Source organism: Adlercreutzia sp., from assembly GCF_056795635.1.
The window spans coordinates 1-57,076 of the sequence record NZ_JBQIIT010000013.1 but is presented as its reverse complement, the minus strand read 5'-3'; the positions used below and the strand labels follow the sequence as shown (position 1 = coordinate 57,076).

Here is a 57,076-nt window from a genome sequence, read left to right as displayed (position 1 = left end):
CGGGTGCGGAAAGGGCGCTCGCCGCGGGCGGAGAAGCGGGGTGCGGGCGGGCCGTGCGCCCGGCGGCGGCCCACACCACCGATGGGCGCACGGCCCGGGATGTGGTGTTCTATCGGCTGGGGAAGAAATTTGTGGATCACGAGCGCTCCATCCCCGAGGATGTGCGCTCGGTGCTCTACTACACCTTGGCCATTGGGCATCATACCGGGGTCATCGATTGCCTCGAGCCGCGCCTGGCCACGTCCCGGGCCGTCTTCGCGGACGTATTGGCGGCCCTCGGGGCCGGCGAGGCGGCCGACAAGCTGAGGGGCATCGAGCGCTTCGGCGAGATCGAACTGAAGAAGGAGCATGTGCCCCTGCTGAAGCCGGCGGTGCTGGCGGCTCTGGAGAGCTGCGGTGCCGTGCCCGAGCGGCGATCGGCCGCCGAGGGGCTGGTGACTGCGGTGGATGTGCCGTCGTGGCTGGAGGAGTTTCTGTTCCTGCTGGACGAGGTGCAGTGCGAGCCGGCCGTGTACGCCATGGGAAGGAGGGCGTCGTGAACGCGAGCGCCGAGGATATCCTGGCCGCGAGCGAGGCCGGGGCGCGGGGCGGCAACGTCGTCTTTTGCGTGGGCAGCGTCCTGCGGGGCGATGATGCCGCTGGCCCGCTTCTGGCCAAGCGCCTGGAGGATGATCCTGTGGCCGGCTGGATGGCGGTGGACGGGGGCCAGACGCCCGAGAACGATTTGGGCTACCTGCGCCGTCTCGCCCCGCGGCGCCTGCTTTTGGTGGACGCGGCGGCCATGGGACTGGAGCCGGGGGCCGTCCGGCGCCTGCGAGCCGAGGATGTGGCGGTGCAGTCGCTCATCACCACCCACACGCTGCCCATCACCTACCTGCTGGGGGAGTTGGAGCAGATGTGCGGCGAGGTGACCTTCCTCGGCATCCAGCCCGGGGGCACGGAGTTCTTCGATCCGGTGCACCCGCGCGTGCTGGCAGCTGTGGAGTCGGTGCACGCCGCTCTTGCTGCGGGCGGCGATTTCGAGCAATACCCGTTTGTAACGTTATGATTGGGGAGGAATATCCATGTCAATTGTAAAAGAAGATCTGCTGTCCATCAGCCCCGATGCGCTGGCGCCGGCCGCCACCGAGGCCAAGGCCGAGGCCGTCGGTGTGACCAAGGCCTCCATGGGCGGTGCCAAGTGCTTCGTATCCGCCATGCTGGCCGGGGCCTTCATCGGCTTCGGCGGCATGTACTTCTGCACGTTTTTGGGCGATACCGCCATGGCTTTCGGGGTACAGCGCCTGGTGGGCGGCTTGTGCTTCTGTTTGGGCCTGTGCCTGGTGCTCTGCTGCGGGGCCGAGCTGTTCACGGGCAATGTGCTCATGGCCTGCGCCAAGGCCTCGAAGAAGATCAGCTTCGCCGGCCTGTTTCGCAACTGGGGCATCGTGTGGCTCGGCAACCTGGCCGGCTCCTTGGTGGCGTTGGCTATCATCTATATGTCGAACCTGCAGGCCATGAACGGGGGTGCGGTGGGCGAGGCCTTCGTCTCGGTGGCCGCCGGCAAGGTGACGTTGGCGCCCGAGGTGCTTTTCTTCAAGGCGGTGCTCTGCAACATTCTCGTGTGCCTGGCTGTGTGGATCGGGTTTTCCTCGAAGACGACGGCCGACAAGGTGCTCGGCATCCTGCTGCCCATCTCTGCTTTCGTGGCCTGCGGCTTCGAGCACTGTGTGGCGAACATGTTCTTTTTGCCCATGGGGCTGCTCCTGAACACGGTGGCCGGCATCGGGGCCGCAGGGGCGGTTACCCTGGGAGGGGTGGCCTACAACCTGGTTCTCGCTACCCTCGGCAATATCGTTGGCGGCCTGGTGGTGGGCCTGGCCTATTGGTTCATCTACCATAAGAAGCAGGCTTAAAGAGGCTGCGGCGCACGCTGCCGGGAACTGGTGAAGGGAAGAGGATCGTGAGAGTGGTCGACCGATATCGAGAGGGCGAGGCCGTGGAGGCCTGCGACGGTGCGCTGCTGCGTCCCGACGGATCCTTCGAGCCGGTGTGCCGGCCGGTGCTCGCCGAACACGCCATGGAGGTGCTCGTGAACACCGTGCCCACCCTGCGGATGGTGTGCACCCCCGATCATCTGATCGATCTCGTGGTGGGGCGGCTGTTCACTGAGGGCATTGTGGAGGATATCGACGAGATTGAGGAAGTGTACCTCTGCGAGCAGGGGACCCGTGCCTCGGTGCTGCTCGACTGCAACCGGGCCGACTTCTCCCGCCGGGGGGTGGAGACGGTTCCCACCTGCTGCACCGGCAACCGCACCTACAATCGCTATTTCACGAGCGATGCGCGTCCGGCCAAGGTGACCCCCATTCCCTGGGAGGCGGAATGGGTGTTCGCCGCAGCCCGGGCCTTCGCCGAGGACACGCCCCTGCATCGGCGCACGACCGGCACCCATAGCTGTTATCTGGTGCTGGGGGGCATGGTAGTGGCCTGCTGCGAGGACTTGGGGCGCCATAACGCCTTCGACAAGGTGGTGGGCCTGGCCTTGAGGCAGGGAATCGATCTGCGGGATGCCCTCATCTTCTCCAGCGGGCGCTTGCCGGTGGACATGGTCATGAAGGCCATCCATGCCGGCGTTCCCCTTCTGGCTACCAAAGCGGTGCCCACCGATGAGACCATCCGCCTGGCCCGGGAGTTCGATTTGACGCTCATCTGCCAGGCTCGACCCGACGGGGCCGTCGTGTACAACGATCCGGCGCATCGCTGAGGAGTTTGCGCGGCGGCTGCGACGACGCGCTCTCCGCGCGCTGCGCGGGCGAGAGGAGGCGGGAGGTGGCAATGACGCGGCAGAGCGCGGGGGAGGGCGCGCTGCTCGTGCTTTCCCTCGCCGCGCTGGGGGTCGTCGTCGGCGCGCTTACGGTGGCGCTCGATCTTGCTGTGGACGGGGCCGCTGTTGCTTTCGGAACCTACGGATGGCTCGGGTGGCTGCTCCCTGTGGCGGGGTTTGCGTCCTATGGCGCCTATCGGGCTCTGAGGATCGATTTCTCGTGGAGTACGGCTCGGGTCATGGGGGCAGTGCGCGATGGGCGCCCCGTCCCCGTGTCGCTTGCTCCGGCCATTATCATCGGCACGTCCCTGACGGTTCTTTGCGGCGGTTCGGTGGGCAAGGAGGCGGCCGCTCTTCAGATGGGCGCGGCCGCAAGCGAGCCCTTCCGGAAGTATCTTCCCGGGCGCCTTTCCCGCCTGCTGCCGTCGGCGGCCCTGGCGGCGGCGCTGGGGGCCATGCTGGACGCTCCGCTGGCTGGGGCGGTTTTCAGCTTCGAGGCGCTGCGAAGGCGCCCCCAGTCTGCCGCGGATGTCTTCGCGCCGGTTGCAACGGCGCTGGTGGCCTGGGGCGTGACGGGGGCGGCAGGGGTTCGGTTCCTGGTCGCAGCCCCTTTTCTCCCGGATGTTGCGGCGCTCGGGGCGACGGGAGGAGCGGCCCTTGCGGGAGGGGTCGCCGCCGGCCTGATTGCCCTGCTGTTCTGCAGGGCCCTGCTGGCCTTGCGCAAGGGGCTGGCGCGGCTGGGCGCCCCGGTGTTCGCCTTGGCGGTGGGAGGGGTGGCTACGGCGCTCGTTTTGGGCTATGCGGAGCTGTTTCACTGCGAAGGGTTGCGTGCCTTTTGCGGCACGGGCGCGGCCCAGATATCCGTGGCCCTCTCCGGCGGCGGTCTGCCATGGTGGGGTTTCGCCATGAAGGCCGCCCTCACCTTGCTCACGTTAGCCGGCGGTTTCAAGGGCGGTGAGATCATGCCGGTTCTCGCCATTGGAGCCTGCCTGGGAATCGCCCTGGCCGATGGGGCGGCGGCCCTGGGCGCGACGGAGGTTGCACGGGGCGCGCTCGCTGTGGCCGTTATGGCCGCGTTCTTTGCCGGCTGCACCAACTGTCCGCTCACCGCTGGCATGTTCGTCCTCGAGCTGCTCGGGCCTTGGGCGCTGGTGATTTCCGCGCCTGCCGTGACTACCGCTTTTCTCGTTGCCCGCTCCGCGAGCCTGTACCCGACGAGCCTCCCGCGCTAGTCGACGACGCCTCCTTACCCCACCAGCGCTCTCAAGCGGGCGACGGCCTCGTCGGTGAGGTGGAGGCCGTCGCGGAGGTAGGCGGAAAAGTCGCCGTAGAGGTGGTCGATCTCGTCGAAGTACGCGCGCAGATAGGCTGGCCGCGCCTCGAGAAACGACAGGAGGCAGGCGCGCTCGTAGGTGGTCATGCCCGCGTCCAGCCGAGAGGCCTCCTCGGCGATGAGGTCGGCGTGGTCCTCGTTCACGCGTAGGTAGTCTTCCATGACGGTGTCCTCGTCGGCGCCAGTGACACGCAGCAGGGTGGCGCAGAGCACGCCGGTGCGGTCCTTCCCGTTCACGCAGTGGATGAGCGCCGGCTTCTGCTCGGCGGCCAGGGATCGCAGGGCCTGGCCCACGAGGGGGTACTCGCTCACGTAGCGCCGGTAGTTGGCGCTCATGCGCTCCTCGGGCGCGCCGTACTTCCCGATGACGCCGGCCACGAGGCGCTTGTCGGCGTCCTTGCGCCGGGTCTCGGCAGCGGGGGTGAGCGCGATGGTCTTCATCCCCACGATGTAGGGTTCGGGGTGCGCCGCCACCTCTGCGGCTGTGCGCAGATCGTAAATGGTGGCAATGCCCAAAGCCTGGGAGAGGAAGGCCGCTTCTTCGCCGGTGAGATTTACCAGCTCGCGGGAGCGGAAAATGCGCGCCTCGGCGAACGAGCCGCCCACGCCGCGAATGCGCGCCGTGCCGAAGGTGCGGGCGAGGGGCAGCGCCTCGAAGGCGAATCCGGCCACCAAAGGCGATGGCTCGCCGTCCTCGGTCACCGGCCGCACCTTCAGGAGATAACGCCCGGCCTGCGGCGGCGTGTAGACGAATCGCCAGTTCACACCTCGGCTCTTGTCCACGGCCTCGGTGGGATAGGCCGTCCAGGACGCGCCGTCGTCCAGGGAGAACTCCATGGCGGCGATGGTACGATCGAAGTCGTCCACGTAGCCCGAGAACTCGATGGGCCGGCCTACGTAGTAGGGCGGCCGCGTGGCTGGGGCGAGGGGATTGCGAGTGGCTTTCGTCACACCAGATCGCCGCGAATCTCGAAGAGGGTGCGGGCGAGGTGGGCGAAGGCCTGCTCGCCGGCGCGGGAATCGGGAGCGCTTGTCATGATGACCATGAGATAGTCGCGCCCGTTGATGGTGACGATGCCCGCATCGCAGACGGCGTCATCCTCCTCGCCATCGATCCAGCCGGCCTTGTTGCGCACGGTGATGTTGGTGCCGATGGAGGCGACGGTCTTTTCCTCGCCTGATGAGCCGGCCTCCTCCGCCTCGAGACCGGTCTCTCCCGTTACCGCCACGGCGAGCTCTCCCGCAGCGTCGTCAGCGCCGGTGACGGAGATGAGCGCCTCGCTCGCCGCGCCTTCGTCGCCGTCTCCGCCGCCCTCGTCGCCGGTGGCTTCGTCGGTCTGCTCCTCTTCCACGCCCTCCTCGGTGCCAGAGCCTTCTTCGGGCAGGTAGTCGGTGTGTCCGGCGCTCGTGGTACCCAGGGCACCGTTGCGCAGGAAGGATACCTCGGTCTTGGCGAAGGTGTCCGAGAGCCACTGGGCCGCTGAAGTGTCGGCTGTGGTGAGGTAGTCGTAGATCTTCAGCCACATGAGGGCCGCCTGGCGGGCGGTGTAGGTGGGGAAGTAGGTGTCGTCGACCAGCGCGGTGTCCACCCCGGCCTCGGTGAGCCATTCCTTCATGCCCTCGTCGCCGTAGGCGCGACGCAGCTTGCCGTAAGCGCTGTTGTCGGACCAGATGATGGTGTTCTCCACCTGGGTGAGCCGCGAGGAGCGGGTGCGGTTGATGTCGTTGGGAAACTCCTTGTTCACCACATAGGCGCAGAAGGGCCCCTTGAAGGAGCTGGCACCGTAGATGGAGGCATCCAGGTTGCTCGCGATGCCGCGGCCGGTGCCCAGATCCATGAGCAGGTAGCCGGCCTCGTAGCCGTTGGTTTCGTAATAGGTGAGTGAGTTGCTCAGGTTTACGAGGGAGCGATCGGAGAGCACGGGAGGCTCGACGCCTTCGGTGCTGGCCGTGTCCAGGGCGAAGGCGAAGGGCACCTTCTGGTCGGGCAGGGCGGTGATCTCCTCGCGGGTGGGGCTGTGGGCCGGCAGCTTGGCCAGATCGGGTTCGACGGGCCGCGCGAGGCTGACCTGGGTGGCCATGTTCTGGCTGATGTACATGGCATTGTTCTGCACGGCGTTGAGGCCCTGCACGCCGACGTGCTTCGCCCCGTCCTGGGACACGGCGGGGGCGAAGGGGCCGATATGGGCGATGGCCATGATGAAGACGATGGCCAGGGCCGCAGCCATGGCGAGCATACCCGCGTGGCGCAAATCGAGGCTGGCCATGAAGCCCCCGATGCCTCTGAAGCCGCCCGAGCGGGGCGCGCCGTGACTGCCGAAGTTCGGGGCCTTGGGGGTGAGGGCCGAGACGGCTCCCGCGAAGATGGCCTTGGCGAGGCCGGAGTGGCGGGTGGGGCTGCCGGCGCTGCGCGGAGTGCGTTCGCGGTGGGCGCAGTGCGGGCGTCCGGGGTGCCCGTCGCGGAAGGACTCGGGGCCGTGGTCTCGGCGGCCCGCTGCGGGATTGCGACGGCCGGAGGGGAGACGGCCGGGCCGGTCGGTGCCAGAACGGGGGCGCGAACGGTCGGAATCTTCATCGCGGAGGGGATTGTGCCGGGTGCGGCGGCTCTCGCTCGCCGATCCGGGCCGGCCTTCGAGGCGGCCGGTGGAAAGGCTCAGCCCCCCGGTGCGCCGGGGCGCGTCGTCGGAGCGACTATGGTCGGAGCGGGACATAGGGTTCCTTTAGGGGTGCGGCGTTTGAGCTTCGTTTCTCGATGGGTTAATAGTAGCAATTTGCGGCCCTGCTGGGGCGGCTCCTTACAAATTCCTTAACGCAAGCGGCACAAAAAGACACACGTGCGCGAGCGGGGGAGTCGGCGAGGGGCGTCTCGCGAATCGTGGCGCAGCGGGCGAGTGGGGGCGTCCGGGACGGCTTCCCTGTGGAAGTTTGGTTGCGCGGCGATGCGGGGGCGCTCGGCTTCACCCACTTCGCCTATACTAGTGCCCTACGAGTTCGAGTGCCTCGAATGGGTATGGGCGGCGACAAGTTCCGAACCTGGTCAGGTCCGGGAGGAAGCAGCCATAAGGGACCGCTGACGAGCGCCCATACCTATTCGGGGCACTTTTTCATGACATCGCCGGCGCGCTGGGGGCGGGCTGGCAGCGTTTCGAAAGGTTCAACTGCTTCATGGGCATTATCGACTTCTTCATCAACCTGCTGAAAGACCCGCGCGGCTTTATTGCCGGCTGGATTATCGCGCTGGGGCCGGTGTGGGTGTACACGCCGCTGTTCCTCATCGTGTTCGTGGAGACGGGCCTGGTGTTCTTCCCGTTCCTGCCCGGCGACTCGCTGTTGTTCGCGGCGGGCGTGTTCTCCGCCGACGGGGGCGGCCTGAACGTGTGGGCCACGCTCATCGTGTTCTACCTGGCGGCCATTTTGGGCAACACCTCGAACTACTGGATCGCGCGGCTGTTCGGCAGCCGCATCATCGATTCGGGGAAGGTAAAGGCGCTCACTCCCGAGCGCATGGCCAAGCTCGACCACTTCTTCGAGCGCTATGGCGGCCTGACCATCGTCATCACGCGCTTCATGCCGTTCTTCCGCACCTTCGCCCCCTTCATCGCGGGTACGGGGCACATGAACTTCGGCAAGTTCACGTTCTTCAACGTGATCGGCGGCGTGGCCTGGGTGAGCCTGTTCGTTTTGGTGGGCTACTTCTTCGGAGGCGTGCCCTTCGTGCAGGAGCACTTCGAGGTAATCGTGTTGGGTATCGTGGCCGTATCGGTGGCGCCGGCGTTCATCGGCGTCATTAAGGCGGCTCTGAACGGACGCAAGGGGAAAGGCGGGGAATAGGCTATGGCCGAGGCGCTGTACCGCAAGTACCGACCGCAGATCTTCGAGGACGTGGTCGGGCAGGAGCACATTGAGCGTACGATCAAGAACGCCATTGCCCAAGACAAGGTGAGCCACGCCTACCTGTTCACCGGTCCGCGCGGCACGGGTAAGACCACCACGGCCCGCCTTTTGGCCAAGGCGCTGCTGTGCGAGCACGGGCCGACGGCCGAGCCGGACGGCACCTGCGACGATTGCGAGATGATTGCCGCCGGCGAGCATCCCGACGTGTACGAGCTGGACGCCGCCAGCCGCACGGGCGTGGAGAACGTGCGCGAGGAGATTATCGGGCGCGTGCAGTTCGCCCCCACGCGCGGGCGGTACAAGGTGTACATCATCGACGAGGTGCACATGCTCTCGACGGCGGCCTTCAACGCGCTGCTGAAGACCTTGGAAGAGCCGCCGAGCCATGTGGTGTTCATCCTGGCCACCACCGATCCGCAGAAGGTGCCCGAGACCATTCACTCGCGCTGCCAGCGCTTCGATTTCCGGCGCATTTCCACCGAGGCCATGGTGTCGCGCCTCGGCGCCATCTGCACGGCGGAGGATGTGGAGTTCGAGGGCGAGGCCCTGGAGCTCATCGCCCACCGGGCCGAGGGCGGCATGCGCAACGCCCTGACCTCCCTGGAGCAGCTGATCGCCTTCGGCGACGGGGCGGTGACCATGGAAGTGGCCGAGCGCATGCTCGGGTCGGTGGACCACGCAGACCTGGCCGAGATCGTGAGGGCCGTGGGCACCCGGGATGCGGCGGCCTGCTTCCAGTGGGTGGCCGAGTACATGGAAACCGGTGCCGACCTGGCCCAGTTCGTGGGTGACCTGGCGGCCCACGTGCGCAACATGTACGTGATGGCCGTGGCCGGCGACAACGTGGTGCTGGAAGTGAGCGAGAGCACGCGGCGGGAACTGGCCGAGGAGCTGCCGCTGTTCGGCGTCGATCGCCTGGCGCGCCTGCTGGCGGTGCTGGGGGACGTGTCGGCGGAGCTGAAGACCTCCACGAACCCGCGACTGTCCTTCGAGATCGCCCTGACCCGCATGGTGCGGCCCGAGGCGGATATGACCCTGGCGGCCCTGGCGGAGCGGGTGGAATCCCTCGAGCGCCAGCTGGCCGGTGCGGCCGTGGTGACGGCAGCTCCCGCAATCGGCGGCGCTTCGGTGCCGGCTGCGGTGGCGGTTGCGCCTGAGCCTGCGGCGGCGGTTACGTCTGAGCCTGCGGCTGTCGTGGTGCCGGCGTGTGCTGCCGCTCCGTCGGCCGCCGCGCCGAGCGCTCCGGCCGTGCCGGCGTCCGAGGGCCCAGCGGACGCATCGGCGGCTCCGCTGGGGACCGCGATGGCTCCAAAGGCCGCTGCGCCGGCTTCCGCCCCGACGGCAGCCCCGACTCCCGCAGCGACGACTGCGTCCAGCGAGAGCACCCCGGCTGTGCGCACTGCGGCGAATCCCGCTCCGGCGGCTGCGGTCCCCGCGGCGGCTTCGAGCCCGGCGGCTGCGCCGGCTGCGGGCGGCAACCTGTCCCCCGAGATGGCGGCGACGTTGGCCAACGCGGCAGCGCTCCAGCGCCTGTGGGCCGGGGTGCTCGCGTCCCTCAAGAAGTCGAAGGCCGCCTACGGCGTCCTGTTCATGAACACCAAGGCCGTCTTCGATGGCTCGTCCCTCATCGTAGAGTTCCCGGCGGAGAACGATTTCGCGTTCCGCGCCGTGCAGAAGCCCGATGTGCAGCAGGAGCTGGGGGCGGCCCTGCGCCACGAGGCCCGCTGCGACGTGCCCTTTGCCCTGCGCAAGGCTGGCGGCACCGCGGCTCCGGCGGCCGCCTCGGCTCCCGCGGCCGGCGGCATCGCGACGCCGAACCCCGTGGCTGCTGCGGCGGCACGGGCGGCGGCGAGCATCCCGGCGGCTGGCGCGGCCGTCCCGGTCGCTGCCCCGGTGATTGCCGGGCCGGCTGCTGGACCGAGCGCCGCCTCGGCTCCCGCCCCGGGCGCTGGGTCGGCGCCGTCTCCGGCCGCTCCGGCTCCGAGCGCCGCCCCGGTGCCCGCTCCCGATGATGATCGGCCCCCTTACGACGACTACGTGCCCTATGACGACGGGGACGCCCCTCTGGGCGAGGTGCCGCCCTGGGAGAGCGCTCCGGCGCGGCCCGCGGCCTCGGCGCCCCAGCCCGCCGCCGGGGCCGCGGCGGCGCCCCAGCCGCCAGAGCCCCAGGCCGCGCCGGCCATGGCGCCCTCGACGGGACTGCCGCCCGAGCCCGACACGGTGTCGGGGCCCTCGCCGAACCCCGTTTCCGAGCCCGACGACACCGACCTGAACGCCTCGCTGGCCTTCGGATTCGGTGACGGCGTGACCTTCGAGCCCGTGTCCTAGGGCCCGATGGCCTACAATAGTCCCACTCATTTCCCGAGATACCAAGGAGTGCACCCCATGGATATGAAGAAGATGATGAGGCAGGCCCAGAAGATGCAGCGCGACGCCGCCCTCGCCCAGGAGGAGATCGCCGCCATGACCTTCGAGGCCTCCGCCGGCGGCGGCATGGTGAAGGCCACGGCCACGGGCGATATGACGGTCACCGATATCGTCATCGATCCGGCGGCGGTGGATCCGGAGGATGTGGAGATGCTCCAGGACATGGTGGTGGCCGCGGTGAACGAGGCCCTGCGCTCCGCTTCCGAGGCGGCCAACAGCCGCATGAACGCCATCATGGGCGGCATGAAGATTCCCGGCCTGATGTAATCGGCGCGATCTGAGGCGACATTCGTGCAGGCGGCACCTTCCATACAGAAGCTCCTCGACGAGCTGGAGCGGCTTCCCGGCGTGGGCCCGAAGTCGGCTCAGCGCATGGCCTACTGGATCCTGAACACCGATGCGTCCGAGGCCCTGCGCCTGGCCGATGCCATTCGCGAGGTGAAGGCCGGCGTGCACTTCTGCACGCGCTGCTTCAACTACGCCGAGGGCGACCTGTGCGAGATCTGCGCGAGCCCGAAGCGCGACGGCTCGGTCATCTGCGTGGTGAGCGAGCCGCGCGATATTCCGCCCATCGAGCGCACCGCCGTGTTCAGCGGCGTCTACCACGTGCTCGGCGGCGTGCTGGCCCCCATGGAGGGCATCGGCCCCGATCAGCTGCGCATCGCCGACCTCATGGCCCGTCTGGGCCGCGAGGAGGTGGACGAGGTGCTGCTGGCCATGAACCCCAACATCGAGGGCGAGACCACGGCCGCCTACCTGGCCCGGCTCATCAAGCCTTTGGGCGTGAAGGTGACCCGGCCCGCCAGCGGTCTGCCCGTGGGCGGCGACTTGGAATTCGCCGACGAGGTGACCCTCGGCCGCGCCCTGGAGGGGCGTCTGCCCCTGTAGGGCGCCCAAGCAACCGAAGCCGATAGACCAGCAAGAAGAAGGCCGCTGACCCGGACGGGCAGCGGCCTTCTGCATGAGCGGGGCTCGGGCGATGGGGCAGCGGCGAGGCGGCTGTGGCAGCGACAAGCGCGTGCAGCAGCGGGGGCTGTCCCTCGTCGGGTTAGCGGCAGCAGCTGGGAACCTCGTGCTTCACGCGGTCGTGCTCCTCGGAGCGCTTGGCGTCGTTGAAACGGTCCAGCGTGCCCACCAGGTAGCCGGTGATACGGCGGATGCGGTCGAACTTCACGGGAGCCAGGCCGTAGTGGATGCCCACGTCCTCGCCATCCACATCCAGGGTGAGAGACTCCAGCTGGCCGTGGGGGTACTTCTCATGGGCGCGCTTGATGTAGGCCTGAATCTCCTCATCGGACACGGGGGCGTCGTTGGCCTGAGCATAGTTCACAGACACCTTCACGCCGTCGATCATCTTGTTCTCCATGGCTGTTGCTCCTTGCATCTCGTGGGGTTCCGACTATGCGGACGTTCCCAAGTTCACCATATCTAGTTAGCGAATGGGAATGATACCACAATATGTAGGTGATGGGCGGCATGTTTTCAAGAAGTTGAAAACATGCCGCCCATACGGGGAACTTCGGGGGAATCTGAGTGCAGGCTCCTCAAGGTTTCTGGTGGCCGGAAGCTGTGATTGCCTGTAGCTTTGGTGAGTGAAGAGCGGCTGGACGGCGGGGCCGCGGGGCTGCCTTCGCCATTGGGCCCGCGGTGTGATCGGGGCGCCCCCTGCACGAAAGATCGGAAGCTGTCAGGTAGTCCAGAAAAGACAAAGGGTTCTGTCCCCTCCAAAAACAGAACCCTCATCTATGCGAAGCTGGTGAGCTTCCTCGTAAGTCGCCGACTATTATAGCAACCCCCACAAAAAATGCAAAACAAAAGCTTTCTCTGTTACTTTTCAACCGAGGTAAACTGAAGGGGTCTCGGCGATTAACTGATAGAATGGCTCCCGTTCCCGTATGGAGTCGGGGAGAAACGAGTCACGGGGCTGCTGAGGGAAAGGATTGCCATGGAATGCAACACCGTCACTTTTACGGCGTCGGACGGCATGAAAGTGTCATTCCCCCTTGATTTCCTCATTGAGCGTGGGGCCATCATCGCTGACAAGGTGAATGGCGAGGATATTGCCTCGGTCATGGGCTGCGCCAATCAGCTGTGGATACCGGGTTTTCCGGCCAAGTACTTCGTGCGCGATATCGCTGCCATCGATTTCACCCGGGAAGACGAGCCGCCGGCTCTGCCCGACTTCACCGATGACGGCCACGACTACACGAACCGCCCGAATGTTTCCTGCAAGGCGCCGTTCGTGGGCTCGGTGGGAGAGCCGATGCTCTTCGAGGGATGGGCCGACGATTACGACAAGCGCATCGTCGCTGTGGAGTTTTCTCTGGACGAAGGCGTTTCCTGGACCCGGCACGAGACCGCCGGCACCGATGCGGTGCGCTGGGTGTGGTGGCAGTTCGAGTGGGTGCCGCCGGCGGAGGGCGACTACGCCATGCGGGTGCGCTCGGTGAACGAGGACGGGGACGTTTCGCCGACCCCTACTGTTCATCGGTTTCAGGTGCTCGCGCGGGAGCCGTAGCATTCGCAGCATTTCACGGGACAATCGCAGCGCCCTCCGGCCTGATGGCGGGAGGGCGCTGGGCGTTTAAGGGAGAGAATCGGGGCGGTGCCTACTTCTGGGTGCGGTGGGCGTGCTTGCGGCTGCGGGCGAGCTTGGCGCCGAAAGCGCAGACGTCGGTGGCACCGATGGCGATGAGCAGCATGGAGAAGCCGGCCTTCAGGATCTGCTGGGCTGTGGCTCCCGTGCCGGAAAAGGCCTGGCTGCCGTTCATGCGGTAGCCGTCGAAGAACTCGCTTACCTCGGCGGGCGTGTAGAAAGCGAGCATGCAGAGGCCGAACACGATGACGATGCAACCGACGACGATGCCGCCGATGAGGAATACACGCTCGGGATCGAGGCTGGCGGGCTGCTTTTTGAGGGCCGCGGCCTGGACGGCGGCCTGGGGGTTGTAGGCGCCGGCGTTGCCCGGTTCCGGTTGGTGCGGTGCGGGAGTCGGCTGCTGCGGTGCGCTGGGGGCGCCATAGGTCGCCTGGTAAGCCGCCTGGTGGTCGGCGACGGCCCTGGGAACAACGGGGATGGCGACGGGCTGGTCGGGATAGGACTGGGCAAGATTCTCGCGCTCCATGGCCCGGCCCTCCACGACGTGGCCCGCGTCAGCATCGAGCGCGGGAGCGGCGGCGGGAACAGCGGGGGCCGTGCCCTCCAGGGGCACGGGCTCGTTGGTGACGGCGGGCTCGTCGGGGTTCAGCTCCTGGGATTGCAGGACCTCGCCGAGCATCTCGCTGGTGTCGCCCGCTGCGGCCATCTCGACGCCGTCGATGGTGTCGGGCCCCTCATCGGCGACCGTGACAGTCTCGGTGACGATGACCTCATCGGCCCCGGCGGCGTTCTCGGCTCCTTCGATGGGATAGGTGGGGGCAAGGGAATCGCGCTCGAGCTCGCGGCCCTCAGCGGTGTAGCCGGCATCGCCCGCAGGCGTGCGCGGGGTGGGATCGTTCATGGGAAACTCCTCTCGGAAAGGTGACAGGAAGACAACTGTCAGCATAAGAGCGGGCCGCTCCAGAAGGGGAGCGGCCCGCTCAGCCGTATGGCGACCGTAAGACTCCCGCCACCGTTTCGCAAGAAGCGCTCCAACGGCGGGAATGCCTGCGGCGAATGGCTCTGGTGCGCCCGGGGCCCCAAGGGGCCCCGATCTGGTGCGCCGTCTTCTACTGCGCGGGATCGTCCTTAATGAAGGTGGACACGAAGATGCTGGCCACGCCGCACAAAAGACCGCCGATGACCCAGGCCATCCAGAAGTAGGGGGTGTGCCACTGGGGCACGAGCAGCAGGACCAGGCCTGCGATGGTGGTCAGGATCATGATGATGCCGCACAGACCCCCGGACAGCTGGCTCTTGCGATGACGACGTTCCAGGCGCGCCCGGGCCCGATTGATTTCAGCGTCGGAGGCGTGCGCGATGCCCAGGATCTCGCAGATCTGCTCGTCGGTGTACAGGCCGCGCAGCTGGGCCGCGCTGGTCTCGCGCACGTACTTCCACATATCGCCCTCGGCCAGGGCTTGCTCGCGGGCGTCGTTGTAGTTGGCGACGTTCAGGCGTGCAAGCAGCATGCTCGCCCGCACGATGATCCACACTGCGGCTGCGATGAGGGCGATCATGAAGCCGCTCGCGATGCCTTCGACGAATTCCCCGCGACCATCGGCAAGGGTGGCCCCCACGATGCCGACGAAGATGAGGAAGAGCCCGGCCGAGAGGCCGATCACGAAGGAGCGCTGGGTGGTGCGGCGGTCGTCGGCGGTGTAGAAGTCCTGGATGTAGGGGTGGCTGCGCTGGAACTCCGTATGCTGGAACGAGGCCGTGAGGATGAGGGCGGCGCCGATGCCGATGCCGGCGAACAGAGGAATGAGCCCGAGCTCCTCCAGGCTCGGATCGAAGCGCTCGGCGGCGGTGCCCGTGAAGATGAGCAGCGACACACCGATGAGGATGGCGAAGACGCCCGTGGCGATTTTCGTGGCGAAGGCGCGCATGTGCTCGTCGTAGCCGCACACGTCCTGGGCCGGCCCGCCGGCACTCTCGCGCATAACGGCCGCGGTGGCCTGGGCCAGCGGGGTGGGCGCGGCGGCCGTCAGGTCGCCCTGCACGAGATCGTCCAGAGTACAGTCGAATATCTGGCAGAGCTTCAGCAGCTTGTCCATCTCGGGGTAGGCGCGCTCGGCCTCCCACTTGGTCACGGACTGGCGGCTGACGCCCACCATCATGGCCAGCTGCTCTTGGGTCATGGCGTGGGTGGCGCGCAGATACTGCAGGTTGTCTCGGAAGCTCATAGCGGGTCCTCTCGGGGTGAATATGCGATCGGTCAGGCGGTGTCGACGCATTCCACTCTACGGTAGCCGGCCGGCCGAATCCACCAACCTGCGGCATCATTTTCAAGCGCCCTGCGGTTGCCAACCCCAGGTCAGACCAATGACGGAGCAGCACCGGGAGGGGAGGGGCCCGTTCGCGGACGTCTGAGCGCCCCCTGGAGAACGCGATGGTCGGGCAATAGCTTCCACGCCAGCATCAACGATTTCGGGATAGTACCGAGATGCGTGCGTCATCTTCGCTATTGCCGTGATCGCGTTCGGAAGGGGATCAGCGCGAAGTCGGCTGCGAAGGGGCCCCTCCCCTCCCGGTGCGGACGGCTACCAGCTGAGCAGCTCGTATCCGTCCTCGGTGATGACGATCTGCGCTTCCCACTGGGCTGTGAGCGAGTGGTCGGCCGTGCGCACGGTCCAGCCGTTGGGGTCGGTCATGTCGATCTCCTGGGCGCCGGCATTGATCATGGGCTCGATGGTGAACATCATGCCCGGCACCATGATGGGGCCGGTCCCCGGCTCGGTGACGAAGCTGACGAAGGGGTCCTCGTGGAATTCCAGGCCGATGCCGTGGCCGCCGAACTCGCGCACCACCGTGTAGCCGTGGGCCTTCGCGTACTCGTTCACCGCGGCGCCCACATCGCCCAAATGCCCCCAGGGCTTCACGGCTGCAAGGCCCGCTTCCACGGCCTCCTTCGTGACGCGCACCAGATCGGCTGCTTCGGGGCTCACCTCGCCGATGCAGAACATGCGGGAGGAGTCGGAGAAGTAGCCGTCTAAGATGGTGGAGCAGTCCACGTTCACGATATCGCCCTCGGCGAGGGGCTCGTCGGGGGAGGGGATGCCGTGGCACACCACTTCGTTGACGGACGTGCACACGCTCTTGGGGAAGCCCTCGTAGTTGAGCGGCGCGGGGATGGCGCCGTGCTCGACGGTGTAGTCGTGCACCCACTGGTCGATCTGCTCGGTGGTCACGCCGGGCCCGATGCGCTCGGCCACGTAGTCGAGCACCCCCACGTTCACGGCGGCCGACCGCTTCACGCCCTCGATATCGGCGGCGGTCTTCAGCAGGTCGCGGCTCGGCACGTCCTCGCCGGCCTCAAAGAGCCTTTCCAGGCGCTCGTCGAAATCGAGGTGGCACTTCTTGTACTTCTTGCCGCTGCCGCACCAGCACTCGTCGTTGCGGCCGGGGTTCTGCATTCCGTCGTACATGGGCTTAGGGCTCCTTGCTGTCGTGCTCGTTCAGTGGAAACGTTCAGGGGCCATGGTACTACAACTTAGCCGAGGGGTTTCCGAAACGCGGTGGTAGTCGGGGTCACGTCCGGGTTGGAAAGTGTACCCGCCCGGAGCGCAGCTCTTCGAGGGGCGTGCCGGGGCGATTGCCCCCTGGCCTTTGGAGGCGCCGCCAACGGAACCGCGATCTTCTTGGCGGTTTCTCCCTTTCTTCGCCGCCGCGACCGTGCTACTCTAGGGGCCGTGCGCTCGGCTGGTTGGTCGGGCGTGTCTTGGAGGGGAGAGAAGACGAGGTGACCAGCGTGGCGGCCGTGAGCCCGGGCGTGTACAAGAAGATCCTGCAGGTGCGGTCGGCCTATGGCTTCGACATCGCCTGCCTGCTCATGCGCTTCTTCGGCGCTATGATGAACATCGGCACCGTGACCATGATTACCCTGTCGGGCTACTCGTTTCTCACGGCGGGGCTGTCCTCGTCGCTCATCGCCCTGTCTATCTTCGTGGTGACGCCGCGGGTGTCCAAGCTCATTGACGAGCGGGGCCAATCCGCCGTGGTGCCCAAGGCGGCCCTCATATCCCTCGCCGGTCTCGTCATTCTCGTGGGGAACGTGGCGCTGCACGGTCCAGTGTGGCCCCTGTTCGTGGGCGCTCTCCTCGTGGGATTCTACCCGAGCCCCCAGGCCATGGCCCGCGCCCGCTGGACCTACCTCATCCGCTCGGGGCGCCTGGGGGATGCCGCCCCCGATCTGCGCACGATGTTCTCCTACGAGAGCGTGCTCGACGACATGGCGTTCATCTTCAGCCCCTCCATCTCCATTGCCCTAGCGGCGGCCCTCGTGCCGACGGCGGGCATGATAGCCGGCGGCGTGGCCTTCGCCGTGGGCGTGGTGCTCCTGTGCGCGTCGAAATCCACCGAGCCGGTGCCCGGTTGGTCGGACGCGGGGACGGCAGAAGCCGCCGAGGAGGCCGTGGCCGCGGTGACGGGGGACAGCGCGGAGGCAGCCCGCGGCGGCGTTCCCCGCAAGAGCCTGCTTTCCACCTCGGCGGCGGTACGGGTGCTGTTCGTGCTGTACGCCTTCGCCGGGGCCTTCCTCGGCCTGTTCGACACGGCCACGGTGTCGCTGTCGGAAGACCTGCACAGCCCCGACTTCGCCGGCGCGGTGCTCATGGCCTCCGGGGCCGTGTCCATGGTGGTGGGATTCCTCTTCGGCATGGTGCGCCTGCGGGCGCCGCTGCCCAAGCAGCTCGTGGTGTCCGCTACGCTCATGGGGCTCGCCTTCGGCACCATGTTCCTCATCGATTCGGCCCCGAGCCTCATGGTGGTGGCGCTGTTGGGGGCGGCCACCTACTCGCCCCTGCTCATCATAGCCAATGGCGTATGCGAGCGGGCGGTGCCCGATGCGCGGCTCACCGAGGCCATCACCTGGCTGAATGCCGGCTACACCTGCGGGGCCGCCTTCGGGCCCACCATGGCCGGGGCCCTCATTGACCTGTTCGGCACCATGGCCTCTTTCAAAGTGGGCGCCCTGCTGTGCCTGGGCATGCCCGTCACGGCCATCCTGTGCTACCGCGTGGTGAAGCGCCATACGCTGCCGAGCTTCACCGTGGTGGAGAAGCGCGAGCTGTAGGGCTCGGGGCTCTTCTGAATAATTTCTTCAGGATTGGGGATAAGATGACGATTTCCCTACTGATTTACCGTCAGTAAGCCGGGCCTGTCACAATGATGCCGCAACTGGTCAGCCGTCTGGCGCCGGGGCGCGGACGGCCGTCGGCATTCCCGCGCGAAACGAGCTGACTCGCTGCGCGAGCCATGCGGGCCCTCAAGACCCGCTCGAGAGAAAGGATCCCCCTATGGATCAGACGAACTACACGGTGCCCCCGACGGCGCCGACCCCTGCTCCGGTGTACGCCCAGGGTTGCATCGGAGCCGCTTGGGCCGACATCAAGGCGACTCCGGGCTACATCGGCAAGCTGCTGGTGCTCGGCCTCATCATGTGCGTGCCCATCCTGAACTTCGTGGTGCTGGGCTACCTGCTGCACTGGTCGCGCGAGGTGCCCTTCGGCGGCAAGACCCCCATGCCGGCCAAGTACGTGACCGGCAAGAACTTCGAGTTCGGCTTCTACGCCTTCGTGATCGGCCTGGTCGTGGGGCTCGTCGTCGGCGTGGCCGGCATGATTCTCGGCTTCGTGCCGGTGTTGGGGTGGATCGCCTATATGGCGCTGGCGCTGGCCGGCAGCGTGGCCATCTCCCTCATGGAGATGCGTATGATCATGGGCTACACCCTCGGCGACGGCTTCAACGTGAAGGACATCTGGCAGGTGGCGCGCCGCAACGTGGGGCAGCTGCTGCTGGTGACCTTGGTGCCGGGTATTGTCGCCACCGCCATTGTCAGCGTGGTGGGCGGCATTTTCGTCACCCTCGCGCTGATGCTCGGCCTGGGCGGCGCGATGCCCTCCATCATGGCCTCGTCCTACGCCAGCTCGGTCTCGGCGGCCGACGTGTTCTCCATTGTGGGGCTCATTGCCGGTCCGACGCTCTTCGCGGTGCTGCTCGTCTATGTTGCGGGCATGATCGTGGAGACGGCAGCCAACGCCATCACCGTGCGCGGCCTCGGCCATTGGGTGGCCCGCTACGCGCCGGAGTGGACCGCCCTCGCCATGCCGGCGGCCCCGGTGCAGCCGAACCCCGGCTATCCCCAGAATCCCGGTACGCCCCTTCAGTAGGGAAGGGCGCTGCGCCCCGGCCCCCGGTGGCACTGACGGCGCGGATGCGGCCCTGGGAGGGTGAGAGCGCATGCACTCGCTCAGCACCACCGCTTCAGGGTAACTGCACATATATGAGAACGGACCCGCTGCCAGAGCGGGTCCGTTTTTTTGGAGCGGAAGGGACTCGGGTCCGGTGGGGGACCCGCTGGGAGCGCTCGCCTCTATTCGACGTGGATCTCCAGGGCCTTGATGCCGATGGGAGACCAGCTGGTGGCGAAGGACTCCTCGAGGGGGCCCTGCACATCGGCGCTGCGCCCGACGAGGCCCTGACCGTTGTCGTCGAGGCCGGCCACGGCCACGGCCACATAGGAGAGGCGGTAGGCGGTGCCGTTGATGCTCAGCTCGAGAGGACGGGCGAGCTCCAGAACGAGCTGCACGCGGCCATCGGCATCGGCACTGAGGCTGCCGTTGCTGTGGCCGTTGCTCTGGGCCAGAGCGCTCGAGGAGCCCAGAGCTCGCAGGGTGCCGGACAGCGACACGCTGTCGCCGTAATACACCTCGCCGAGCTTGTCGGGGGCGGTATTGGCCCGCGCGTCCACCGAGGCAGGGTTGTTGCCGGCTGCGGGATCGTTCTCGTCCTTGTCCTTGTCGTCCTCGTTCTCGCTGTCGGCGGGCTGCTCCGTGTCATAGTCGATCTGGCCCGCGTTGTGGACGCTCACGTGCCAGCCCTCGTTGTTGGACCAGGACACGTTCAGCGTGACCACGGATGTGCGCTGCTCGTTGACTGTCTTCCCGTCGACCTGGGTTTGCGCCTGCTTCGAGAGGGTTACGGTGAGCGGGCCTCCGTCGGTGGTGAGGTCGGTGGAGGTCTTCACCACGGAGGCCCCGGCCATGGCCTCGCTGTAGGTGGCGTCGTGGGCGGCCAGGATGGCGCTCAGGTTGTCCATGATGTCGCCGGCGGCCGCGGGGGTGAGGGGCGTGGCCGTCTGCTCGCCGCAGGTGGCTTCCCCGGGGATCCAGGTCTCGCTCGTCTCGGAGTATTCGAAGGGCAGGGTGACGGGCATGGTGATCTCCACGCCCTTGTTCTTGTAGGTGGCCGTGGCGGTGGCGGTGCACTGCACGACGGCCTGGCCGCTCACGCCAAGGTTGACCGGCTCGCCGATGGCGATATCGCTGAACTTCGGGCCGATGAGGGAATCTTGGGATACGTAGGCAAAGCGGGAGATGTCCGGCATCTCCAGGGCCAGCTCGTTGAAGGCGGCCTCGACGCGGTTGTCGGCCAGGACGACGCGCTGGGTCTGCGCTGGCGCTTCCTGGGCGAAGAAGCCGGAGGTGAACAGATAAGCCACGACGCCGGTGGCAACGAGGGCGATAATGGCCAGGGTGATGACCACAGCCAGGGCGCCACCGCCTCGTTTGCCCCCCTGGGCCTTTGCCGCATCCACGGTGCCGTAGGCTACGGCGGGGGATGCCAGGGGTAGGGGCGGCTCGGGTGCGATCGGGATTGCGGGGGCAGGGCTGCTCGCCGTGGCCGCGGAAGCCTCGCCGGCGCTGGGAGCGCTCTGGCTAGCGGCCGGGGCGGTGACCGGCTCGCCGCCGTCGGTAGCTACGGCGGCGGGGGAAGCTGCGGGGACGTTCTCGGAGCGGTCGTCTCCCGGGACTGCCGCGGCATCGCGGCTCACGTCAGCTGAGGCGGCCTCAGGAGCCGATACGGTATCGGTTGCAGCCGCAGTGCCGGCACTCTCGGGTGCGGCTTCCGCAGCGCTCTGGATGAAAGCGGCGGCAGCTTCGCGCGCGGCCTTCTGCGAATCGTGGTCAGTCATGAATCCTCCTGGATGACGGGCCGCAACCCCTCGCGGCCTTATTGACGCATTGTACCCGATGGAGGGGGCGAAAGGCTAGGTTTTGCCGCTTATTCCGCGCCGTTGCGCAGATTATGGGCGATAACGGCGCTGATAATCATGATGAGGCCGTTGAAGAGCAGCGAGGTAGGCATGCCGGCTCCGGTGGCCGAGCAGAGGCCGAGTCCCAACAGCGTGGCCGCAATACCGGCCAGGGCCATGGTGAAGAGCGCGGGCGCGCGGCGCGGGTTGCGGGAGGTCGCACGGCCGAGCAGGCCGGCAGCGAGCGTGATGGCGTTGGCCGCTATGAGGGCGAGCCCCAGCGCAACGGAGCCGAGGGGAAGGACGACCCCGTCGATGCCGCCATCGGCGATGGCCTGGTAGAGCACGACGGCGCCGGTGGCGAGGCCGAACAGGCCGCAGAGGATAAGCAAGTAGGAGAACATGCGGAGATACCAGACGGCGGTATCCTTCGGCTCTGTGGTCACCGGCGGGCTCCCTTCTTTCGGGGGTGGAGGGCGGCCCCGAGCTGTCTGTCCATCGGATCGGCCGAATGTCAAATTGGTGGCATCTTGCGGGCATGTTGTGGGCTTGGGGCCTGAATTCGGGGGTCATGATACCATAGCGCCATGGATTCCGCGCTTCTTCAACAAACCCCCTTGCAGCCCGACCCCGGCATTGGGAGCGGTCGGGCGCGCACGCCTTTGGGCCTGAAGGTGTTCGGCGTGCTGCTGATCGTGGGCGGCCTGGTATCGGCCCCCTCGACGCTTGTGGTGCTCTTCGCCACGGGCAAGGCCCTCGTGGACGGCGGCGGCCTCGATAACTCAGTGCTCACTGTCGTCTTATGGGTGGTGCTCGTGGTCGCCCTGGCCTTCACCGTAGTGGCCGCCGTGGTGCTGGGGGTGGGCCTGCTGCGCGGGCGCCGGCGTCGGGCGCGGCTCATCGCCGAGGCCATGGCCATCGCCCTTGTCGTGGCGTTCGCCTGCGACCTTATGCTGTACGGCGTGAACGAGAGCCTGTGGTTTATCGGGGTCATGGCGCTCATCCTGGTGGCGGCTCATGTGTTCGTGGACCCCTCCCTGTCCGACGAGCGCGAGCTGCAGCGGCGGCTGCGCCTCATGGAGACCCGCGAGGAAATGGAGGAGGGCACCCTCGGCCTGGACAAGTCGGGGGCTGGCTTCATCGAGCTGGATTTCTTCAACCTGTTCTGGATCTTCGTCATTGCCTCCGTGGCCGGTGTGGTGATCGAGTCCATCTACCACGTGCTCGTGGTGGACTTCGGCCACTACGAAGACCGTGCCGGGCTTCTGTGGGGGCCCTTCTCGCCCATCTACGGCTTCGGCGCCCTGCTCATGACCTTGGCCCTGAATCGCTTCCACAACGCCCCCATTCCCGTGGTGTTTCTGGTGAGCGCGCTTATCGGCGGGGCCTTTGAGTACTTCGTCAGCTGGTTCATGGAATACGCCTTCGGGGCGGTGGCCTGGGATTACACCGGTACCTTCCTCAATATCAACGGGCGCACCAACTTCATGTTCATGTGCATGTGGGGCGCGCTCGGCGTGGTGTGGGTGAAGTTGGCCCTGCCGGCCCTGCTGCACACGGTGAACCTCATTCCCTGGCGCTGGCGCTACTCCATCACGGCCGTGTGCGCCGCGCTCATGATCTTCAACGGGGTCATGACCCTGGTGGCCCTCGATTGCTGGTACACCCGCCTGGCCGGGGCGGCGCCGGAGAACGCCCTGGAGGAGTTCTGCGCCGACCACTTCGACAACCAGTGGATGGAGCACCGCTTCGAGTCTATGAGCATCAATCCCGACATTGCCCACCGCTCGTCCTAGGAGCTGACCTGTGATCGACGACCCCTATGCGGTCCTGGGCGTTTCCCGCGACGCCTCGGCCGACGAGATAAAGAAGGCCTATCGCAAGAAGGCGCGGGAGAACCATCCCGATCTGAACCCGGACGATCCGCAGGCCGAGGAGCGCCTGAAGAAGATCAACGAGGCCTACGACCGCATCGTGAATCCGGAGAAGTACGCCCGCGAGGACGCGCGGCGCCGCTACAGCGCCCCCTACAATCCCGGTTATGGCTGGGGCGGCCCGGGAGGCGCGGGCGGCAACCCCTTCGCCGGCGGCGCGGGCGGTGCGGGCACCGGTCCGGGCGGCTACCAGTACCAGTGGGTGGAAGTGGATTGGGACGACATCTTCAACAGCTGGGCCCGGGCGAGCTCCATCCCGCGGCCCGAGGTGTCGGCCTCCGATTCCGCCGAGCTGCGCCAGGCGGTGCTGTTCATCGACGCGGCCAACTACAAGGCGGCCCTCTCGGTGCTGGCGGCCCTGCCCCTGGCCGAGCGCACCGGCCGGTGGTACTACCTGGCGGCCCTGGCGAACTACGGGGCCGGCAACGCCGTGGCGGCGGTGGACCAGATTCGCGCCGCCCGCAAGGCCGATCCCACCAACGGCGACTACCGCCAGGCCGAGGCCGTTATCGGCGCGCGAGCCCGGGCCTATCAGCAGGAAAGCGAGCGACGGGGCTTCTCGGCCGGCTGCGACCCGTCGGCGCTGTGCTGCTGCGCCGTGTGCGGCCCCACCCTCTGCCAGCCGTTTCTGTGCTGCCTGTAGGATGTGGGGGCCGCGGGACGCGCCTGTGCTAAGATAAAGAGCTGACTGAATCTGCGCCGCGCCCTGCGGCGCTTCACCTATGAGGAGGTATCTGTGCCCCAAGTGACCGATTGGGCCGACGTGCAGGTGGTGGGCATTCCGCGGGCGCTGCTGTACTACCGCTTCGGTGCGCTGTGGACGACGTTCTTCGAGGGCATTGGCCGCACCGTGGTGGTGAGCGATGCCACGGACAAGGCCATCGCCGATGAGGGCGAGCATCTGTCGGTGGACGAGTGCTGTCTGGCATCGAAGGTGTTCATCGGGCATGTGGCCAGCCTGGAGGGCCGCTGCGACGCTGTGTTCGTGCCGAGCTATCCCACGGGCGAGCACCGCACCGGCTTCTGCACGAAGTTCCAGTCCGTTACCGATATGGTGCGCAGCACCTTCCGCGACCAGCATCTGCGGGTGATTTCCTGCGAGGTGCGCAATGCGCGGAAGGCGCGCGAGGTGCGCCGGGCCTTCGAGGAGATGGCGGCCCGCATGGGGGTCTCGCCCCGCGACGCCCGTCGCGCCTTCAAGGCGGCCTGGGATGCCCAGGAGGCCCACGATAAGGCTCTCGCCGACGCCCAGGTGCGGCTCATGCGCGTCCTGGACGAGCGCCGCCGCGCCGCGGCCCGGCCCGAAGCCGGCGGCGATGGCGAGGCGCCCCTCGGCATCCTCGTGGTGGCCCATCCCTACATTACCCATGACCCGTACCTGTCGGGGGCGGTGGTGGACGGCCTTGAGGCCATGGGTGCCTGCGTGGTCTACGCCGACGGGGTGGACCACGACAAGGCCTACAAGAAGAGCTTCGAGTTCTCCGATACCATGCCGTGGCTTATCAACCGCGAGCTTATCGGGGCCATCCTCATGTTGGAGGATCATATCGACGGCATCGTGCTCATCAGCGCGTTTCCCTGCGGCCCCGACTCCATGACCGACGACGCCATCATGCGCTGCATCCAGGGCACGCCCATCTTGAACCTGATGATCGATGCCCAGTCGGGCACCGCCGGCGTGGAGACCCGCGTGGAGAGCTTCGTGGACATCCTGCGCTTCCAGCAGAAGGGAGGCTACGTTCATGGCTAGGCCCCAGACGATGATCGAGCAGGTGCGCTCGAAGGTGACGGTGGAGCTGGAGCGGCGCCGGCCGCCCAGTCTGCATGCCGACCGCAAGGCGGCCAAGCGCGCCCGCCACAAGGCCAAGCACCACAAGTACACCAAGGCGGCGTTTTTCCGCTACTGCTACTACGACCCGGCCTTCAAGTTCTTCTGCGAGCAGGTGCTCGATGTGGATTACCTGCCCCTGCCCGAGGCCACCCGCGCCGCCAACGAGGTGGGCGTGCAGAATTCCAGCGACTACGTGTGCACTCCCTTCAAGCATATTCTGGGCGACTTCGCCGAGGCGCTGGATCTGGGGGCCGATATCCTCATCCAGTTCGGCGGCCCGTGCCGGCTGGGCTATTACGGCGAGCTGCAAGATTCCATCCTGCGGGACATGGGCTACGACTTCATTATGCTGAACTTCGCCCATGGCATCGAGAAGGGCTATATCGGCTGGGCCAAGGAAGTGCTGAAGACGGTGAACCCCGATGTGGACATTCCCCACGGCGTGGTGCAGATGAAGGCTTTGGCGCGCATGATCGCCCACCTGGACGGCCTGCGCGACTTCTATCTGGTCAATGCCGGCTTCGAGCGGGAGCGGGGGGCCTTCGAGGCTGCCTGGATGCGCGCCATGGATGCGATGCGGGCCTGCGTAGACGAGCGCGACATCGCCCAGGCCTACCGCGATGCCATGGACGCCATGCGGGCCATTCCCCTGGACAAGCCGGCCGATCCCATCCGCATCGGCATCGTGGGGGAGATGTTCACGGCCATCGACGAGCGCAGCAATTTGGGGCTGGACCACAAGCTGCTGGCCATGGGCGTGGAAGTGCACCGCATGCTGAACTTCACCAACCGCTACCTGCGCTACAACGAGCCGAACCTGCGCGTGGGCGTGCGGGATTACGTCACCTACGATATGGGCCCCACCTCCACCTTAACCGTGGCCGCGGCCAAGAAGTACGCCGCCGAGGGCTTCGACGGCATCATCCACGCGAAGTCGGCGGGCTGCACCCCCGAGATCGACTGCATACCGGTGCTGCAGAAGGTGAGCGAGGACTTCGGTGTGCCCATCCTGTACCTGACCTATGACTCCCAGACCTCGGATACCGGTCTGGACACGCGCCTCGAGGCGTTCTACGACATGCTCGCCATGAAGAAGGAGAAGAGAAAATGACCAAGGCCTACCTGGGTATCGATATCGGATCCATTTCCACCAAGGGCGTCGTGATCGACGAGAACCGCCGCATCATCGCGCGGTCCTACCTGTGGACCGAGGGCAATCCCTCCCAAGCGTCGAAGAACGTGGTGCGCGAGCTGGAGAGCCAGCTGGCCGAGGGCGACGAGCCCGTGGAGATCGTGGGCGCCGGCACGACCGGATCGGCCCGCCGCCTGGTGGGCGCCATGCTGGGGGCCAGCGTCGTCAAGAACGAGATCACGGCCCATGCCGTGGGCACGACGTTTCTGCATCCGGACGTGCGCACCATTCTGGAGATCGGCGGCCAGGACTCGAAGATCATCTGCGTGTCGGACGGCATTGCCGTGGACTACGCCATGAACACCTTGTGCGCCGCGGGCACCGGCTCGTTTCTGTCGAGTCAGGCCCACCGCCTGGGCGTAGAGGTGGAGGAGTTCGGCGAGGTGGCCCTGACCTCGAAGAAGCCGGCGAACATCGCCGCCCGCTGCACCGTGTTCGCCGAGAGCGATCTGGTGCACAAGATTCAGGTGGGCTACGCCCGCGAGGACATTATCGCCGGCCTGTGCAACGCTGTGGCCAGCAACTACCTGAACAATGTGGGCAAGGGCAAGAAGATCGCCGCGCCCGTAGTATTCCAGGGCGGTGTATCGAAGAACGCCGGCGTGGTGCACGCCTTCGAGGAGCAGCTGGGCATGCCCGTGGTGGTAGATCCCGACGGGCACCTCATGGGCGCCTTCGGCGTGGCGCTTCTGGCAGCTGATGCGGGCCCCATCACCGGGGCCGAGGCGGGGCCCTTCGCCGGCGGCGCCTTCGACTTCGAGGCCATGCTGGACTTCGACTTCAAGACGCGGGAGGTGGAGTGCAACAAGTGCGCCAACCACTGCGAGATCATCTGCGTCTACCGCGACAAGGACGTCATCGACAGCTGGGGCAACCGCTGCGACAAGGGAGCGGTGAAGACCATGGCGTAATCGTTCCGCCGGTGCTGACGCCCCGGCGGACGAGCCGACGCTGCGGTTCCGACCGGCACCTGGCCTTGCGCTTCAGAGCTTTCCCTCGCGGCGCAAAGGCCGCTCGGCCGCTCTTCAGCACAATTCCAGGCACCGGTCGAAACCTCGCTGACTTCCTTGGGCGAACCGGGGAGTTGTTGGCTCTATAATTTAAGGCCGCTTGTCGAGTGGCCTCTTTCTTTTGGTCGAAGACAGTTTCCCGCTCGCCGATTGCGGTTATTACATTCCGCGCGCAAAACCTGTAGCATCGGAACATTCGCTTTTTTGACCGCGAGAGTTCTGAGAAAGAGGTAGACGCGTATGGCATTGGGTGTGGGACGAAAAGAATTGGTGATGGTGGGCGTGCTTTTGACGGGCACGCTTCTGGCGGTGCTGAACTTGACCATGTTGTCGCCGGCGTTGCCGGCGATTATGGCCGATCTGCACGTGGATGCCACGACGGCCCAGTGGCTCACCTCGGTGTACGCCCTGGTGGAGGCGGTGATCATTCCGCTGTCGGCCTATTTGGTGGGACGCTTCACCACGCGGCAGCTGTTCATCTCGGCCCTCTCGGTGTTCACCGCGGGCAGCCTGGCGGCGGCGCTGGCCCCGAACTTCTGGGTGCTTTTGCTCGGCCGCATTCTTCAGGCGGCCTGTACGGGCGCGGTCATGCCCATGGTGTTCACGGTGATCCTGCTCGTGTTCCCCCGCGAGAAGCGCGGCACGGCCATGGGCATTATCGGCCTCATCATCGGCTTCGCGCCGGCCGTGGGCCCGTCGCTGTCGGGCCTGCTCGTGGACAGCGTGGGCTGGCGGGCGCTCTTCGCCATCGTAACCGTCCTCGGCGTGGTGGTGGTCGGCCTGTCGGCGCGGCTGCTGCGCAACTACGGCGATTTCGCCCGCACCACCTTCGACAAGCTGTCCGTGGCCCTGTCCACGGTGGGCCTCGTGTGCCTGCTCTACGGGCTGTCCACCTTCGCCTCTACGGACAACATGGCCCTTACCCTGGGCCTCATCGTTGTGGGCATTGTGCTTGTGGCCCTGTACGCGCGCCGCCAGCTGAAGCTGCCCGAGCCCATGCTGAACGTGCGCATCCTGAAGACGCGTCCCTATGCCACGGCCGCTTGCGTCATCATCATCGTGCAGGCGGCGCTGCTGGGCTGCGAGGTCATCACGCCCCTCTATATTCAGGGCACCCTGGGCTTCTCGGCCACCATGTCCGGCGTGGCCATGCTGCCCGGCGCGGTGATCGGCGCCTTCACGGGCCTGGTGTCGGGCCGCCTGTTCGACCGCTTCGGCGTGCGGAAGGTGGCGGTGCCCGGCGTGCTCGTGGCGGTGCTGGGGGCCTCGGGCCTGGCGCGCCTGGGGATCGACGCGAACTTCATCACCGTGGTGCTCACCTACACCACGCTCGTCGTCGGCTTGCAGTTCACCATGACCCCGCTGAACACCTGGGGCGTGAACTCCCTGGACAATCGCATGATCCAGCACGCCCAGGGCCTGTCGAACACCATGAACCAGGTGGCGGGCTCCTTCGGCACGGCGGTGCTCGTGTCGGTGTCGGCTCTGGCGCCGTGGGTGGCGCCGGAGGCCTCGGCCTTCGAGCAGGCCTATATCGGCGAGCACATGGCCTACACGACCACCTTCGCCCTCATGGTCGTGGCGGCTCTCGTCATCATCTGCTTCGTGCGCAATCGCCGCAACGATAAGGCAGCGGCTGCGGCCACGGCGGTCGAGCGCGGCGAGGAGCTGACCGACTACGCCGCTGGCATCTCCGGTGTGGCCGTGGATGCCGCCCGCGATGAGGCCATCGACGAGAATCGCATCTACGTGGCTTCCGACGTGATGAATCGCGAGCCGGTCTGCGTGGGCGACAGCGCTACCATGGAGGAGGTCATCCGCCTCATGGACGCCAACCAGACGAGCGGTCTGCCCGTGGTGAACGACGCCGGCGATCTGGTGGGCTTCGTCTCCGACGGCGACGTGGCCAGCTACCTCGGCAAGACCGAGATCGCCCTTGTGGACTCCACCCTGCGCAACGGCTACCGCTACATCGACGACGAGGCGGCCCTCACGCGCCTCAAGGAGCTCATGGCCCTGAACGTCATGGCCGTGGCCACCCACCGCGTGGTGTCGGTGGAGGCCTCCACGCCCATCGACGAGGTGTGCACCTTGTTCGCCACGAAGCGCATCAAGAAGGTGCCGGTGGTGGAGGGCGGCAAGCTCGTGGGCGCCCTGTCCCGCCGCAACATCATGCGCTCCCTCGTGGAGGCCATCGATATCCTGGAGCGGTAGCGTACTGGCACTTTTGCAAGGGAGGTCATCGAGCTGCCCGCGCCGAAAGGTTGCCCGCGATCTGCGGGGTCTGCTCTTCATTCGTAAAACTCTACGTCTTCAAACGGCCCGCTTCATGCGGGCCGTTTCACGATGCAGCAATGAGCCGTTGTCTACCCCGGCCGCATGGGGGTAATTTCTCCCGTATGTGGGAGCCTTAAGCTGGAAAGGGGAGACGGCGGTGGTTCTGAGTGCGGGGTCGGGTTTCTCGTGCGAAATGGTTTTGGGAGAGACTGAGGTTCACTAACAACCCAAGTACTTCAAAAAGCATTTTATATTTTGATAGAGTAGGTCTATACTGTTCCTATCAAAATAAAAACCTAATTTTGATAGGAACAGCAATGGAGCTCATTGACTTCTCATCATACCCATTAAGCGACGTGCAGTACGGTGGCTCGGAGCGCAAGGAGGCCATTCTGGTGCCCGACGGAACGGGGAAGCCCTGTGAGTACATGCTGAAGTTCCGCAAGCGCACCCCCTTCGGCCTTCGCAACAACCATTTCTCCGAGTACCTGGGTTCGCGTATCTTCGACGCCCTGGGTTATCCAGCGCAGAAGGTGTTCCTCGGTCTGCGCCATGGCGAGGAGGTTGTCGCCTGTAAGAGCTTTGTAGCCGAAGGGGAGCAGTTCGTGCCCTTCAACGATGTGGGGGAGAGCACGCTCGATTCCGACAAGGAGTCCTACCAGTACGATTACGAGGACATCATGCGCATGCTGCGTGACAACTCGAAGCTCACCGATGTGGCCGAGACGATTTCGATGTTCTGGGAAATGTTCATCGTAGATGCTCTGCTTGGAAACTTCGACCGCCATGGAGCGAACTGGGGTTTCATCAAGTGCCAAGGGGCCTATCGGCTCGCTCCCGTGTTCGACAACGGATCCTGTCTCTTCCCCAACTTGACCGACGAGGACGAGATGGCGGCTATCGTGGCGTCACCCGAGGAGACGGCGCGGCGCGTATACACGTTCCCAACATCCCAAATCAAGCTCAACGGCAAGAAGAGCTCGTATTTCGAGGTAATCAACAGCCTTGCCTTCGACGAGTGCAATCGGGCGTTGTCGGAAGTGATGGGTCGTGTGGACATGGGATGCATCGTGACGCTGATCGACGATATTCCCCAGATCACGTCCGGACAGCGGGAGTTTTATCTCCATATGATTCGCGCTCGCTACGAGGGAATTCTCGTTGCTTCCCACGCTTCGCTGGGAAGGAGGTTCCTGTGAGGGAGAACGTGACCGAGGCTCAGCTCTGCCTCGACGGGCCTGGCGGCTTCACCTATGTCCTGGGGTTGGTGCGCTATACCCTGTGGGAAGATGAATCATTTCGCTACGAATTAGAGCCAGACTATGCGGTGATCGACTTGCTGGGGGCTGCCGATTTCCCCGGCATTCCCGGTTTCGATCTATCGGCTCGCAAGCCGCGCTATGAGCGCGCGAACCGGACGCCGACGCTGATTGCCGAGCGTGCTCCCATGGAGAACCGGGAAGACCTTTGGCAGCTCCTCGAGGGGTGCGGCATGGCCTATTGGGACCCGCTGGAATGGCTGATCCGGACGCCGACGCGCTACATAGGCGATGATCTGTACTTCCGGGCCGTGCCGCCGCTAACCGAGGCGTTAGAGGTGGAAGAGGCTATCGCGCGGGCCGCGAGCTCCCGGCAAGGCGCGGCGGCGGTGCTTCGCGCCCTCTGCGAGGGACGCGAGGTAATCGTGAGGTCGGCGCGGCTCTCCCCATCGGATCGGAAGGCGCTCTACGGCGTCCTCCTGCCTTTGCACGAGAAGATGGGTCGCGGCAAAGCGGCGGGAGAGCGGGCGCGGGCGTCTGCGCGACCCGGCCGCAAGCGCAAGTCCGTCGACGAATTGATGCTGCGCGAGGCGGTAGAGCGCTATCGCTCAAGGCGATGGACGGCGGCCGTGGCGGCCGAGAGCCTGGGGGTAAGCGTGCCCACGTTCTACCGCCGCTTGGCGGAGTGGGAGGACAGAGACGCTACCGTTCCCGCGCCAGTGTGATGAGCTCCTGCTTGGAATGAATGCCGAGCTTTTGGTAGATGTGGTTGGTGTGGCTCTTCACCGTGGCGTCCGAGATAACGAACTGTTCCATGATGAAGGTGCGGCTGCGACCCACGGCCAGAAGTGCCAGCACCTCGGCTTCGCGCGGGGAGAGGTTGCGCTCGGCGGCGATGAGGGCGCAGGCTTCGGTTAGGTCGCTCACAGACGCCGCTTCTGTCGCCTCGTGGCCTGTCTGCCAAGCCTTCCACACCACGGCCATGAGCACGGCTACGGCTCCGTACAGGGCAGCGATGACGATAAAGCGTCCGAGTCCTGAGGCAGCTTGCAGGATGAGGCTGAACAGGATGGCGGCCGAGCTCATGACGAGCTCGGCCATGGCGGTGCTGCGCAGCGGCGGCCACTCCAGGGTGCGGGCTGCCATGACGCCGGCGAGCCAGAACAGGAAATGGGACAGCAGCTCCACGGAAAGGGACAGGCTATGGATGACGGCCTCGAAGAACAGCCGCGCCTCCAGCCAGCCGTAGCATACGCCGGTGAGCAGAATGCAGGCGACGGGGAGTGTTGCGCCGGGGGCGAGGGCGGGCGAGAGCGCGTAGAGCACGGTGCCTGCGGCGGCTGCGGCGGGCACCGCGTAGTCCCAAGGGCGGCGATGATCGGTGAACCAACGTGGCGCGAGCACGATGGCGCCGCAGAAGGCGACGAGCGATGCATTCCAGGGTATTTTGCAGGCTCTCGGCGCACCAGTCGGGCACGAGAGGCGGTAGCGGGGTCGTAGTCGCTGCAGCCCTCGGCCACGGTGGCGGCCAGGCCGGCGTAGCCGGAGCCCACAACGAGCACTTCGGTCTTCTCGTCCCAGTTGACGTCGGCCGCATTTGAAGCCGCAGTGCCCGTGGCGGCCATCTCGCTCGTGGTCTTGGGCGCGCAGCCCGCAAGTCCGAAGGCAGCCAACGCCCCTGCGGCCGTGACTCCCTTCAGGAAGTTGCGGCGCGAGTATGCGGCGCCCGTCGTTGTTTTCGCTTCCCCTGCGATCTTCTCGATGGTCATGACCCTCTCCTTTTCCGTTTTCGTTGGGATCGACAACGGAGCGAATCATGCGCCTTCCATCAGGCCTTTCGCACCGCCCAGATGGGTTGAACCCCACCACCCAAAAGGGCTGATTGAGGGGAAGAGGGAGATGGATTGATTCTTGTTCCGACTACGGTGTCGTATAATGGCGCAAGTGATGATGCGGGAAAGGAGGCGTGGCGATGGTTGAGATGACGGGCGTGCCCGAAGACGGCGTATTCCGGAAAGGCGATGTGCGACTGTCCGACCGGGCGGGCAACAAGATACTGCCCATCGGCAACGACCGTTTTGCCAGCGTGGCGGAGACTTCGGTGTTCATCGACAAGACGATGCTCATCGCCGATGTGCTCGACAAAGGTCCTGCGGTTACGCTGTTCTGCCGGCCTCGCCGTTTCGGCAAGTCGCTCAATCTCTCTATGCTTCAGCGCTTCTTCGAGATTCCCGTCGGGGTTGATGCGGGAAAGAGCTACGCCGGCCTGTTCGAGGGCCTGGCCATATGGGATGCCCGCGACGAACGCTATCGGATCCATCAGGGCGCCTACCCGGTTGTAAGGTTCACGCTCAACAACTTGAAGAGCGCGAGCTATTCCGATTTCATTAGTTGGCTCTCCGATGCTGTAGCTGAGGAGTATGGCCGACACAGCTACCTTATGGAGAGCGACCGACTGAATGAGTTTGACAAGGATGCGTTCGGTCAGCTTGCCTCGGGTCGCGCGGACATAGGTCAGCTGGGTCGCTCGCTGCTGCGGTTGACGGTGCTTTTGCAGAGGCACCACGGACAGTCGGTGGTCGTGCTCATTGACGAGTATGATGCGCCGGTAATGGCGGCTCATCCGAATGGTTGCTACGATGAGGTGGTGTCGTTTCTCAAGCGCTGGCTTACGGGTGCCCTCAAGAGTAACGACGCACTGGCCTTCGCCGTGCTGACGGGTGTGCAGCGCATATCCAAGGAGTCAATTTTCTCCGACCTGAACAACTTGCAAGTCGATACGCCCCTGAACGTCGTTTCCGACGAGCGTTTCGGGTTCACGCAAGCGGAAGTGGAGGTGCTTGCCGAGTACGTGGGAAGCGCGAGCAGCGTGTCACAGGCGCGCGAGTGGTATGACGGCTATCGCTTTGGCGACGTTGACGTGTACAACCCATGGAGCGTTCTCAGCTACTTCGCTAATGGTTGCTTGCCCGATGTCTATTGGGGAAATACATCATCGAACTCGGTGCTGGGCGGCCTTGTTGCGGATGCCGACGATAAAATGCTGAAGCGCCTTTATGCGCTCGCCGAGCCCGACGGTACCGTGCGGGCGCCCCTGGATACCCGCATCGTGTTTTCCGATTTGGAGACGGCGCCACAGGCGGTGTGGTCGATGCTGTATCTTGCCGGCTATCTCACGACCGACGATACGGCGCTTCCGGGCGATGTCGATCGCCTGCGTCCCCTGCGCATACCCAATCGCGAGGTCGCCAAGCTTTACGCCTCCGAAATCACCGGTCGCTTCGCTCAGGTTGTCGGCGGCCGCGATATGCTCGACGACCTGCACAGAGCCCTCGTATCAGGTGATGCGGCTGCCTTCGCTGGGGAATTGGAAAGCGTGCTTTTGAATTGCGCGAGTTTCCATGATCTTGTTTCCGAGAGCAGCTACCACATGCTCATGATGGGCCTCCTGTTCAACGTGCCCGGCTATGGCGTTCCCATCTCGAATCGCGAGGCTGGGCGCGGCCGCTTCGATGTACAGCTGACTCCGACAGATCCTGTTCGCGATCCCCTGGTCACTCTTGAGCTGAAGCGCGCCGAGCAGGAGGCCGATTTAGAGCTGGTGGCACGCCAGGCGCTGGCGCAAATCGACGAGCGCTTCTATGACTCTTCTGCGGGGACGGCTGGCTCGATCCGTTATGGCATCGCCTTCGCCGGCAAGTCTGTGGCCGTGACTTGCGAAATCGCTTGAGAGATTCGGAAGATACTACGGCCCGTAACGATAAGCTTGCGTGCGACGGCAAGCTTGTGGGCGCCCTGTCCCGCCGCAACATCATGCGCTCCCTCGTGGAGGCCATCGACGTGCTGGAGAAGTAGGGCGCGCACGAGGCTATTCACCTCGATTAAAGTATTTGAACAGGCATTTTGAAGAGCCATCACCAACCATGGGTGATGGCTCTTTCAATGTCTCCCTCACCAATGAATTCCCGCTTTTTCATCAATAGCGGACGTTTCGGAGTTCCCTTGCTTCTCGGTAGAGTGCAGGCAACGCACGAGAGGCGAGGAGAGCCCCATGAACGAGAACACGACGATAGACGAAGCGCAGGCTCGGGCCGCCGAGGCCGTTGCCGCCGATGTGGCCCGACCGGCCGAGACTGCCGAGGGGGTTGTCCATACCTATGCCGAGGTGCGCGCGGCTGTGACGGCCAATCGCGCGAACACGCTCGCCTTGCTCGGATGCTTGCGCGAGGTGCTTGAGGCCCGTCCCTTCCGCGAGGCCGAGGCGGCTGTGGAGGGCTCGCGCGCCATGGCCCTCACCATGCAGAGCCCCCATGCGCTCTACGCCATCTTGCTGAAGTGCGGAGCTGTGGAATCCATCCCGGTGCCCGAGGACGATGCTGCGGCTGCCGAGGCGATCGTCGGGTCCGACGGTGCCGAGGCGGTCGAGGCCCATGCCGAAGCTGGCGACCTTCTCGACCAGCCCACCGACTACCTGCTGCGCACCACCGATCTGGGGCGTGCGGCCTTGGCCGAGTTTGAGCCGGCCAAGCGCTTCGAGGAGCTTCTGGCCGCAGAGCCGGAGGGCTACCGCAGCGCCTACGGCGCGGTGCTGGCCTGCTGCGAGGCGGGGGCTTCCAAGGCCGCTATCGAGGAAGCGCTGGCGGGACATCCCGCCCTCGCGTTCCCCAAGCCCATTTATCCCGGCTATTTCATCTCGAAGTTGGAGACCGTTGACGGTATCTCATGGGACGGCGTCTGGCGCACGACCGAGGCGGGCCAGCGCATGCGCGCGCTGCTGGCCTAGCCGCGCCGCCGTTTCTGGGACATAGAAAAGCACCGAGAGAGAAGACAGAAGGAGGAGGCTTATGAGCCAAGCTACGCTCACGCGCCGCGGGTTCTTGAAATCCACGGCGGCCATGGGCGCTGTCGCCGCTTTGGGAATCAGCGCGGCGGACAGCCTCACGGCGGTCGATCCGGCCCATGCCGACGAAGCATCCGATGTGAAGATCTACAAAACCTCGTGCCGCGCCTGCATCGCCAGCTGCGCTGTGCTGGCCCACGTGCGCGACGGTCGCGTGGTGAAGATCGAGGGCAATCCGGAAAGCCCCATGTCCCAAGGCGGCGTGTGCGCCAAGGGCCTGGCGGGCATTCAGGCGCTGTACCATCCCAACCGCAACAAGTACCCCATGCGCCGGGTGGGCGAGCGCGGCGGCAATCAGTGGGAGCGCATCTCCTGGGCCGACGCGCTGACCGAGGTGGCCACCAAGATCAATGAGATTTCCGACAAGTACGGCTCCGAGGCCATCTCGGTGTCCACAGGCGGTGGCGGCAATCCGCACTTCTCGAACGTGAAGCGCTTCGGCGAGGCCATCAACACCCCCAACGTATGGGAGCCCGGCTGCTCGCAGTGCTATCTGCCCCGCATGGGCGCGTCCCTTCTGGCCTATGGTGCCGGCAAGCCCAACAACCTGTCCTTCTCCGACTCCAACGGTTGGGACTACTACTACACCGACAGCCCCGTGACCTCTCTCGTGCTGTGGGGCACCGATCCCTCCAATTCCTCGGTGGCCACCGGCGGCCGCGCCCTGGCCGAGCTGCGCTGCCGCCCGCAGGGCCTGCGCACCGTGGTCATCGACCCGCGCTACACCCTGGACGCCGCCAAGGCCGAGGTGTGGCTGCCCATCCGGCCCGGCACCGATGCGGCCCTGCTGCTCACCTGGACGCGCTGGATTCTGGAGAACGAGAAGTACGACGAGGAATTCTGCCGCACTTGGACGAACATGCCCTACCTCATCAACCCCGAGACGCGTCTCACGCTGAAGGCCACCGAGGCCGGTCTTCCCGGCACCGACGAGGACTACGTCATCTGGGATCCGGCGAGCAACGCGCCGGTAGTGGTGACCTACCCGTTCAACGAGGGCGTAGCCGCGCCCCTGTTCGGCACCTACGAGGTGAACGGGATGCAGTGCCCCACGGGCGGCCAGCTCTTGAAGGAGTCCTGCGAGGAATGGACGCTGGAGAAGGGTGCCGAGATCTGCTGGCTCGATGCCGATCAGATCGAGCGGGCTCTGGAGATTTACACCGACCCCAACGGGCAGTCCGGCATCATGCAGGGCGTCTGCATCGATCAGTACGTGCAGTCCCAGCAGTGCGCCCTGGGTGCTTTGAACCTGGAGTTCCTCATGGGCAATGTGGAGAAGCCCGGCACTATGCTTCAGAAGTTCGCTCCGGCCCCCTGTAAGGACCAGCTGGGCAACACGCCGCGCCTGCTTTCCAAGGAAAAAGTGCTCAAGCGCTGCGGCACCATCGAGCACAAGGGCATCCTGTGCTGGGACATGGCCCACATCCCCTCGGTATTCAAGGCCATGAAGGACGGCGACCCCTACCAGATTCACATGTGGATCGAGCGCTCGGGCAACAAGCACGTGGTGCTCGGCAACTCCTCCTGCCTCGATGAGATCGTGCCGAAGCTGGACTACGTGGTGCAGTGCTTCATGTATCCCACGGCCTTCTCGGTGCTCTGCGCCGACCTGCTGCTGCCCACCACCGAGTGGCTGGAGACGAACCTCACCATCCCGCAGCTGAATACCATCGTCATGCGCCAGGCGGTCACCCACCTGTTCGAGACCGTGGAGGAGGGCATCATCTGGACCCAGATCGTGCAGAAGTGCGCCGAGCTCGGCAACGAGCATTGCCCCAAGGCCTTCGACGAGGCGGCCTGTATGACCACGCCGTTCTACAAGAACGAGTACGAGAAGCAGAAGCAGCACCTGAACAAGCTGGAGATGAGTTGGGACGAGGCCTGCGAGCAGGGCGTTATCCAGTGGGCCACGCCCGAGGAGTACCGCACCTACCAGACCTACCTGGCCGATGACCCGGAGAACCCCGGCAAGCCCAAGGGCTTCGGAACCCCTTCCAAGAAACTGGAAGTGTACTGCGAGTCCAACATCATCCTGGGCCGCACCGGTGCCCCCTGGTCCCAGTGCGCTGAGGAGAAGCCCCTGGTGCTACCGCCGGCGAGCGCCGACTACGAGCCTCTGTGCTACTACGTGGAGCCGGCCGAGTCGCCCCTGACCGATACCGAGTACCCCCTGGTGCTCACTGAAGGCCGCCTGCCCATGTACCACCACGGCACCCTGCGCAACATTCCCTACCTGCGCGAGATCTATCCCGTGCCCGAGATGTGGATTCATCCCGCTGACGCCGAGAAGTACGGCATCGCCGACGGCCAGTGGGTGAATATCGAGAGCCGCCGCGGCAAGACCCACGGCATGGCCCACGTGACGACGGCCATCGCCAAGGGCGTGGTGTACCAGGAGCGCTTCTGGGCTCCCGAGCTGCTGGACTCCGACGATCCGGCCCAGGCGTACAAGGTGATGAACATCAACGTGCTCACCAAGAACGACCCGCCCTACAACCCGGAGTACGGCACCTACACCCTCCGCGGCTTCCAGGTGAAGGTGAGCCCGAGCGACGATGAGATCTTGGACAGCGTGTGGGTGAGGCCCGAGCAGTTCCAGCCCTGGATGCCCGCCCCCAGCGATGCGACGGAGGATGTGTTCGACTATGGCGCGTAATTGTATTGTTGTGAACCTCGACCGCTGCACCGGGTGCTTCGGGTGCGAAGTGGCCTGCAAGATGGAAAACGGCGTGGCCCTGGGCGAGCGCTGGTCGAAGGTGCTCACCGTGGGTCCTGTGGGGGAGTATCCCGATATGACCCGCTACGCCCTGCCCACCATGTGCCAGCAGTGCGAGAACGCTCCGTGCGTGTCGGTATGCCCCACCGGTGCCAGCTATCGCGATGAGAAGACGGGCACCGTGCTGGTGGACAAGGAGAAGTGCATCGGCTGCAAGTACTGCATGATGGCCTGCCCCTACGGCGTGCGCTCGTGGAACACCGCCGAGCGCTGCGTTGAGAAGTGCACCCTGTGCGGCCATCTCACGTCCCAGGACAAGGTGCCCGCCTGCGTGAAGAGCTGCGCGGCCGGCGCCCGTTTCTACGGGGATCTGGACGATCCGAGCTCGGCTGCGGCCCAGGAGCTCGCGAAGTACGACGACGCCGACATCCACACGCTGCAGGATGCGGGCAATAATCCGGCGACCCGCTACATCATGACCTCCATGATCGGTCAGTGGCAGGAGCGCATCGAGCCCAAGGGCCATCCGCACACCGCGGCCTATCCCATGGCTGAGTAGTTAGGAGCACGCATGGAAATCCAATGGTCCCTCGTTCTGTTCACCGCCCTGTCCGGGGCGGGAGCGTGGCTCGTCGCCTGCGCCGGCATCGACGCCTTCAAAGGGCTGGCGCGAAAGACGGTGGTGCCCGCTATCGTCGTCGGCATCGCGCTCATCGTGATCGGCGGCCTCGCCTCGGCGACGCATCTGTCCCACGTCGATCGCATCATGGCCGTATTGGCCCATCCGGCCCCCGGTATCTTCCTGGAGGCGCTGCTGCTCGGCATCGATGTGGTGGTGGCCGTCGTCTTTCTGCTGCTGTACCGGCGCGGCGCCTCGGCCGGCGCCTGCAAGGCCCTCGGGGCCGTGGCTGTGGCCATGGCCGCCGTGTTCAGCTTCTCGTGTGGGTCCTCTTACATGATGGCCTCCCAGCTGTCGTGGAACACCCCGGCGCTGCCCCTTGGGTATCTGGGCGGCGCCATGGCCTCTGGTGCGGCGTGCTGGTACCTGCTGTGCGCGGTGCGCAAGGAAGACGACGTGGCCCTCATCTGGGCGGCCCGGCTGACCGTTGCCGGCGCCCTGGCAGCCGTGGTACTTCCGGCCGTGTGGGGATTCGCCTCTGGCGTCGCTGCCGGTGACGGCGCGGTGCTGTTCTGGGTAGGTGTGATGGCCTGCGGCGGCATCGCCCCCTTGGCCTGCGGCCTTGTCGGCATGAAGAAGACCGCGAGCGCCCTGCCCCTGGCCGTGGTGGCCGTCGTCGGCGCGTTCATCGGCTCGGTGGCCTACCGCGTGCTCATGTGGACGGCATCGGTGGCCCTCATGTCCCTGTTCGGTGTGGGCATCTAGCCCCGTTTGTCGCGCCGCCCGGCCCGGCCCCTCCCGGCCGGGCGGCCTGTCGGAGGAGAAGGATGATGGAACAGACCCCAAACCCGCTGTCCCTGAGCGCGGAAGAGCGCGCCGAGATGCGAGCGGCCAACGACAATCGCGCCGCCTTCTGCCGGTTTCTCGCGAGCCTGTATCTGTACGAGCTGACCGACGAGCAGATCGAGGCCTTCGCCCATCTGGGGTGCGCCGGCGACGGATCGCCGGTGGATGAGGCCCTGGCCACCATGAAGGAGTACCTGCGCCACCGCCACGGCGGCACGCGCCAGGAACTGGCCGTGGAATACGCCCGGGTGTTTCTGGGGGCCGGCAGCTACGACCGCATTCTGGCACCGCCCTACGAGTCGGTGTTCACGAGCGAGGAGCGCCTGCTCATGCAGGATGCCCGCGATGGCGCCGTGGCCTATTACCGTCGGGCCGGCCTCGACCTTCCCGCCGACAACACCACCCCCGAGGATCATCTCGGCTTCGAGCTGCAATTCGTCGCGACGCTGATCGATCGGGCCAGCGCGGCCCTTGCCGCGGGCGACGATGGGGCCCTGGCCGAGGCCGTGCAGCTGCAGCGCGGGTTTTTCGCCCAGCATCAGGAAGGGTGGCTGCCCGTGTTCTGCGATGCGGTGGAAGAGCACGCCCAGACGGCGTTCTACCAGGGGCTCGCAGCTCTGACCCGCGCCTATGTGAATGAGGAGGGCGCGTTTCTCCGTTCGGTGGCCGAGCGGCTCGGCCTGGGGGAGGCGCCCGTGCTTGAGCCCTGCTGGGCGGACGCCGAGGCGGACGAGTCGGCCTGGTCGGCCGACGCCGTCGGGGCGGCGGACGGCGGCCGGGGATCCGTGGCTGCGGGGACGCTCTGATGGGAACCATGACGCGCCGCAGCTTCGTCGGCTTGGCCGCGGCCTGTGCCGCCGGTGCGGCCATCGGCACAGCGGGCGTGGCCTTCGCCGGCGAGCGCGAGCTTCTGCGGCCGCCTGGCGGCCAGGACGAGGCGCACCTGCTGGCGGCGTGCATCAAGTGCGACCGATGCCGAAGCGCCTGTCCCACCGGGGCGGTGGCCGTGGCCTCGGTGGCCGACGGCTTCGTGCAGGCGCGCACGCCCCTGCTCGATTTCCACAAGGGGTACTGCGACTTCTGCGATGCCTGCATTGCCGTCTGCCCCACCGGCGCCCTGCGGCCCTTCGATGAGGCGACCGAGAAGCTGGGCGTGGCCGTGGTGCAGAAGGACCGCTGCCTGTCCTACGGGCAGGGATGCACCGTCTGCGAGGAGTCCTGCGCCTTCGATGCCCTGACGTTCGCCGATGGTCACCCGGTGGTGGACGGCCAGCGCTGCAACGGGTGCGGCCAGTGCGAGTTCGAGTGCACGGCGCTGGTGTACGGCACCTTCGCCGGCGGCACGCGCCGCGGCATTGTGGTGGTGCCCCCCGAGATGGCGGCTTCTCTCGGCCGCACGGTCGTGGAGGACGAGAGCGATATGGAGGTGGCCTCGTGAAGTTGTCCACAAAGCGCACCCTGGCCGCGGTCGGGGTGCTGGGGCTCGTGGGAGTGGGCCTGGCCCTGCACACGGGCACGGGAACTCCGTCCGCGTGGGGCATTGCCGACATTGCCGCTATCTGCCCGCTGGGCGCCATCGAGGCGGCCGTGGCCTCGAAGACCTTTGTGCCGCCCCTGCTCATCGGCTTTGCCATCGTTGTCGCCCTGGTGGCCCTGGTCGGCCGGGCATTTTGCGCCTGGGGCTGCCCGGTGCCGCTTGTGCGCCGGGTCTTCGGCGTGAAAGAGAAGCCGGGCGACAGGCCCCGACCGGCCGAGCGCGATGGGGCGAACGATTCCCGCACCTGGGTGCTCGGGGCCACGGTGCTCACCACGGCCGCCTTCGGGTTCCCGGTATTCTGCCTCATCTGCCCGGTGGGGCTGACCGTGGCCACCTTCATCGCCCTGTGGCGCGTGTTCCAGTTCAGCGAGGTGACGCTCTCGCTTGTGGTGTTTCCGCTCATTCTCGTTCTCGAGGTGCTGGTGCTGCGGAAATGGTGTCACCGGTTCTGCCCGCTGGGCGCGCTGCTCTCGCTGCTGTCGCGGCTGAACCGCACGTTGCGGCCCACCGTGGCAGAGGATGCGTGCTTGCAGTGCGCCGGCGGGTCGTGCTCGCGCTGCGCCCAAGTGTGCCCCGAGGGGATCGATCTGCACCATCCGGCCGAATCGGTTTCCCTGGCGGAGTGCACGAAGTGCGGCGCATGCCGGGAGGCCTGTCCGGCCAGCGCCATTCGCTTTCCCTTGCTGCCCCGCGGACGAGCGAAGACTCCAAAGCGTGTGACAACGGGAGAATGTGAGGGGGACGAGGAAGTCGCGCCCGCGGCCTAGGGCCATCGGGTGCGTCCGGTTTTCGACAGAGGGGAGCGTAGCGATGGCCGAGGGTTTACAATGGGGAGTCTGGGACGCGGGGGACTCGTCCGCCATGGGCTGCGGCTCCGGTTCGCCCCGCACGAGGACCGATCGAACGCTGAGGGAGCGGATGTTCAAGCGAAGCACCGATAACCGGGAGGCTGTGGCCACGTCCGGCGCGCTGGCGTCGACGCGGCTCGGTATGGCCATCGAAGAGCAGTGGCCCGCCTTCAAGCTCGTGGGATTCGGGTTCTACTATGCGTGGATCTGGATTTCCTACAACAGCAACGTGCTCGTCTCGCCCTCGGCGGCCTATCATCTGCCGCCCGATACCATCTCCCAGACCTATCTTGTCTCTACTTTGGCCCTGGCTCTCTTGCTGGTGCTGCTTTCCCTGGGCCGCAGCGCGACCCGGCGCCTCATGGCCCGCAACGGCCTGGTGATGCTCGTTGCCCTGGTGGCCGGCGCGGCCACGGTGGGCACCTACGTCTCGTCGGCCCTGGGCGCCGGGGGCAACGTGCTGCTCATGGTCAGCGGCGCTCTGACGGGCATGGGGACATCGGTGGTGGTGCTGCGCTTCGGCGTCATCTACTCTAAGGTGCCGGCCCGGGACGCGGTTATGTACACGGCGGCATCCTTCGTGTTCGCCTGCATGATCTACTTTGTGGCCATCGGGCTGCCCGATCCGGTGGGCATGGTGTTCACCGCGCTGCTCCCCATCGTCGCCGTGGCTTCGACCCTGACCAATGCCGAGCTCGCATTGGAAGATGCTCCGCTCAGCCCCGATGCCGAAAGGCGCCCTCCGGTAAAGGCGTTCTTCGTGCGGCTGCTCGTGGCCGTGGCGGTGTTCTCGGTGGTGGTGGGCGTTTCCCGCGGGTTCGCGGTGTCCCATTCCTCGGTGGCCGCCATGAACGAGGAAGGGGCCATAGTCGTTTTCGGCACGGGGCTCATCGCCGCGGTGCTGTTTCTGGTCGTGGGCCTGCTGGGGCGCAACTTCGATGTGAGCCGGTTGTACTATCCCATCATCATGGTTGTGGCTGCCTGCATACTCGTGACCCCGCTGGTGGGCGGTACGGGCTTCGGCAGCCAGTTCATCACTATCGGCTACAACTGCTTCGTGCTGGTCATATGGTGTCTGCTGGCCTATGTGGCCTATTCGTCGCCCCTCTCGCCCATCGTGGTGTTCGGGCTGGGGCGCGGGGCGTCTGCCCTCGGCACGACTTTGGGCTGGATGGCCGGCCTTGCGCTTGTGAGGGCCGATGGGGCGCACACGCTCTCTTTGGAAGTGGTGTCGGTGGCCATGGTGTTCGCCCTGCTGGTGGTGTCGATGCTCGTGTTGAACGATCGGCTCATCGGCGAAACGCTGCGCGTGGCCCCGGCCGAGGGGCCGGCGCTGCCTTCGACGGATGAAGGCGCGGGGACGGCCCCGTCGGGCGATGGCGGCAGCCAGGACGGCGACGACGGCGGTGTCGCTTGCGCGGAGGGCTCGCCTGCCGCTATGGCCGCAGGCGAGGCGACGGACGAGGGGAGGGGCGAGTCGGGCCGCCGCCCCGGGCGCTATCAGGTGCGCTGTCGCACCGTTGCCGAGCGTTGCGGCCTGACGGCCCGCGAGCGCGACGTCTTCGAGCTGCTCGTGCGCGGCCGTTCCATCGACTACATCGCCCAGAACCTCACTATCTCCTTCAATACGGCGAAGTCCCACATCCGCCATATCTATGTGAAGACCGACGTTCACTCCCGCCAAGAGCTCCTCGACCTCATCGACCGCGAGGGGTAGGAGGCCCAGGGCGGCTGAGGGAGCCTGCGGCGGCGAGGAGCCTCGGGGTAAGCGTGCCCACGGTCTACCGCCGTCTGGCGGAGTGGGAGAGCAAAGGCGCTGCCGTTTCCGCACCAGGGTGATGAGCTTTTGCCCGGAACGAATACCGAGCTTCTGGTAGATGTGGCCGGTGCGGCTTTTCGCCGTGGCGTCCGAGATAACGGGCTGCTCCATGATCAAGGAGGTTTCCCCGAAGATCTCTCCGTCCTATCTCCTTTTCGCAATGTATAGCAATCAATTCCCATGATATACTTCCTTGAAACGGTTTTTGAGGAGGGTGCCATGCCGACCAGTCAGATGAACGTGCGTATCGACGACGATATCCGCATCGCGGGCAACGAGGCCTTCGAGAGCATCGGGTGGACGCCGTCCCAGGCGGCTCGCGAGGTGTGGGCCTATGCGGCGCGGAACCGCCGCAACCCGCGCAAGCTGCGTGAGATGCGCCGGCTGCTGGAGGATGCTCCAGCGGCGCCGCGACTTTCGAAGGCGATGGAGGGGGCAAGCATGGTCGAGGAGTTCCGTGTCAAAATGGGCTTGGAGCCCCAGCAGCTGGAGGAACAGTTGTCCTACGCGGAGCTGAAAGAGTTGGCGATGAGCGAACGCCTGGAAGAGAGGGGCCTTCTGTGAGCGAGAGTGCCTGCAAGCTGCTGCTCGACACGAATGTTTGGCTTGATTACTACTTAGGCGATCGGCCCCAAAGCGATGCTGCCAAAAACCTCGTTCTCTATGCTGACGAGGGGGGTATGACGCTTGCCTATGCGGGAACGAGCATCAAGGACGTTTTCTATCTCATCCAGAGAGATTTCAAGGAGCAATTTCGCCGAAAGCAGGATAAAGTGACTGATGCGCAATCTCTCGCTTGCAAGTCGTTCGCTTGGGGCTGCGTGCGCAATATGGCGCAAATTGCCGTGGCGGTGCCGGTGGGGGAACCGCAGGTGTGGTTGGCGTCGCATTACGAGGACTTTCACGGCGACTTCGAGGACGATCTGGTGCTGGCCGCCCTGGAAACGTCCAAGGCCGATTTCTTCGTGACCGGCGACGAAGTGCTGCGCCGGAAGGCACCGCGGGGCGCCTTCGATGCCGCCGACATGCTCGCCTATCTGCGTATGCGGGATGAAGCGGCAGTGTGAGCGAGGCCCGGCGGTCGATTCTGCGGCTCCCTCAAGATGGAGGGCCTCGGTCGGGGGCATTGATCTGGGCCATGCTGACGGCCTCTTCTCTATGGACAAAACTTGATAGGGGTTGACTTAGGTTTCCTCCTGCATACAATGTGCTATTAGCACTCATCAAGGAGGACTGCTAACGCTTGTGTCGCCGTCGGTCAACGACTGCCTTTCAGCTTGTACCGAACGCGAGATGCCATCGGCGTGCGACCTACACTGAGGCGGTATGCGTCTTCCGACCGTATGAAAGAAGGACGAGAACCTATGAGAAAGTTCAAGACCGAGAGCAAGAAACTGCTCGACCTCATGATCAACTCTATCTACACCAATCGCGAGATCTTCCTGCGTGAGCTCATCTCCAACGCCTCGGACGCGGTGGACAAGCTGTACTTCCGCAGCCTGACCGATTCGTCTGTGGCCGTGGGCCGCGATGACCTGGCCATCACCGTGGGCTTTTCCGCCGACGAGCGCACGGTTACCGTGTCCGACAACGGCATCGGCATGACCAAAGACGAGCTCGACCGCAACCTCGGCACCATCGCCCATTCCGATTCCTTCGAGTTCAAGGCCGCCCAGGCCGAAGCCGCGGCGGAAAGCGAGCCCGGCACGGCCAAGGGGCTCGACGATCTCGCCGATGTGGACATCATCGGCCAGTTCGGTGTGGGCTTCTACTCTGCCTTCATGGTGGGAAGCAAGGTGCGCGTCGTCTCCCGTGCCATCGGGTCGGACGAGGCCTGGGCCTGGGAATCCAACGGCGTGGACGGCTACGACATCAAGCCGGCCGAGCGCGCCGAGCACGGCACCGACGTCATCGTGTACCTGAAGGACGACACTGACGAGGAGTCCTTCGGCACCTTTGCCACCGAGCACGGCCTCACCCAGCTCATCAAGCGCTACAGCAACTACGTGCGCTATCCCATCAAGATGGAAGTGACGAAGAGCCGCAAGGTGGAGGCGCCTGAAGCCCCCGAGGGCGAGCAGCCGGCCGCGCCGACGTGGGAGAGCTATACCGAGGTGGAGACCATCAACTCCATGATTCCCATTTGGAAGCGGAAGAAGTCCGAGGTCAGCCAGGACGAGTACAACGAGTTCTACAAGACCGACTTCCACGATTTCGAGGATCCGGCCCGTACCATCTCGGTGCACGCCGAGGGGGCGCTCAACTACGATGCGCTGCTGTTCGTGCCGAGCCGTGCGCCGTGGGACATGTACTCGAAGGACTACCAGCGCGGCCTGGCCCTCTATTCGGCCAACGTGCTCATCATGGACAAGTGCGAGGAGCTTTTGCCCGATTACTTCGGCTTCGTGCGCGGCGTGGTGGACTCCTCCGACCTTACGCTGAACATCTCCCGCGAGACGCTGCAGCACAACGGCCAGCTACGGGCCATCGCCCGTCGCCTCGAGAAGAAGATCAAGGGCGACCTGGCAACTATGCGCGACGATGACCGCGAAGCCTACGAGCGCTTCTTCGAGCAGTTCGGCCGCACGCTGAAGTTCGGCATCTACCAGAGCTACGGCATGGCGAAGGACACCCTGGCCGACCTGCTGCTGTTCTATTCCGCCAAGCAGCAGAAGATGGTCACTCTGGACGAGTACCTAGCCGACGCTCCCGCCGATGCCGACGCCATCTTCTATGCCGCGGGCGATTCCCGCGAGCGTCTGGCGCAGATGCCGCTCGTGACCACGGTGCTCGCCAAGGGCTACGACGTGCTGCTGTGCGATGCGGACGTGGACGAGTTCTGTATGATGGCCATGGGCACCTATGGCGAGCACGCCGTGGACGGCGACGACGAGAACAAGCAGCCCTACGTCATCAAGAACGTGGGCGCTGAGGATTTGGGTCTGACCACCGAGGAAGAGAAGAAGGAGGCCGAGGAGGCCACCGAGAGCAATGCCGCCCTGTTCGCGGCCATGGGCGAGGCCCTGGGCGATAAGGTGGAGCGCGTCGTGGTGTCCACCCGGCTCACCGATGCCCCGGCCGTGGTCACCAGCGAGGGCGGTGTGTCGCTGGCCATGGTGCAGGTGCTCAAGAGCCAGCCCGGCGCCGACGACTTGCCCGATCTGCGCCTGGTGCTGGAGATGAACGCCAAGCACCCGGTGTTCGCCACGCTGCAGGCGGCCCAGGAGGCCGGCGACACCGATAAGGTGGGCACCTATGCGGGCCTCTTGTTCGATCAGGCCCTGCTCGTGGAGGGCATCATGCCCGACAACCCCCTCGCCTTCGCCCAGGCCGTCGCCGACCTGATGAAGTAAGGTAGCAGATACCCCGCGGTACGCTGGCGCGGGCCGAAAGTCGCTCGTCCTTCGAGGGGCCGCCACCTGGAGTTTTCCAAGTGGCGGCCCTTTTTGCCTCCTTGCCCCTTGCCACTATGGGCTTCGAGCTTTTCGCTCTCTAGCGGGTTCTTGGCGCTCTCCCGGTTTCCCAAAGGAGCCTTTTTGTGCAGCAAACGCCGCGAAGTAGATGTCAAAATCGCTTGCAAGGGCAGTGCCATTGGGACGGCGAACATGAGACGAGCAAAACGCCTGGTCGGAACATTGGCGCTAAAAAAGCATGCTCTGCGTGCGTCATCTTCTTCCTAGGGCATGTCTATCTCGCGAAGTTTGCTGCACATTTTTCGCGAGAAGTGAAACGCGGCCCACGATGCACCCATCAGCGCGAGGCCCACGGCGTCGAAGGTGATGAACAGGTCGATGCTGCTGGCAAGCAGATCGTGACCGGCGGGCAGGGTGGCGCGGATGAGCGACTCGCCGATAAGTCCCACGACTTGCTGGGCCAGAACCACGCCTGCTAGCGCGGTGTGCCGTTGCGGCTTCCAAATGACGAGCGGGTAGGTGCAGTTCCACATGAGGAAGGCCACGCCGATGCCCTGGGTGGCCACGCGCCCTGGCACGCCGGCCAGCTCGTAGGCGCCCATGTAGGCCTCGGGCATCAGCGCGAACCCTAGGGCGCACTGTACGTTCACGACGAACACGAAGGCGAAGCACGCGCGCACCACCCAGGTGGCGACGGCCGTGGGGCGGGAGGACTTTCGGCTGCTCGGCTTGTTCGCGCTATCGCGGGCGGTCGCATCGTCTCGAGCGCTGGTCGCAAGGTCAGGGGTGGAGAGGCCCATTGTGCTACCTCCCCAGCTGGCTCAAAGAGCGGAAGGCGTAGAAGGCCACGGCGCTTGATGCTGCCACGTTCAGGGAATCCACGCCGTGGGCCATGGGGATGCGCACGGTATGGTCGCACCGGACGATGGTGGCGGGAGCCAATCCGTCGCCCTCGGTGCCGAACAAGAGCGCCAGCTTCGCGGGCGCACCGGTGACGGCCTCGCGCTCGGCTAGAAGAGCGGCAAGCTCGTCGGGGGTGACCGAGTCGTCGGAGAGCGCCATGGCGGCGCAGATAAAGCCCAGTTCGTGCAGCTGATCGATGCCCTCGGCGCTCCACGTGCCCTCACCGGGGCGGTTCGGCACCGCAGTGTCGCCGATGCGGGTCCACGGCACTTGGAACACGGTGCCCATGGATACGCGCACGGACCGGCGATAGAGCGGGTCGTAGCAGGCCGGGCTGACGAGCACGGCATCGACCCCCATGGCGGCGGCGCTGCGGAAGATGGCCCCTACGTTTGTGTGGTTCGTCACGTCTTCCAGCACGGCTACCAGGCGCCCGTCGCCGACGGCCTCGGCCACGGTGGGCAGGGCCGGGCGGCGGAAGGCCCCCAAAGCCCCGCGGGTCAGCTCGAAGCCGGTGAGGCGCGCGAGCTCCTCGCGGGGCGCCACGAACACTGGCACATCCGGCGCACCGGGCTGCTGCCGGGCGGCCTCTTCCATCCGCGCGATGAGCGGGGCCATAGCACCCAGCCACTTCTCTTCCATGAGCAGCGAGACCGGTTCCATGCCGCCTTCGAAGGCCCGCTCGATGACCTTCTCCGATTCTGCGATGAAGACGGCGCGCTCCGGCTCCAGCTTGCAGCGCAGCTGCGCCTCGGTCAGCCGCGCGAAGACATCGAGTCGCGGATCGTCGAGCGTGTCAACATATATAAGGGGCATGGCGATTCCTTCCAAAACAAAAGTGCCCGTCCATTATAGACGGGCACGGGAAGTTTTGCCTTTGCCGAAGCGTTAGGCGAGGGCGGCCTTCAGGGCGCTCATCTGGTTGGAGCCCAGACCCTGCAGACGACGCTCGGCCGGAATGCCCAGCTCCTCCATGAGCTTCTCGGTCTTCACCTTGCCGAAGCCGGGCAGGGCGTTCACGAAAGCCTTCACCTTCATGCGGCCGATGACCGGGTCGTCGATCTGGTCGAGAACCTCAGCGGGAGTAGTAAGACCCATCGAGAGCTTGTTGGTGATCTCGGAGCGCTTGGCGCGGACGATGCGGGCCTTCTCGAGGGCGGCGGCGCGCTGCTCAGGGGTCATGGTAGGTGCGGGCATATCACTTCTCTTTCTTCTCGTGTCCTAGTTTTTACCAGGCCATTCATTCGAGGAACGCTGACATTGCAGGGGGCAACGTCAGCGTTCCTCGCTTTTAGCAGAGACGATAATAATGGAAAAGGCCCGCTTGTGCACCCCTTTTCTCGGTAAAGCTGCCTTTTCTTCCCATTTTGCACGCTTTTACGGCCCCGAAATGGGGATTTGGTGACGAATTGGCTTCGTTTTACACCGTAAGGCCACAATTTTTCGAGACGGATGGCCCGTTGGACGGCTTGCACCGCCCCGCCGCGTCGTCGTAGCGCCGCGCTATAATGGCATGAAAAACCTCCCAGAAAGGATGTCCCATGACTGAGAAGCGCGTTGCCGAGGTGGAGGCCGTGCCGCACCCCGCTTTCGATGAGTTCGTCGCCACCATTGAGGCGCTGCGGGCTCCCGACGGCTGCCCGTGGGACCGGGAGCAGACCCATAGGAGCATCGCCGGCAACATGGTGGAGGAGGCCTACGAGGCCGTGGACGCCATCGAGGCCGACGACGGCCCCCATATGCTGGAGGAGCTCGGCGACGTGCTTTTGCAGGTGGTGCTGCAATCGCAGATCGCCGCCGATGCGGGAGAGTTCACCATCGACGATGTGTGCCGCACGGTGAACGAGAAGATCGTTCGGCGTCATCCCCACGTGTTCGGCGGGATGGAGGCCGGTGATGCCAACGAGGTGCTGGATGTGTGGGATCAGATCAAGATGGCCGAGAAGGAGGCCGCCGATGCCGCCGGAGCGGTGCCGGCGAGCCTGCTCGATGGCGTGCCGAAGAGCTTCCCGGCCCTGAAGCAGGCCCAGAAGATCTCGCGCAAGGCGGCCTCGGCCGGCTTCGAATGGGACACGGTGGACGACGTGTGGGTCAAAGTGGACGAGGAAATCGCCGAGCTCAAGGTCGCCTACGCCGCCGCCCCCAAGTCCGCCAACGGCAAGGTGGACGGCGGTGCCGACCCGCAGGCCCTGGCTGCCGTGGAGTTGGAAATGGGCGACGTACTGTTCAGCCTCGTGAACGTGGCCCGCAAGATGGGCGTCCAGGCCGAGGAGGCCCTGCGAGCCACCTGCGGCAAGTTCCGCACCCGCTGGGCCTTCATGGAAGGGGCTGCCGCCGGCCAGGGACGCCGTGTGGAAGACCTCTCCATGGAGGAAATGGAAGAACTCTGGCAGATGTCCAAGGCCCTGGAGGGCTAGGCTTCGTACACCTTCTTGCCGCCGACGTAGGTGGCCCGCACCTGGGACTTCTGGATGTCCTCGGGAGCCAGGGCGAAGGGGTTGGGGTCCAGCACCACCATATCGGCGAACATGCCAGGGGCCAGCAGGCCCACCTCGCCTTCGCGCTGGGCAGCTACGGCGCTGCCGGCCGTGTAGGCGCGCAGGGCCTCGGCCAGCGTGATGCGCTCGGCGGGCAGCCAGCCGGCTTCGGGTTCGTGGCTGTCGGCATCGCGGCGGGTAACGGCGGTGTACACCGCATCGATGGGGTCGATGTCGGTGACGGGGGAGTCGGTACCGAAGGCCAGCACGGCTCCGGCATCCAGCAGTGTGCGGAAGGGCCACATATAGGGTACGCGCTCGGGGCCCAGATCGCGCTCGGGACCGCCCGGATCCAGGGTGATGTGACGGGGCTGCACGCTGGCCACGATGTCGGCTGCAGCCAGCCGCTCGATGTCTGCGGGTTGGAAGTTCTCCAAATGCTCGATGCTGTGGCGGGGCCGCGCCCCGTCGGCTCCGTCGCTGGCCACGGGATGGGCCTCGAAGAAGTCGATGCAGCGGTGGATGGCCTCGTCGCCGATGGCATGGATGCGCACCGGCGCCCCCTCGGCCGCCGCCGGCGCCACGAGGGCCTCCATGACCGCAGCGTCCACCGTGGGGCGCCCGCAGTCGCCCTCGAAGCGGGCGTTGCTGTAGGGATCGTGCACCCAGGCGGTGTGCTGGCTCGACACGCCGTCGAAGAACTGCTTGAAGCCCCGGGCCGACAGCAAGGGACCGGTATGGGCCTCTCGCAGGGCTGCCAGGCGGCTGCGGTCTTCCAGCAAGGTGGGGAACATGGATACGCGCAGGGTGAGCTCGCCGGCCTCTTCCAAGGCGGCGAACAGGTCGTCGCGCACGAAGTCGAGCCCGGGCATGGCCATGAGCGACACATCGCACACCCCGGTAATGCCGTGCTCGTTGCAGTAGGCCTCGAAGGAGCGGTAGGCATCCAACAGCTCCTCTTGGGTGAACTCCGCCACGATACGGGGCATGAGCGCCATGGCCGCCGCTTCGCGCACGATCCCCGTGAGGCGCCCCGCGCCGTTGCGGTCGTAGGAACCGCCTGCCGGCGGCTCGCTCTTTTCGGTGATGCCCAGCCGTTCCAAGGCGCAGCTGTTCAGCCACAGGGTGTGGGCATCGCCCGAGTACATGGCCACGGGCCGGTCCGGATAGGCGGCATCCAGGGAGGCGCGACTCGGCATGGCGGGCGGGTTCCACAGGTAATCGCGCCAGCCCTGGGCGAGCAGCCACGAGCCGGCGGGGCGCCGGGCCGCCAGGGGCGCCAACCGGGTCACGGCGTCGGCCTCGTTGTCGCCCACGAAGCGCTCAGCCAGGGGGGAGAGGTACAGAGCGGAGTGGAAGACGTGCATGTGCGCGTCATGGAAGCCGGCCATGATCAGCGCATCGCCCCAGTCTTCCACGGACGTTTCCTCGCCGCGCAGTCTTGCCGGCAGCGCTTCGGGATCGCCCACCCAGCAGATGCGGTCGCCGCGCACGGCTACGGCTTTGCGAGCCGGGGCCTCTTCGCTGCCTGTGAACACGGCGCTACTCATATATATGCAGTCGGCCGGAGCCGCGGGGTTCTCGGTGGCGAAGTCGACGGGTTGGCACGGGACGTCCATGGTTCACGCTCCTGTTCTCGCGCTGGCTTACGGCACGAAGTATACGCTCTCGTACGAAATTGTTCACGTGCACTACGACTTTTTTCGCCGTGGGCTGGGAAAAGAAAAAGGCCGCGGCAGGGCGGCAAGGACGAGATAATGCATTCTCACAAAAGATCGATCTGTCAATAAACATGACCGTATCTCTATTATATCTACGGAAGAACAGTTTTGACCTGGAAAAATGTCAATCATCCTGCGCCGCTCACCTGGCATATCTTCCAAACGCCTCGTTGTCGGATGGAAATATGCTCCATTCGTAGAATTTGATTGAATAAGTAAGTGATTGGGATTTTTTTATTGCATGTGAACAAAAATGGTGTTACTTTGAACCCGTCGACAAATCCGACTGCGGCCGAGAATACTAGGGGAGCTGCGGAGGGTCGTCGATGCGCAAGGTTGTCATCCGATCTATCTGCTTCGGGTTGCTTCACTTGACCTGGGGCAGGGGAGTGTTCTAAGGGGCGTTTATTCGAGGTGTAGGGATTCATCGGGGGCTGTAAACACGACTTATACCCTCATCTAATCCCGCTTTACCTCTTCCCTTTGGCGACGTTTCTGAGACATTGGATGCGCCGTCGCGCCGACCGCGATGGGCTGAGGCTCAAGGCCGTCAGCTTCTCAACTATGATGGTGCGCAGCAACGCGCCGGATTGGAGAGTCACATGCAAGGAGTAAACGTCAAGAGCGAGATCGGCAACCTCAAGAAGGTTATCCTCCATCGCCCCGGAGACGAGCTTCTCAACCTCACCCCGAACACGCTGGAAGAGTTGCTGTTCGACGATATCCCGTTCTTGGAAGTTGCTCAGGCCGAGCACGACGCGTTTGCCGATATCCTGCGCGGCGAGGGCACCGAGGTCGTCTACCTCGAGGACCTCATGACCGAGGTTATCGATGCGAACCCCGAGCTGCGCGAGCAGTTCCTCGACCAGTGGATCTTCGAGGCCGGCATCCGCACCGACATCTACAAGAACATCATCAAGGACTACATCAACGCCGAGTACGCAGGTACCAAGGACATGGTCATGAAGACCATGGCGGGCATCAACCTCCAGGAGCTGCCCGGTTCTGACACCCACCTCTTGGTGGACATGGTGTCCGACCGCTGCAAGCTCGTGTGCGCCCCCATGCCGAACCTGTACTTCACCCGCGACCCGTTCGCGATGATCGGCAACGGCGTGTCCATCAACCGCATGTACAGCCAGACCCGCAACCGCGAGACCATCTACGGCGACTATATCTTCAAGAACCACCCCGATTTCGCGGGCACTCCCGAGTACTACAGCCGCAACGACACCTTCCACATCGAGGGCGGCGACATCCTGAACATCAACGAGCACGTGCTGGCCATCGGCATCTCCCAGCGCACCGAGCCCGATGCCATCGACGCCATCGCTCACAACGTGTTCAACGATGAGACCTCCTCCATCGACACCATCCTGGCGTTCAACATCCCGAACAACCGCGCCATGATGCACCTCGACACGGTGTTCACCCAGATCGACTACGACAAGTTCACCATCCATCCCGGCATCATGGGCCCGCTGACCGTCTTCGAGATCACCCCGGACGGCAAGGGCGGCACCAAGATCCGCGAGCGCGACGAGGAGCTGGAGAAGGTGCTCTCCGAGTACGTCGGCCAGCCCGTGCAGCTGATCCCCTGCGGCGGCGGCGACCGCATCGCGGCCGAGCGCGAGCAGTGGAACGACGGCTCCAACACCCTGTGCGTGCGTCCCGGCACCGTGGTCGTGTACCAGCGCAACAACGTCACCAACGACGTGCTGTACAAGAACGGCATCAACTGCCTGGAGATGCCCTCCGCGGAGCTTTCCCGCGGCCGCGGCGGCCCGCGCTGCATGTCCATGCCGGCCTGGCGCGAGGCCCTGTAGGCCCCACGCGCAGCCGTGCACCTCGCGCCGACGTTCGCGTCCGGCGCACCCGCGCCCTCGGGCGCATCCTGTAACGGCTTTTCCGGCCCAGTCTAGCCAGCCAGCGCTGGGCCGAAAAAGACGCGTGGGCTCCCCTGGTTCCCAGGGGGCCCGCGCGATATAACTTTCACTCTTTTCTCGGGAAAGGAAACAACATGCCTATCAATCTCAGCGGTCGCCCGTTCCTGCGCCTCCTGGACTTCTCCACCGAGGAGATCGACTACCTGCTGAAGCTCTCCAAGAACTTCAAGGACCTCAAGCGCACCGGCACCCCGCACCGCTACCTGGAGGGCAAGAACATCGTGCTCCTGTTCCAGAAGACCTCCACGCGCACCCGCTGCGCCTTCGAGGTGGGCGCCATGGACCTCGGCATGGGCGTGACCTACCTGGATCCCGGCTCCTCCCAGATGGGCAAGAAGGAGTCCATCGAGGACACCGCCCGCGTGCTCGGCCGCTTCTACGACGGCATCGAGTTCCGCGGCTTCGCCCAGACCGACGTTGAGGATCTGGCCGCCAACGCCGGCGTGCCGGTGTGGAACGGCCTGACCACCGAGTGGCATCCCACCCAGATGCTCGCCGACATCCTCACCGTGCAGGAGAACTTCAACTACGACATCAAGGGCAAGACCCTGGTGTTCATGGGCGACGCCGCCAACAACGTGGCCCGCTCGCTGATGGTCGTGTGCTCCAAGCTCGGCATGAACTTCGTGGCCTGCGGCCCGAAGGAGAACATGCCCGACGCCGAGCTCGTCGAGACCTGCACCGCCATCGCCGCTGAGAACGGCTGCACCGTGAAGTGCACCGACGACGTGGCCGAGGCTTGCACCGGCGCTCATGTCATCTACACCGACGTGTGGGTGTCCATGGGCGAGCCCGACGAGGTGTGGGCCGAGCGCATCAAGCACCTCGAGAAGTTCCGCGTGACCAAGGAGGTCATGGCCATGGCTGACCCCGAGGCCATCTTCCTGCACTGCCTGCCCGCCTTCCACGACACCAACACCACCATCGGTGCCGACATCGCCGAGCGCTTCGGCGTCACCGAGATGGAGGTCGAGGACGAGGTGTTCGAGTCCAAGCAGTCCAAGGTCTTCGACGAGGCCGAGAACCGCATGCACACCATCAAGGCTGTCATGTACGCCACCCTCTGCGGCTAAATCGCTTGAATGGGGAACGGGCCGGCGCGGTCCGTTCCCTTCCTTACTGTTTGCCAACGGACGCGATACGGGACGATGCCCGAAGCGGCGTCACCGTAGAATCGGATCCGTTGCATGTTCCATGTACCTTGAAACCGCTGTCTCGCCTCACTTACATGCAACCAATGGCTGGCACGCGGTTCACCGAAACGATTGAGGTGAAGTAAATGGCTTATGAAAAGGGAGACGGCAAGACCGTCGTCATCGCCCTGGGCGGCAACGCCCTCGGCAACACTCCGCAGGAGCAGCTGGAGCTGGTGCAGAACACCGCCAAGCACATCGTTGACATGATCGAGGAGGGCACCAACGTCGTCGTGTCCCACGGCAACGGCCCCCAGGTTGGCATGATCAACAATGCGTTCGCCTACGCTGCTGCCAACGATGACAAGACGCCGGATATGCCCTTCCCCGAGGCTGGTGCCATGAGCCAGGGCTACATCGGCTATCAGCTGTCCCAGGCTATCCTGAACGACGTGAAGTCCCGCGAGATTCCCCGTTCCACCGCCTGCATCGTGACCCAGACCGTCGTCGACGCCGACGATCCCGCGTTCCAGAACCCCACCAAGCCGGTCGGCGCGTTCATGGACGAGGAGACCGCCAAGGCCAAGGCCGAGGCCATGGGCATCACCGTGAAGGAGGACGCCGGCCGCGGTTGGCGCCAGGTGGTGGCTTCCCCCATCCCCAAGCGCATCGTTGAGTTCGACGCCGTGAAGGATCTCGTGGACGGCGGCTACATCGTCGTGTCCACCGGTGGCGGCGGAGTGCCGGTGTTCGAGACCGAGAGCGGCTACGTGGGCACCCCGGCCGTTATCGACAAGGATCGCTCCAGCGCTCTCATGGCTTCCGAGCTGGGCGCCGACATGCTGGTCATCCTGACCGCCGTCGAGAAGGTGTGCATCAACTTCAACACCCCCGAGCAGGAGCAGATCTCTGAGATGACCGTCTCCCAGGCTCGCGAGTACATCGAGCAGGGCCAGTTCGCTCCCGGCTCCATGCTGCCGAAGGTGGAGGCTTGCATCGAGTACGTCGAGAAGTTCCCGCAGGGCAAGGCCCTCATCACCTCGCTGGAGTGCGCGGCCGCCGGCCTGCGCGGCGAGACCGGCACCGTCATCGTTGCCGACTAAAGCTGTGCGGAGGCGGCGTTTCCCCGCGTCTCGCCGCCTCCTCCCATAGGGTTGCCCCACGGGTGCAATCCACCATATGAGCGAAAGAGAGCGCGTTTTCCGCGAGGGTGGAAAACGCGCTCTCTCGCTTTATTCGTATGCACAACGGGTCAACAAAAAAATATCTCCCAAACTGGGAAGTTTTTTGTTGCAGGTGAACAAAAATGGTGCTATATTAACGGCATCGGCAAAGACAGTCCGATCACTTTTCTGGCTTTGCCGATTCATCCTATTCCTCATCGTCGCGAGCATGGTTAAGGCATGCTCAAGAAAGGAATGAACCATGGCAAAGATCGTCAGCTCTTGGAACGACTGGGACCCGCTGAAGCGCGTCATCGTCGGCCGCTGCGACAACTCCGTCATCCCGCCGGAGGAGCCCGCCACCTCCGAGAAGGTGCCCGTTGACTCCGAGATGCGCGG

General features: G+C 65.3%; 50 protein-coding genes, 1 other RNA gene and 1 pseudogene (1 of these 52 cut by a window edge). 38 read left to right on the top strand and 14 right to left on the bottom strand.

Annotation, left to right across the window (positions count from 1 at the left end; translation table 11 throughout):
- From ACTOXK_RS08695 to ACTOXK_RS08675, 5 genes are all read left to right on the top strand, one after another.
- Nucleotides 1-539 carry the 3' portion of a formate hydrogenlyase maturation HycH family protein gene (locus ACTOXK_RS08695; protein ID WP_482278064.1) on the top strand. It extends 34 nt beyond the left edge of the window, so the window shows 539 of its 573 coding nt (coding positions 35-573); its start codon lies off the left edge, out of view; its stop codon occupies nt 537-539.
- The gene (locus ACTOXK_RS08690) at nt 536-1,048 is read left to right on the top strand and encodes a hydrogenase 3 maturation endopeptidase HyCI (RefSeq protein ID WP_482278063.1); all 513 of its coding nucleotides are present in this window, start codon (nt 536-538) and stop codon (nt 1,046-1,048) included. Before ACTOXK_RS08695 ends, ACTOXK_RS08690 begins: the two co-directional genes overlap by 4 nt.
- A 16-nt stretch (nt 1,049-1,064) precedes the next feature.
- Nucleotides 1,065-1,895 carry a formate/nitrite transporter family protein gene (locus ACTOXK_RS08685; protein WP_482278062.1) on the top strand — a complete coding sequence of 277 codons (831 nt, stop codon included), beginning with the start codon at nt 1,065-1,067 and terminating at the stop codon, nt 1,893-1,895.
- 47 nt (nt 1,896-1,942) lie between these two features.
- Nucleotides 1,943-2,746, top strand: a complete 804-nt coding sequence (fdhD, locus tag ACTOXK_RS08680) for a formate dehydrogenase accessory sulfurtransferase FdhD (protein WP_482278061.1) — start codon at nt 1,943-1,945, stop codon at nt 2,744-2,746.
- A gap of 71 nt (nt 2,747-2,817) precedes the next feature.
- Nucleotides 2,818-4,038, top strand: a complete 1,221-nt coding sequence (locus ACTOXK_RS08675; protein WP_482278072.1) for a chloride channel protein — start codon at nt 2,818-2,820, stop codon at nt 4,036-4,038.
- Nucleotides 4,039-4,052: 14 nt separating this feature from the next.
- Here the strand turns inward: ACTOXK_RS08675 and ACTOXK_RS08670 are convergent, their stop codons facing one another.
- Both ACTOXK_RS08670 and ACTOXK_RS08665 read right to left on the bottom strand, forming a co-directional pair.
- On the bottom strand, nt 4,053-5,090 hold the full coding sequence (locus ACTOXK_RS08670; RefSeq protein ID WP_482278060.1) for a tyrosine-protein phosphatase: 1,038 nt from the start codon (nt 5,088-5,090) through the stop codon (nt 4,053-4,055).
- Nucleotides 5,087-6,850, bottom strand: coding sequence for a serine hydrolase (locus ACTOXK_RS08665; protein WP_482278059.1), 1,764 nt, complete (start codon nt 6,848-6,850; stop codon nt 5,087-5,089). The genes ACTOXK_RS08670 and ACTOXK_RS08665 overlap by 4 nt, the downstream gene beginning before the upstream one ends.
- 291 nt (nt 6,851-7,141) lie before the next feature.
- On the opposite strand from ACTOXK_RS08665, the gene ffs reads away from it, so the two are divergent.
- The 5 genes from ffs (at nt 7,142) to recR (ending at nt 11,348) form a co-directional block, all read left to right on the top strand.
- An RNA gene (gene ffs / locus ACTOXK_RS08660) (signal recognition particle sRNA small type) lies at nt 7,142-7,235 on the top strand.
- A gap of 69 nt (nt 7,236-7,304) precedes the next feature.
- A complete protein-coding gene (locus ACTOXK_RS08655; RefSeq protein ID WP_482278058.1) occupies nt 7,305-7,970 on the top strand; it encodes a VTT domain-containing protein in 666 nt (221 codons plus the stop codon).
- A 3-nt stretch (nt 7,971-7,973) separates the two neighbouring features.
- Entirely contained in the window at nt 7,974-10,361 is a 2,388-nt protein-coding gene (gene dnaX / locus ACTOXK_RS08650) for a DNA polymerase III subunit gamma/tau (protein WP_482278057.1), read from the top strand.
- A 57-nt stretch (nt 10,362-10,418) separates the two neighbouring features.
- Nucleotides 10,419-10,727, top strand: a complete 309-nt coding sequence (locus ACTOXK_RS08645; protein ID WP_482278056.1) for a YbaB/EbfC family nucleoid-associated protein — start codon at nt 10,419-10,421, stop codon at nt 10,725-10,727.
- A 24-nt stretch (nt 10,728-10,751) separates the two neighbouring features.
- Nucleotides 10,752-11,348, top strand: coding sequence for a recombination mediator RecR (recR, locus tag ACTOXK_RS08640; protein WP_482278055.1), 597 nt, complete (start codon nt 10,752-10,754; stop codon nt 11,346-11,348).
- A gap of 160 nt (nt 11,349-11,508) precedes the next feature.
- Here the strand turns inward: recR and nrdD are convergent, their stop codons facing one another.
- Nucleotides 11,509-11,826 (bottom strand): anaerobic ribonucleoside-triphosphate reductase, encoded by a 318-nt coding sequence (gene nrdD, locus ACTOXK_RS08635; protein WP_482278054.1) that lies wholly within the window; start codon nt 11,824-11,826, stop codon nt 11,509-11,511.
- Nucleotides 11,827-12,405: 579 nt separating this feature from the next.
- Here nrdD and ACTOXK_RS08630 point away from each other — a divergent pair.
- Nucleotides 12,406-12,978, top strand: a complete 573-nt coding sequence (locus tag ACTOXK_RS08630; RefSeq protein ID WP_482278053.1) for a molybdopterin-binding protein — start codon at nt 12,406-12,408, stop codon at nt 12,976-12,978.
- 91 nt (nt 12,979-13,069) lie between these two features.
- Here the strand turns inward: ACTOXK_RS08630 and ACTOXK_RS08625 are convergent, their stop codons facing one another.
- The 3 genes from ACTOXK_RS08625 to ACTOXK_RS08615 all read right to left on the bottom strand — a co-directional run bounded on the left by ACTOXK_RS08625 (nt 13,070) and on the right by ACTOXK_RS08615 (nt 16,526).
- On the bottom strand, nt 13,070-13,960 hold the full coding sequence (locus ACTOXK_RS08625) for a hypothetical protein (protein ID WP_482278052.1): 891 nt from the start codon (nt 13,958-13,960) through the stop codon (nt 13,070-13,072).
- 208 nt (nt 13,961-14,168) lie between these two features.
- Entirely contained in the window at nt 14,169-15,284 is a 1,116-nt protein-coding gene (locus ACTOXK_RS08620) for a helix-turn-helix transcriptional regulator (RefSeq protein ID WP_482278051.1), read from the bottom strand.
- Between the two features lie 357 nt (nt 15,285-15,641).
- Nucleotides 15,642-16,526, bottom strand: a complete 885-nt coding sequence (locus ACTOXK_RS08615; RefSeq protein ID WP_482278050.1) for a methionyl aminopeptidase — start codon at nt 16,524-16,526, stop codon at nt 15,642-15,644.
- Nucleotides 16,527-16,840: 314 nt separating this feature from the next.
- Between ACTOXK_RS08615 and ACTOXK_RS08610 the strand changes: the two genes are divergently transcribed.
- Entirely contained in the window at nt 16,841-18,172 is a 1,332-nt protein-coding gene (locus ACTOXK_RS08610; RefSeq protein WP_482278049.1) for an MFS transporter, read from the top strand.
- A gap of 223 nt (nt 18,173-18,395) precedes the next feature.
- Nucleotides 18,396-19,268 carry a DUF4013 domain-containing protein gene (locus ACTOXK_RS08605; RefSeq protein WP_482278048.1) on the top strand — a complete coding sequence of 291 codons (873 nt, stop codon included), beginning with the start codon at nt 18,396-18,398 and terminating at the stop codon, nt 19,266-19,268.
- Nucleotides 19,269-19,471: 203 nt separating this feature from the next.
- On the opposite strand, the gene ACTOXK_RS08600 is transcribed toward ACTOXK_RS08605, so the two are convergent.
- Nucleotides 19,472-21,073, bottom strand: a complete 1,602-nt coding sequence (locus ACTOXK_RS08600; protein WP_482278047.1) for a hypothetical protein — start codon at nt 21,071-21,073, stop codon at nt 19,472-19,474.
- A gap of 89 nt (nt 21,074-21,162) precedes the next feature.
- A complete protein-coding gene (locus ACTOXK_RS08595; RefSeq protein WP_482278046.1) occupies nt 21,163-21,579 on the bottom strand; it encodes a hypothetical protein in 417 nt (138 codons plus the stop codon).
- Nucleotides 21,580-21,750: 171 nt separating this feature from the next.
- Between ACTOXK_RS08595 and ACTOXK_RS08590 the strand changes: the two genes are divergently transcribed.
- The 8 genes from ACTOXK_RS08590 to ACTOXK_RS08555 all read left to right on the top strand — a co-directional run bounded on the left by ACTOXK_RS08590 (nt 21,751) and on the right by ACTOXK_RS08555 (nt 31,361).
- A complete protein-coding gene (locus ACTOXK_RS08590; RefSeq protein WP_482279370.1) occupies nt 21,751-22,929 on the top strand; it encodes a putative ABC transporter permease in 1,179 nt (392 codons plus the stop codon).
- A 10-nt stretch (nt 22,930-22,939) separates the two neighbouring features.
- A complete protein-coding gene (locus tag ACTOXK_RS08585) occupies nt 22,940-23,710 on the top strand; it encodes a DnaJ domain-containing protein (RefSeq protein ID WP_482278044.1) in 771 nt (256 codons plus the stop codon).
- Between the two features lie 93 nt (nt 23,711-23,803).
- A complete protein-coding gene (locus tag ACTOXK_RS08580) occupies nt 23,804-24,817 on the top strand; it encodes an acyl-CoA dehydratase activase-related protein (protein WP_482278043.1) in 1,014 nt (337 codons plus the stop codon).
- A complete protein-coding gene (locus tag ACTOXK_RS08575; protein ID WP_482278042.1) occupies nt 24,810-26,009 on the top strand; it encodes a hypothetical protein in 1,200 nt (399 codons plus the stop codon). Before ACTOXK_RS08580 ends, ACTOXK_RS08575 begins: the two co-directional genes overlap by 8 nt.
- Nucleotides 26,006-27,001, top strand: a complete 996-nt coding sequence (locus tag ACTOXK_RS08570) for an acyl-CoA dehydratase activase (RefSeq protein WP_482278041.1) — start codon at nt 26,006-26,008, stop codon at nt 26,999-27,001. The genes ACTOXK_RS08575 and ACTOXK_RS08570 overlap by 4 nt, the downstream gene beginning before the upstream one ends.
- 339 nt (nt 27,002-27,340) lie before the next feature.
- A complete protein-coding gene (locus ACTOXK_RS08565; protein WP_482279458.1) occupies nt 27,341-29,314 on the top strand; it encodes an MDR family MFS transporter in 1,974 nt (657 codons plus the stop codon).
- A gap of 380 nt (nt 29,315-29,694) precedes the next feature.
- The gene (locus ACTOXK_RS08560) at nt 29,695-30,576 is read left to right on the top strand and encodes a HipA domain-containing protein (protein WP_482278039.1); all 882 of its coding nucleotides are present in this window, start codon (nt 29,695-29,697) and stop codon (nt 30,574-30,576) included.
- The gene (locus tag ACTOXK_RS08555; RefSeq protein ID WP_482278038.1) at nt 30,573-31,361 is read left to right on the top strand and encodes a transcriptional regulator; all 789 of its coding nucleotides are present in this window, start codon (nt 30,573-30,575) and stop codon (nt 31,359-31,361) included. Before ACTOXK_RS08560 ends, ACTOXK_RS08555 begins: the two co-directional genes overlap by 4 nt.
- Here ACTOXK_RS08555 and ACTOXK_RS08550 read toward each other — a convergent pair.
- On the bottom strand, nt 31,339-32,040 hold the full coding sequence (locus ACTOXK_RS08550; RefSeq protein WP_482278037.1) for a helix-turn-helix transcriptional regulator: 702 nt from the start codon (nt 32,038-32,040) through the stop codon (nt 31,339-31,341). The genes ACTOXK_RS08555 and ACTOXK_RS08550 overlap by 23 nt on opposite strands.
- A gap of 245 nt (nt 32,041-32,285) precedes the next feature.
- Nucleotides 32,286-32,405, bottom strand: a pseudogene (locus tag ACTOXK_RS08545) (twin-arginine translocation signal domain-containing protein); the annotation flags it as partial.
- 203 nt (nt 32,406-32,608) lie between these two features.
- On the opposite strand from ACTOXK_RS08545, the gene ACTOXK_RS08540 reads away from it, so the two are divergent.
- From ACTOXK_RS08540 to htpG, 13 genes are all read left to right on the top strand, one after another.
- A complete protein-coding gene (locus tag ACTOXK_RS08540) occupies nt 32,609-34,366 on the top strand; it encodes an AAA family ATPase (protein WP_482278036.1) in 1,758 nt (585 codons plus the stop codon).
- A complete protein-coding gene (locus tag ACTOXK_RS08535) occupies nt 34,363-34,491 on the top strand; it encodes a hypothetical protein (RefSeq protein WP_482278035.1) in 129 nt (42 codons plus the stop codon). Before ACTOXK_RS08540 ends, ACTOXK_RS08535 begins: the two co-directional genes overlap by 4 nt.
- A 196-nt stretch (nt 34,492-34,687) precedes the next feature.
- A complete protein-coding gene (locus ACTOXK_RS08530; protein WP_482278034.1) occupies nt 34,688-35,419 on the top strand; it encodes a hypothetical protein in 732 nt (243 codons plus the stop codon).
- A 61-nt stretch (nt 35,420-35,480) separates the two neighbouring features.
- The gene (locus ACTOXK_RS08525) at nt 35,481-38,192 is read left to right on the top strand and encodes a molybdopterin-dependent oxidoreductase (RefSeq protein WP_482278033.1); all 2,712 of its coding nucleotides are present in this window, start codon (nt 35,481-35,483) and stop codon (nt 38,190-38,192) included.
- Nucleotides 38,182-38,811 carry a 4Fe-4S dicluster domain-containing protein gene (locus tag ACTOXK_RS08520; RefSeq protein WP_482278032.1) on the top strand — a complete coding sequence of 210 codons (630 nt, stop codon included), beginning with the start codon at nt 38,182-38,184 and terminating at the stop codon, nt 38,809-38,811. Before ACTOXK_RS08525 ends, ACTOXK_RS08520 begins: the two co-directional genes overlap by 11 nt.
- Nucleotides 38,812-38,823: 12 nt before the next feature.
- Complete coding sequence (locus ACTOXK_RS08515; RefSeq protein ID WP_482278031.1) at nt 38,824-39,636, top strand: DmsC/YnfH family molybdoenzyme membrane anchor subunit; 813 nt, start codon at nt 38,824-38,826, stop codon at nt 39,634-39,636.
- Nucleotides 39,637-39,701: 65 nt separating this feature from the next.
- Nucleotides 39,702-40,523 carry a TorD/DmsD family molecular chaperone gene (locus tag ACTOXK_RS08510; RefSeq protein WP_482278030.1) on the top strand — a complete coding sequence of 274 codons (822 nt, stop codon included), beginning with the start codon at nt 39,702-39,704 and terminating at the stop codon, nt 40,521-40,523.
- Complete coding sequence (locus ACTOXK_RS08505) at nt 40,523-41,155, top strand: 4Fe-4S dicluster domain-containing protein (RefSeq protein WP_482278029.1); 633 nt, start codon at nt 40,523-40,525, stop codon at nt 41,153-41,155. The genes ACTOXK_RS08510 and ACTOXK_RS08505 overlap by 1 nt, the downstream gene beginning before the upstream one ends.
- On the top strand, nt 41,152-42,021 hold the full coding sequence (locus ACTOXK_RS08500; protein WP_482278028.1) for a 4Fe-4S binding protein: 870 nt from the start codon (nt 41,152-41,154) through the stop codon (nt 42,019-42,021). The genes ACTOXK_RS08505 and ACTOXK_RS08500 overlap by 4 nt, the downstream gene beginning before the upstream one ends.
- 151 nt (nt 42,022-42,172) lie before the next feature.
- Nucleotides 42,173-43,819: a helix-turn-helix transcriptional regulator gene (locus tag ACTOXK_RS08495; RefSeq protein WP_482278027.1), complete on the top strand. Its 1,647-nt coding sequence runs from the start codon at nt 42,173-42,175 to the stop codon at nt 43,817-43,819.
- 321 nt (nt 43,820-44,140) lie between these two features.
- Nucleotides 44,141-44,485 (top strand): type II toxin-antitoxin system RelB/DinJ family antitoxin, encoded by a 345-nt coding sequence (locus tag ACTOXK_RS08490; protein ID WP_482278026.1) that lies wholly within the window; start codon nt 44,141-44,143, stop codon nt 44,483-44,485.
- Nucleotides 44,482-44,988: a type II toxin-antitoxin system VapC family toxin gene (locus ACTOXK_RS08485; protein WP_482278025.1), complete on the top strand. Its 507-nt coding sequence runs from the start codon at nt 44,482-44,484 to the stop codon at nt 44,986-44,988. The genes ACTOXK_RS08490 and ACTOXK_RS08485 overlap by 4 nt, the downstream gene beginning before the upstream one ends.
- Nucleotides 44,989-45,285: 297 nt before the next feature.
- Nucleotides 45,286-47,274 (top strand): molecular chaperone HtpG, encoded by a 1,989-nt coding sequence (gene htpG / locus ACTOXK_RS08480; RefSeq protein ID WP_482278024.1) that lies wholly within the window; start codon nt 45,286-45,288, stop codon nt 47,272-47,274.
- A gap of 323 nt (nt 47,275-47,597) precedes the next feature.
- Here htpG and ACTOXK_RS08475 read toward each other — a convergent pair whose 3' ends face one another.
- The 3 genes from ACTOXK_RS08475 to mihF all read right to left on the bottom strand — a co-directional run bounded on the left by ACTOXK_RS08475 (nt 47,598) and on the right by mihF (nt 49,434).
- On the bottom strand, nt 47,598-48,134 hold the full coding sequence (locus tag ACTOXK_RS08475) for a hypothetical protein (protein WP_482278023.1): 537 nt from the start codon (nt 48,132-48,134) through the stop codon (nt 47,598-47,600).
- Between the two features lie 4 nt (nt 48,135-48,138).
- Nucleotides 48,139-49,053, bottom strand: a complete 915-nt coding sequence (locus tag ACTOXK_RS08470) for a TrmH family RNA methyltransferase (protein ID WP_482278022.1) — start codon at nt 49,051-49,053, stop codon at nt 48,139-48,141.
- A 72-nt stretch (nt 49,054-49,125) separates the two neighbouring features.
- On the bottom strand, nt 49,126-49,434 hold the full coding sequence (gene mihF, locus ACTOXK_RS08465; RefSeq protein WP_135971030.1) for an integration host factor, actinobacterial type: 309 nt from the start codon (nt 49,432-49,434) through the stop codon (nt 49,126-49,128).
- Between the two features lie 344 nt (nt 49,435-49,778).
- Between mihF and mazG the strand changes: the two genes are divergently transcribed.
- Nucleotides 49,779-50,654, top strand: a complete 876-nt coding sequence (mazG, locus tag ACTOXK_RS08460; RefSeq protein WP_482278021.1) for a nucleoside triphosphate pyrophosphohydrolase — start codon at nt 49,779-49,781, stop codon at nt 50,652-50,654.
- On the opposite strand, the gene ACTOXK_RS08455 is transcribed toward mazG, so the two are convergent.
- Nucleotides 50,651-52,333 carry an amidohydrolase gene (locus ACTOXK_RS08455; RefSeq protein ID WP_482278020.1) on the bottom strand — a complete coding sequence of 561 codons (1,683 nt, stop codon included), beginning with the start codon at nt 52,331-52,333 and terminating at the stop codon, nt 50,651-50,653. The genes mazG and ACTOXK_RS08455 overlap by 4 nt on opposite strands.
- Nucleotides 52,334-53,037: 704 nt before the next feature.
- Here ACTOXK_RS08455 and arcA point away from each other — a divergent pair.
- The 3 genes from arcA (at nt 53,038) to arcC (ending at nt 56,617) form a co-directional block, all read left to right on the top strand.
- Complete coding sequence (gene arcA, locus ACTOXK_RS08450; RefSeq protein WP_482279898.1) at nt 53,038-54,261, top strand: arginine deiminase; 1,224 nt, start codon at nt 53,038-53,040, stop codon at nt 54,259-54,261.
- A 194-nt stretch (nt 54,262-54,455) separates the two neighbouring features.
- Complete coding sequence (gene argF, locus ACTOXK_RS08445) at nt 54,456-55,454, top strand: ornithine carbamoyltransferase (protein ID WP_482279897.1); 999 nt, start codon at nt 54,456-54,458, stop codon at nt 55,452-55,454.
- 206 nt (nt 55,455-55,660) lie between these two features.
- The gene (gene arcC / locus ACTOXK_RS08440) at nt 55,661-56,617 is read left to right on the top strand and encodes a carbamate kinase (RefSeq protein ID WP_482278018.1); all 957 of its coding nucleotides are present in this window, start codon (nt 55,661-55,663) and stop codon (nt 56,615-56,617) included.
- The last annotated feature ends 459 nt before the right edge of the window (nt 56,618-57,076 follow it).

Bases quoted from the DNA above. Each gene is read 5' to 3' on its own strand.
- ACTOXK_RS08685 (WP_482278062.1), top strand. From the start codon at position 1,065: ATGTCAATTGTAAAAGAAGATCTGCTGTCCATCAGCCCCGATGCGCTG.
- ACTOXK_RS08675 (WP_482278072.1), top strand. From the start codon at position 2,818: ATGACGCGGCAGAGCGCGGGGGAGGGCGCGCTGCTCGTGCTTTCCCTC.
- ACTOXK_RS08665 (WP_482278059.1), bottom strand. From the start codon at position 6,850: ATGTCCCGCTCCGACCATAGTCGCTCCGACGACGCGCCCCGGCGCACC.
- ACTOXK_RS08655 (WP_482278058.1), top strand. From the start codon at position 7,305: ATGGGCATTATCGACTTCTTCATCAACCTGCTGAAAGACCCGCGCGGC.
- dnaX (WP_482278057.1), top strand. From the start codon at position 7,974: ATGGCCGAGGCGCTGTACCGCAAGTACCGACCGCAGATCTTCGAGGAC.
- ACTOXK_RS08645 (WP_482278056.1), top strand. From the start codon at position 10,419: ATGGATATGAAGAAGATGATGAGGCAGGCCCAGAAGATGCAGCGCGAC.
- nrdD (WP_482278054.1), bottom strand. From the start codon at position 11,826: ATGGAGAACAAGATGATCGACGGCGTGAAGGTGTCTGTGAACTATGCT.
- ACTOXK_RS08630 (WP_482278053.1), top strand. From the start codon at position 12,406: ATGGAATGCAACACCGTCACTTTTACGGCGTCGGACGGCATGAAAGTG.
- ACTOXK_RS08625 (WP_482278052.1), bottom strand. From the start codon at position 13,960: ATGAACGATCCCACCCCGCGCACGCCTGCGGGCGATGCCGGCTACACC.
- ACTOXK_RS08620 (WP_482278051.1), bottom strand. From the start codon at position 15,284: ATGAGCTTCCGAGACAACCTGCAGTATCTGCGCGCCACCCACGCCATG.
- ACTOXK_RS08615 (WP_482278050.1), bottom strand. From the start codon at position 16,526: ATGTACGACGGAATGCAGAACCCCGGCCGCAACGACGAGTGCTGGTGC.
- ACTOXK_RS08605 (WP_482278048.1), top strand. From the start codon at position 18,396: ATGGATCAGACGAACTACACGGTGCCCCCGACGGCGCCGACCCCTGCT.
- ACTOXK_RS08600 (WP_482278047.1), bottom strand. From the start codon at position 21,073: ATGACTGACCACGATTCGCAGAAGGCCGCGCGCGAAGCTGCCGCCGCT.
- ACTOXK_RS08575 (WP_482278042.1), top strand. From the start codon at position 24,810: ATGGCTAGGCCCCAGACGATGATCGAGCAGGTGCGCTCGAAGGTGACG.
- ACTOXK_RS08570 (WP_482278041.1), top strand. From the start codon at position 26,006: ATGACCAAGGCCTACCTGGGTATCGATATCGGATCCATTTCCACCAAG.
- ACTOXK_RS08565 (WP_482279458.1), top strand. From the start codon at position 27,341: ATGGCATTGGGTGTGGGACGAAAAGAATTGGTGATGGTGGGCGTGCTT.
- ACTOXK_RS08560 (WP_482278039.1), top strand. From the start codon at position 29,695: ATGGAGCTCATTGACTTCTCATCATACCCATTAAGCGACGTGCAGTAC.
- ACTOXK_RS08540 (WP_482278036.1), top strand. From the start codon at position 32,609: ATGGTTGAGATGACGGGCGTGCCCGAAGACGGCGTATTCCGGAAAGGC.
- ACTOXK_RS08530 (WP_482278034.1), top strand. From the start codon at position 34,688: ATGAACGAGAACACGACGATAGACGAAGCGCAGGCTCGGGCCGCCGAG.
- ACTOXK_RS08525 (WP_482278033.1), top strand. From the start codon at position 35,481: ATGAGCCAAGCTACGCTCACGCGCCGCGGGTTCTTGAAATCCACGGCG.
- ACTOXK_RS08520 (WP_482278032.1), top strand. From the start codon at position 38,182: ATGGCGCGTAATTGTATTGTTGTGAACCTCGACCGCTGCACCGGGTGC.
- ACTOXK_RS08515 (WP_482278031.1), top strand. From the start codon at position 38,824: ATGGAAATCCAATGGTCCCTCGTTCTGTTCACCGCCCTGTCCGGGGCG.
- ACTOXK_RS08510 (WP_482278030.1), top strand. From the start codon at position 39,702: ATGGAACAGACCCCAAACCCGCTGTCCCTGAGCGCGGAAGAGCGCGCC.
- ACTOXK_RS08505 (WP_482278029.1), top strand. From the start codon at position 40,523: ATGGGAACCATGACGCGCCGCAGCTTCGTCGGCTTGGCCGCGGCCTGT.
- ACTOXK_RS08495 (WP_482278027.1), top strand. From the start codon at position 42,173: ATGTTCAAGCGAAGCACCGATAACCGGGAGGCTGTGGCCACGTCCGGC.
- ACTOXK_RS08490 (WP_482278026.1), top strand. From the start codon at position 44,141: ATGCCGACCAGTCAGATGAACGTGCGTATCGACGACGATATCCGCATC.
- htpG (WP_482278024.1), top strand. From the start codon at position 45,286: ATGAGAAAGTTCAAGACCGAGAGCAAGAAACTGCTCGACCTCATGATC.
- ACTOXK_RS08475 (WP_482278023.1), bottom strand. From the start codon at position 48,134: ATGGGCCTCTCCACCCCTGACCTTGCGACCAGCGCTCGAGACGATGCG.
- ACTOXK_RS08470 (WP_482278022.1), bottom strand. From the start codon at position 49,053: ATGCCCCTTATATATGTTGACACGCTCGACGATCCGCGACTCGATGTC.
- mihF (WP_135971030.1), bottom strand. From the start codon at position 49,434: ATGCCCGCACCTACCATGACCCCTGAGCAGCGCGCCGCCGCCCTCGAG.
- mazG (WP_482278021.1), top strand. From the start codon at position 49,779: ATGACTGAGAAGCGCGTTGCCGAGGTGGAGGCCGTGCCGCACCCCGCT.
- ACTOXK_RS08455 (WP_482278020.1), bottom strand. From the start codon at position 52,333: ATGGACGTCCCGTGCCAACCCGTCGACTTCGCCACCGAGAACCCCGCG.
- arcA (WP_482279898.1), top strand. From the start codon at position 53,038: ATGCAAGGAGTAAACGTCAAGAGCGAGATCGGCAACCTCAAGAAGGTT.
- argF (WP_482279897.1), top strand. From the start codon at position 54,456: ATGCCTATCAATCTCAGCGGTCGCCCGTTCCTGCGCCTCCTGGACTTC.
- arcC (WP_482278018.1), top strand. From the start codon at position 55,661: ATGGCTTATGAAAAGGGAGACGGCAAGACCGTCGTCATCGCCCTGGGC.